Genomic DNA, 57435 nt, shown 5'->3' on the forward strand with positions numbered 1-57435 from the left:
TCTCGGCGACCAGGTGCTCCAGCTCGACGGCGAGGGCGTGCCGCAGATCGGTGGTGTCGGACGACCGCCCGCCCTGAGCGGCGTCCGCGGCGTCCGCGGCCTCCAGCGCGTCGAGCCGTTCCCGCAGGCGGGAGAAGCGGTCGGCGAGGGCCGGGTGGGCACCGCGCAGCCGTCCGAGCCCGTCGCGGGTGGCCATGGTCCGGCCCAGCAGGACGCCCCGGCCCTGTTCCAGCAGCAGTACCGCGTGCTCCGGCCGGCCGGCGTTGACGGCGCAGGCGGCGGCTTCGGCGGCCAGGCCCCGCACCCGGGACAGACCGCGTTCCTGGTCGCCGCGGACCAGCCGGCCGGACGCGGCGAACGGCAGGAGCTCCAGGGCGAGTTCGTAGCCCGGCAGGGCCTCGTCCCAGCGGTTGTCGCCCCCGGCGGCGGCGCCCCATTCCCAGGCCGCGAGGACCCGTTCGTAGGCGGGCAGGGACCTGGTTCCGGCAGCCTGCCGGTAGGCGTCCTCGGCGGCACGGAGCACTCCCGGGTCACCGTCGCGGTGATACAGGGCGCGCAGCGCGTCGCCGTACGACTTGAGATAGGTGCCGTGGGTCGAGGTGCCCTCGGCGACGGCCCATACGGCGCGGCCCAGTTCGCTGACGGCTTGTGGCAAGTCGCCGGGTCCGCCGGTGGCGTGGTGCTTGGTGAGCCGGGCGGAGCCGAGGTTGGAGAGGATCAGAGCGAGCGACGGGTCGCCGTAGGGCACCTGCCGGGCAGCTTCCTCCAGCAGGCCGACGGCCTCGTCGAGGTCTGCCACGTCAGTGGTGGCCGCGAACCGGGCCCGCAGGGCGTTGGCGAGGTGGTTCAGCCGGTCGGCGCGCGGCTGACCGGCCGGAGGCGCCAGTGCCAGTGCCTGGCGAGCGACGTCGATCGCCTCGTCGGCGGCCGTGGTGTCGCCGGTCGCGCCGTGCCAGCTCTGCAGGACCACGCCCAGATTGCCGAGTCGTCCGGCCTGGAGAATCTGGGGGTTCCGTGATGCGTGGAGCGCTTCCCTGGCCAGTCGGGCAGCTTCCCGCAGTGAGGTCAGATCGTCGGTCTGGAGAGCGCGCTCGCGCAAGGTGACGGCGAGGTTGGCCAGGGTCCCTGCGTACGCGTCCGTGCCGGGCTCCTCCTCGGCGAGGGCGGTGCGCAGGGTGGTGACGGCCTCGTCCAGCAGCGCCGCGTCACCGGTCCTCTGAGCCAGCCTGAGCAGGGTGTTCCCGAGGCTGTTCAGCCTCCTGGCGCGTTGCGGGGTGCCGGGACGCAGGAGAGGCAGGGCCTCGCGCAACAACGCCGCGGACTCCTCGAACAACACCTGCTCGTCGGTGTCCTCGGCGGCCATGCGCAGGGCGACTCCGAGGCCGGCGAGCAGTTCGGCGCGCTCCGGATGGCCCGGCGGGCATTCGGCCAGGGCCATGCGGTGGATCCGCAGCATCTCCTGCCGGTGCGCCTCCTCGGGGGCGTGCTCGTGCCGCTCGCGCAGGGCCTGGGTGAGGTTGCGCAGGACGAGCAGGCGGCCCTGCCCATCCCGGGGGAAGGCTTCCAGTGCGGTGTTCCACAGGTCGAGGGCCTCTTCCAGGGCGCTGAAGTCTCCCTGGGACAGATACGCGTCGTGCCGCATCGCAGCCAGGTTGCTCAGGTAGCCGGGTCGGTCGTCAGATCCGGCCGACAGTGCCTGGAGCGCGCGCCGTTGGGCGTCCGTGGCGCGCAGGAGGTCCGTGGGCGCGGGGGCGGCGGAGTCCGGGGGCCGAGGTTGTGGGGCGTGGGGTTCCTCCCGGGCCGTGGCGCGGTCGACGGCGATCTTGTGCCGCATGTGCAGCACCTCCGCGAGGGCGCCGAGCGACTGCGCCGCGGTATCGGCCTCCTGGGGGAGGCGGGCGGCCCGGTCGAACGTGTCCACCGCTCGGTCGAGGTCGTCGGGCTGCCCGTACAGCGCGAACCTCTGTTGATACGCGAGGCCCAGGAGTCGTACGTCCTGCGGGCGAGCCGGTTCGCACGCCGCCCGTTCACGGCCCAGGGCGACCAGTGCCTCCACGTCGTCCGGGCGCCCCAGCAGTTGGTAGCGAGTCTGGAGGGCGACCATCAGGTTGGCGGCGGCTCGGGCGACACTCCGTCCGGGGGCCGGCGCCGCCGCGGTGAGCAACTGCTGGTAGAGCGCGACCGCCTGGTCGAGGGCCTGCCGGTCGCCCGTCCTGAGGTGGTGGGACAACAGCCGATCGGCGCGCGATTCCTCGTCCTGACCGTCCGCCGCTCGAGCGCGGCCCGCGTTGAACACGCCCACCCCCCGGTGTCACACCGCCGTGCCGAGATCTCTCGGCACCGCGCGGCCCGTACTCACGATAGCGAACGGGCCGTGGATGCGACCGCGTACGGAGAACCGCGTCGCAAGGCCGACACCGTCGCACAGCCGACACCGTCGTACAGCCGACACCGTCGCACGGCCGACACCGTCGCACGGCCGACCGCTTCATACGGCGGACAGCGTCGGACAGCGGAACGGCTGAGGAACCGCCATGCAAGTGACGGAGCCGGACAACGGGCGGATGCCGGCAGCCGACGTACAATCGCGGCCGACCGACATCGGCGTCCGAGGGGGAACGGTGGAGATCGAGCCTGACGGGGGAAGCGGGCCGCGAGGCGGTCACGCCCGGTTGGAGGAGCTGTGCCGGCGGCTGACGGACGCGTCGGGATCGCTGGTGCTCGGTGAGCGGGGGCTGCGGCTCATCGAGTCCATCACCTCCGAACTGCGGGCCGGCCGGGCCCCCGAAGAACTCGAAGACGCCTTCGACGAGTTGGAGGAGGAGTTGCTCGTGGCCGGGCACAGCGCCGGCCTGGGCTCCCACCGCACCACACCGACGCCGCTCACGCCCGGCTTCCAGCGGCTTCCGGTCGCCGGGCGAAGCCACCCGCCGCTGCATGTGCTCGCTTGCCCGCGGGGTCACTGCGGGCGGGTGGAGGCGCCGGACGACGACGGCCCGCCCCCCGGCTGCCGGATCTTCGACCAGCCGCTGCGCACGGTGCCCCTCCGGTGACCAGCGGCTTCCTCAGCGCGCTGGGCGGCCGGATCGCCGAACGGTGGCTGGCCGCGCTGGCCCTGCCCGGGCTGCTCTTCCTCTCCGCCGTCACCACGGCCATGGTGCTCGGCCACGAGCACTGGTCCGACCTCGATCGGCTGCGGACCTGGCTCGACACGATCGCCGGCTCCCCCGCGTCCCGCAGCGCCGGCACCGTCGTCCTGGTGGCGGCGGGCGTGCTGGCCGGTGCCGCGGTGGCCGGGGCGGCCGCCCAGTCCCTGGGCACGGGCGTGGAGCTTCTCTGGTGCGCGGAGCCGCACGGGCCGGTGCTGCGGTACCTCGCCGACCGCCGGTCGCGCCGCTGGCGCGCGGCCGACGCGACCTTCCGCACGGCGCTGGTGGCGGCGGGCCGGGCCCGCATCGAAGGAGCGGACGACGCCGACCGGCTCGCCGACATCGCCGAACGCCGTTACGCCGACCGCGACCGCATCGGCACGGCACCGCCCCGCCACCCTTTCGGGACGGGCGACCGCTTGGCCGCACCCGGGCAACGGCTGTGGCGCGCCCACCGGTTGGACCTGGCCGCCGCCTGGCCTCACCTGTGGCTGCTGGCCTCCGACGGCACGCGTGCCGAACTGCAGGCTGCCCGACTCAGGTTGACCGCGTCGGCGCGCCTGTGCGCCTGGGGTGCGGGGTATCTGGTGCTGGCCCTGTGGTGGTGGCCCGTGGCACTGGCCGGGGTCGTCGCCGTCGCCTCGGGCGTGCGGCGCGGCCGCGCGGCCGCGGAGGCCTTCGCCGAACTCACCGAGGCCCTGGCCGACCTGCACGTACGCGACTTGGCGACCGCGCTGGGCATCGAGCACGAAGGGGTCGACGACCGGGTGCTCGGCGAACGCCTCACGCGGCTGCTGCGCAAGGAGACGCGAGCAGCGTAGGGCGGTCCCGGCGACTGGCGCCATGGGCTCGCCCGCCCGCGGTCGCCGTCCCGGCCGGATCACGAGGGGCGCCGGTCGGTGTCCGGGGCCCCTCCTGAGGCACGGCCGGGGGAGGCGTCCTCCGCGCTTCGCTGATGGGCGCGGTCCACCTCGGCCATGTGCTTCTCCGCCCACTCGCGGAGTGCGGCCAGCGGTTCCTCCAGGGTCAGGCCGAGCGGGGTGAGCCGGTAGTGCACGCGCGGCGGGACCGTCGCCTCCACCCGGCGGGCGACCAGGCCGTCGCGGGCCAGTCCCTGGAGCGTGACCGACAGCATCTTCTGCGAGATGCCGGGCATCCTGCGCTGCAGTTCCGCGAACCGCACCTCCTCCGGGGATGCCTCCGCCAGCACCTTGACGGCCATGGACGTCCACTTGGTCCCGATCCGGTCGAGCAGGCGCCGCGTGGGGCACTGCGGGTCGAACAGGTCTCCCCGGGCGCTGTTCGGGGATCGCGACGCCCTTGAGGTCGAGGAGGGGGTCACCTGTGGCTCACCACCTGTGGCAGAAGTGCGGTCTTGGCTCTCCCAGCCTAGTTACCTACCGTTTTGTTGTCACCATTGGTAATCACCTCTCTTCGTTACAAGGGGATCCCTGTGCCTGCGCCCGCCACCTCCCATCGCTCCCCCGGTCCCCGCCCCGCAGACGTCGAGCTTCGGCGCGTACCGGTCAACGGCATCGACCTCAACGTGGCCCTCCACGGTGAGGGCCCCGCCGTGCTACTGCTGCACGGCTTCCCGCACACCTGGCAGCTGTGGACCCACGTCATGGGCCCCCTCGCCGAACGCCACCGAGTGATCGCACCGGACATGCGAGGAGCGGGGGCCAGCACGCGTGCGGCGGACGGCTACGACGCCGGCACACTCGCGTCAGACGCCGAGGCCCTGCTGGACGCCCTCGGAGTGCGCTCGGCGGCCGTCGTGGGCATCGACGCCGGAACCCCGCCCGCGTTCCTTCTCGCCATGCGCCGACCGGACCTCGTCAGGCGGCTCGTGGTCATGGAATCACTGCTGGGCGGTCTGCCGGGGGCCGAGGAGTTCCTCACGCACGGCGCGCCCTGGTGGTTCGGTTTCCACGCGGTCCCCGGTCTCGCGGAGACGGTGCTGACCGGGCACGAGGACCGGTACGTCGGCTGGTTCCTCGGCACCGGCTCCCGCGGGGAGGGCGTCGATCCCGTTGTCCGGGACGCCTTCGTCCGGGCCTACACCGGAAGCGACGCTCTGCGCTGCGCCTTCTCCTACTACCGCGCACTGCCCACGAGCAGCACGCAGATCGAGGAGGCCGTCGCCGACGGCCGGTTGGCCGTGCCCACCATGGCCGTCGGCGCGCATCCGGTGGGCCGGGCCCTCGAACGGCAGCTACGGCCGGTCACCGATCACCTCGTCGGCCACGTGATCGAGGACTGCGGGCACATCATCCCGCTGCACCGTCCCGATGAGCTGCTCCACCTCCTCGAACCGTTCGTCACCGCGCACCGGTCCGGCTGACAGAGGTACTCCCCTCGGGCGTACCGATGATTTCCGGGCCGGCTGGTGGTCGTTACTGGCAAGACGACAAGGAGATCTGCCATGTCCAGGCAACGACCTGCCGCACAGCGGCCCACGACCGAACTCGACGCCCGCTACAGCTCCGCGCTGAATCCCCGTCCCGGTGCCGCGGGCGTCACCGCCACCGAGTGGGCCGAGGCCCAGCGGCGTCTGGAGGCCGCCGAGATCTTCTGGGTGGCCACGGTGCGGCCCGGCGGCGGGCCGCACATCACGCCGGTGATCGCGGCGTGGCACGACGGTGTGCTGTATTTCTCCACCGGACCGGGCGAGCAGAAGGCCCGGAACCTGGCGCGGGACGCGCACTGCGCGCTGATCACGGGCGGGAACTCGCTCACCGAGGGGTTCGACCTCGTCGTCGAGGGCGAGGCGGAACGGGTCGGCGATCCGGCGGTGCTGGAGGAGGTGATCGCGGCGTTCGAGGCGAAGTACGGGGCACACATCACGTCGGCCGAAGGCACCTTCCACGGCATCGGGGACGCGATGCGGCGCGGAGACGATGTGCTGTTCGCGGTGGCCCCCGTCACCGCGTACGGGTTCGGCCGGGACGACGGCGTCTACAGCCATACGCGGTGGGGGTTCTGAATCGCCGGCCGCCGCCTCCCCGGCCGCGCGGCAGAGCAAGCCTCTCGAGAGGAACCTGCGGCAAGCCGAGAGCGGCGTGCAGTTCGCTGTGGAGCCCGGCGAACCGTGCCGAGGGGTGGCGGAGTTCCGGGCGGTCCTCGCAGGCATGCGGAACCGTGGGGGGCCGCTCGATGGCCACGCCCCGAATGAGGGAGCGATCACCGTCTCTGTCTCCTGGAACTGCAACGACGACTGAGGCCACAGCCGGGTCAGCCGGTGGTGTGCCGAGTGACCTGGGTGCTGGTCTCGGTGGCGGCGAGGGAGGCGAGCAGGCGCAGCCCCTCTTCGCTGGAGGAGCCGGGTTCCGCGGTGTAGATGATCATGCTCAGGCCGGGGTCGGCGGCCAGGTCGAGGGACTCGTAGGCGAGGGTGAGGTCACCGACGGCGGGGTGGTGGAACCGCTTGGTGCCGGTTCCGTGGCGGCGGACGTTGTGCGCGCCCCAGCGGGTGCGGAACTCCTCGGAACGGGTCGACAGCTCCCCGACGAGGTCGTGCAGCTCCTTGTCGTAGGGATTGCGCCCGGCCTGTGCGTGCAGCATGGCGACGGCCATGTCTGCGAACAGGTCCCAGTCCGGGTAGAAGCGGCGTGCGGCCGGGTCGAGGAACTGGAAGCGGGCGAGATTTCCCTGGTTGGCCGCGTGGGCGAAGAGGTCGGTGTAGAAGGCGCGGGCGAGCGGGTTGGCGGCGAGGATGTCCATCCGGCCGTTGGTGACGGCCGCGGGCCCGGCGGTGATGGCGTCCAGCGTCCACTGCAGGCTGCGGTGGACCTGCTGCAGGCCCTTTGTGTGGCGTCGCCGGGGACGGGTGAGGATGTCCGTGCCGTCGGCTGCCTGGGCCAGGTTCAGCAGGTGGGCGCGCTCGGCGTCGTCCAGCTGCAGCACGCGGGCGACGGCCTCGAGGACGGCGGGGGAGACTCCGGCGAGATTGCCGCGCTCCAGCTTGGCGTAGTACTCCACGCTCATGTCGGCCAGGGCCGCCACCTCGCTGCGTCGCAGGCCCGGCACACGCCGTCGCGAGCCCGGGGGCAGGCCCGCCTGCTCGGGGGTGATGTTTGCCCGCCGCGAGGTGAGGAACTCGCGGACCTCCTCACGGTTGTCCATGTCTTCGACGGTACGACCTGACCGGCGTCAAAGGGATGTACCGCGAGTACACCCATCACTGGTAACTCGCTGCGGGCGCGAAACGGCGGTTTCCTGGGGATCAGGGCAAGCCCCGAGTGCGGCGGACAAGCCACTCGGGAACCGCAGCGCCTGTCCCGGCGGTTGCGAATGCCCTGGTCGGCGGCGACCGGACGGCCGGCCGCCCGGACCACACCCCCCTTGTATGTGAGTACGGCAGGTAAGGAGCCACCCTGATGCGCGGAGCAGTGATCCACGCCCCTGGCGACATCCGCTTCGAGACCGTGGACGACGCGAAGATCCTCAAGCCGACCGACGCGGTCATCCGGACCGCTGTCACCTGCGTGTGCGGTTCTGACCTGTGGCCCTACCGGGGCGCGGAGCCGACCGAGCGGGCGCACCCGATGGGCCACGAGTACGTCGGCTTCGTCGAGGAGGTCGGATCCGAGGTGACCTCGGTGCAGCCCGGGCAGTTCGTCGTCGGCTCGTTCGCGACCTCGGACAACACGTGCGCCAACTGCCGCAACGGCTTCCAGTCGAACTGCCTGAATCGCGAGTTCATGTCGACCTGCCAGGCCGAGTACGTCCGCATCCCCAACGCCCAGGGCACCCTGGTCGCCACGGACGGGGTGCCGGACGAGACCTTCTGGCCCGGTCTGCTGGCCGTGTCCGACGTCATGGGTACGGGCTGGTGGGCCGCGGACGCCGCCGAGGTGAGGCCCGGCTCCACGACCGTGGTCGTCGGCGACGGCGCGGTCGGACTGTGTGCGGTGATCGCCGCCAAGGAGATGGGCGCCGAACGGATCATCGCCATGTCCCGGCACGAGCCCCGCCAGAAGCTCGCCCTGGAGTTCGGCGCGACCGACATCGTCACCGAGCGTGGCGAGGACGGTGTGGCCCGGATCCGGGAGCTGACCGGCGGAATCGGTGCCGACTCCGTCCTGGAGTGTGTCGGCACGGCGCAGGCCATGACCCAGGCGCTGCACTCGGCACGGCCCGGCGGCAACGTCGGCTTCGTCGGCGTCCCGCACGAGGTCGCCATAGACGGCCAGGAACTGTTCTTCTCCCACGTGGGACTGCGCGGCGGACCCGCGCCGGTGCGCCGCTACCTGCCCGACCTCATCAACCGCGTAGTGACCGGTGCGATCGACCCCGGCAAGGTCTTCGACCTCACCCTCCCGCTGGACCAGGTGGCCGAGGGCTACAAGGCGATGGACGAGCGCCGTGCCATCAAGACCCTCCTCAAGCCCTGACCCACCCACGCCCTCACGGAGAAGGAAGCACCATCGTGCAGATCACCCGAAGCTCGATCAACACCGTCAAGGGCCCGGCCGACTGGTTCACCGGCGACGTCTACATCGACGCCGTGGCCTCGGCCCCCGCGCCCTCCCGGGTCAGCGCCGCCCTGGTGCACTTCATGCCCGGCGCCCGCACGCACTGGCACCGCCACCCGCTCGGCCAGACCGTGTTCGTCACCGAGGGTGTCGGCCTGTGCCAGCGCCGTGGCGGGCCCGTCGAGGTCATCCGGCCCGGCGACCGGGTCCTGTTCGAGGCCGACGAGGAGCACTGGCACGGCGCCGCGCCCAACCGCCTCATGGTCCACCTGGCCATCAACGAAGGGGACGCCGACCACGACGTCGTGCACTGGCTGACTCCCGTCACCGACGAGGAGTACGACGCCGCCCCCGCCACCGGCTGATCCCCCACCCAGACAGCCGTCCGTGCGCGTCAGCCCGGCTCAGCCGAGTGCGGTGCCGGTCTCCTCGGCGAGCACCTCCAGGAGGTGGTCCTGGAACGCCTCGTCGTGCACTGCCGCATGGGGCTGTCGCCGCTGTCGGTGGTACCAGTAGCCACCTGTGGTCATCGTCTCCGGGTCGTCGCCGACGGCGAGCCATTCCTGGGTCTGATGACCGAGCTTCAGGTCGTCCGGCGCGTTCGGACCGCCCATCTTCGTCGGCACCCAGCCCGGGTCCACGGCATGGCTCGGTGTACCGGGCCGCAGCCGTGCGACCGCGGCCGCGAGGGCGGTCACGAAGAGCTTGCTGTCCGCGTACGAGCCCGGGCCGAGCCCCTGCCAGTCGACTCCGTCGAGGACGGGCCGGCCGCTGAAGTGCGAGCCGCTGCTCAGGTACACCAACCGGCCCGGTGCCGGCATCAGGGCCGTGAGCAGGTAGGGGGCGACGACGTTGACGGGCATGACGGCCGGTCCGCTCCACACCCCGGCGTTGTGGATGACCGCGCCGAGCGGTGCGGCCGCGGCGAGTTCGCCGGCCATGCGCCGTACGGCGTCGCGGTCGGTGAAGTCGGCCACCACCAGCTCGGCCCCGCGGGCCACCAAGTCGTCCAGTCGCCCGGCCCGTCGAGGGCTGCGGGCGTGCACCACCACCTGGTGGCCGCGGGACAGCAGGGCCTCTGCCGCCGCACGTCCGAGACCGTCGGCGGAACCCGTCACCAGGATCCGGCTCATGACCGCACCATCCTCCACATCGACGTCAGGACTACCCGACCACTCCTGCCCCGTTTCCCCGCCGGGCGGCATCCGCCGTACCCGCCGTCGCCCGCATGGCCCCCTCACTGGTCCGGGCCACCGACATCGACGGAGGGGATCCCGGTCAGCGGTCCGTTGCCAGCGCCTTCAGCAGCATCGGCAGTGACGCGTGCAGCTCCCGTTCCCAGTAGGCCCAGCCGTGGGTCCCCGGGCCGTAGAAGTTGGTCGTCACGTGCCTCGCGCCCACACGCTTCAGTTCCGCCGCGAGCGCGTGGTTCTGGCGGTTGAAGTCGGCCTCCAGGGCGCTCGTGACGCCCGGTGGGTCCAGTGGTCCTGTGGTGCCGTCGCCGCAGGACAGGTAGACCGGGATCGACCTGAGCCGCTTGGCGAGGTGGAAGGGGTCGTGGGCCTGCCAGATCCGGCGTTGGGCGACCGGGTCGCCCCAGACGCGGAGCGGGTCGTTGTTCTGGCCGGCGAAGAAGCCCATGATGCGGTCGACCGACTCGTCGTTCAGGAGGGGGTGGGCGGAGCCGGAGAACGCCGCCGTGGCCTTGAACATCCCCGGGTGCCTGGCGGCGTACAGCAGGGCGCCCTGGCCGCCCATCGACAGGCCGGCGACCACGCGGTCAGAGCCCGCGCCCCAGTCGCGTTCGAGGAGGTGGCGCAGTTCCTTGGTGTGGAAGGTCTCCCATGCCGGGTCGCCGCCGTCGCCGTAATTCCACCAGTCGCTGTACCAGCCGTTCCAGCCCGCCTCGGGCATCACGACCAGGACGTCGCGCAGGCTGTCCGTCTCCGCCACGTCCGTCAGGCTCGTCCACGACGTGTAGTCGCCGCAGCAGCCGTGCAGGAGCCAGAGGGTGGGCCAGTGCTGCCGGTGGCGCCGGTCGTGCGGGTTCCAGCCGTCGGGGGTGAGCAGGCGGACGTTGACCGTTCGTCCGCCCAGGGCCGTCGACCGTACCGACAGGTCGACCTGGCGGTCCGCGACCTGGGTGACGGCGACGACCTCCGCGCCGGGACGGGTGGTCCCGCCCTTCCCGGCGGCCAGCGCCGGGGCGGTCGGTGTGAGGGTGGCCAGCAGTACGGCGAGGACGAGGAGGAGTCTCACCCGCAGCGGGCTCAGGACGGTGGGCACGTTCGCGAACACGGCGGCTCCCTGGGTGGGTTGCTGTTCGACGCGCGGTGGTGCGGGGTCGTGCGGCGGGCGGTGAGGGGCGCGGGGTCAGGTGCCGTTTCGGGGCGGCAGGACCAACAGGGCGTCGCCGACGGGGCGTTCGCCCGTGGCGTCGGACGGGGAGTTGAGTACGGCGCCGTCGGCCACCATCGTCGTCGAGCCTCCGCCGTCCAGGTTGACCGCGTCGCGCAGACCGAGTGACCTGGCGACCTCGGCGCTCTCCCCGATGCTGAGTCCGAGGGAGTCCGTGCCGCGTCCGTCGGCGGTGACGAGGACGGTGCGGCCCGCGGCGTCCACCCCGGCCAGGGTGCGCGGGTTGCGCTTGTGGACCCAGCCGTAGTACCAGCTCGGGTCGTCGGGGTGCACCATGCCGTCGGTGGCGGGGGTGACGTGGATACGGCCGTCGCGGACCAGTTCCGGGCCGGCGTTGACGATGTCGGTGCGGGAGGACGGGGAGATCCGGCGACCGCGGGCGTCCAGCAGGGTCGCGCTGACGCGCAGGCGGTCGCCCACGTGGGCCAGGGCGGTCAGGTCGGCGACGCGGTCGCCCGTGGCCTGGACGGAGCTGCCGCCCGGAGGAATCGTTCCGCCGCGCGGTGAGCGCAGTCGCACGACCCGGTCGTGGGCGTCCAGTACCGCTTCCACGCCCTCTCCCCCGGGTGTCCGGCCGCCGTAGTCCGGGGTGAAGGCGACCAGTTCGTCGGGGTTGGTGCAGGTGACGTCGTGCAGCGGGCGCGAGGTCGGGGTGTCGCCCTCGGTGCCGCCGCAGTTCCTGATCAGGCCGGGTACGCGGTTGATGCCGTTGAGGGTGAGGGAGGAGGTGCCGGTGGTGATCCGGCCCTGCCAGGTGAGGCGGGTGATCTCCGTGCGGCGGCCGTTGTCGTGGAGGACGAGGCCGGGGCGCCCGGCGACCGGTTCGCTCAGCAGGCGTCCGTCGTAGACGCCCACTCCGGCCGGGTCGCCCGGTGCGCCCGCCTTGGGGTCGAGGACGAAGAATCCGGCGTTGACCGCGGCGGTCGCGGCGGCCGACGCCGAGAGAGCGGTGGTCGTCTCGCGCCTCTCCAGGTCCGGGCCGTACGACGCGTTCAGGGTGCCGCGGAACGTGCGCGGGTCGATGGTGAGTACGTCGACGTGCCACGGGCCGCGGTCCGTCGCCTCGCCGTCCCAGCCGGTGTAGACGGCCGATCCGGTGTGGCCCGCCGCTCTCAGGCGGGTGCGTTCGGCCGTCGCGGCGGTCTGCGAGTCGAAGCGTCCGACACGGACCCGCCAGCCGAGGGTGCCGCCCGTGTAGTCGGCCGTTGCGGGTGTCCTCACCTCCTCCACCCGGGGTTCGAAGCCGTCCCGCCGCAGTTCGGCGGCGAGTTCGTCGGCGCTCACCCGGTCCTTGAGGGCCGTCGGCGGTGCGTCGGGGTCCGGGGAGCCGTCGCCGCCGGGGATGGACAGCTCGACGGTCCAGTGGAGCGCCGGGGCGTCCGCGTTGCCGCGCGCGATGCGGGTGAGGGTGACGCCCGGCTGGAGGGTGGTCGTGGTGCGTGTCTCGGGGAGGTCGGCGGGCCCCAGGGGGAGCACGTGCCGGGCCGGCGAGGGGTGGCCGCCCGGGTACGGGGACGCCGCTGCGGCCGGTGGAAGGGCGGCCAGTGTCGTGAGGACACCGAGAACGGCACCCGTGGCACACAGTCTCTTCTTCATCCGTCGTCCCGCCTCACGCCGCCCACGGACACCGACCGACCCGTGCTGCGCACAAGTATCGGCCGGTTCCGGCTCGCGTCAAGGCGGCCTGGGGAGGCGGCGGTTCCTCCGGGGCCGCACCCCGGTCCGGCTCAGGGGACCCGCGCCAGGCCCACGTGGAACCCGCTGGGTTCCCGCACCGGTGCGGTTGGGTTCGGTGGGGATGCCGGTGCCGATGTCCAGGAACCGGTCGACGCCGTTCTTCGCCGGCCAGGCCGCCGCGCGGAGCATGAACGCCCGGTTGCGGGCGGCGTTGCCCCGGGCCTCCTGTGTCGACGCGGGGTCTGGGTGTACCGGCGGTCACAGGACACTCCTCCGTACGCGGAACGGCACCGTCGGGGCGCCGGCCCATCCGGACTCGGCCCAGGTCACCGGACGTTGTCAGTGGTCGCCGATAGGTTCGATCTCGTTCCGCCGAGGTGGCGTGAACGCCCCCCTTTCGCATGCATGGGAGATGGTGCGTTGTCCGTCTGGGAGAAGTCGAGCACGGTGCGTGTGGTGCCGTCCGCGCGGCCGCGCAAGCTCGCCAAGGTGCCGTTCGTGGAGCTGGCCGACGGGCGGTTGCAGGGTGTGGTGTCCAGTGGGTCGGACATCGGGCGGGTGTACGTGTCCTCGGTCGCGTCGTCGTCCTACGCCTTCTCGTGCAGCACCAACAACAACCGTCCCTGCGGCGGGGCGCGCGGCTCGTTCTGCAACCACATCCGCGCCCTCGTCGGCGAGGCCGTGCTGCAGTACGGCGCCGAGCGCGTGGCCCGCTACCTGAAGGTGGAGGCGGGGGACGCCGCCGACGCGCAGGCCCTCGCCCACGCCATGACGGCGACGCGGCCCGGGGCGGCGGACGCCTCGGCCGCGGCCCAGGTGTTCAGCCGGTTCCTGCGGCAGCTCGCCTATCTCGAACTGACCCCCAGCACCGCGCCGTTGCCCGAGATGCACTGGTTCCCGACGACCGGGGCGGTGGCCGCCTGATGCGCGCCGACCTGCTGCTCGATGACGTCGAAGGGCTCGACGAGGCCCTCGCGGCCGTGGACGGGTTCGACGCGGTGCTCGTCGGGGGTCTGCTCCGTCCGCGACCCGCGCAGGCGGATGGGCTCTCGGGGCTCGCCGACGCCGTCGCCGGGACGCCGCTGGCCTCGCGGGTCGCCGAGGCCGCCGAGAAGACGTCCGCCGGGGGCGGAGACGAGGGGCACTTCGTCGCGCTCGCCGCCGCGCGTACCGCGCTGCTCGGGTCCGTTCACGATGCCCTGGTGGCGCGGGTGGACGAGGTCACCGGCCGCCCCGTCGCCGATACGGCGGCCGCCGCGCCGGGTGCCGGCGAGGACCGGCCGGGGAACCTGCTCGTCGCCGCGCGCGGTTGGCTGTGCGATCTGGCCCGGGCCGGCTGGCAGGGCATCGACCACGAACTCGTGGGCGGGGCCGCGCCCGTCGTCTCCGCGATGCTGCCGGACCCGGCACTGCGTCGGCTCGCGACGCTGCTCGACGGGTTCGCCGCCGAGCTGGCCGCCTGCTGTCCCGGGGCGGCCCTGGAGCGGGTGCCGGTGCGCCGCTGGGCCGATCTGTGGACGCGTGCCCTGTTGCTGACCCTACCGGGGGCGGCGTCCGCGCCCGCCGTGGACGCGGTCAGCGGGCGGCTGCTGCCGCTCGGCGTCGACGTCCACGAGCACGCCACCGCCGTACAGGCGCAGGTGCACGCGGTGTTCGAGCCCGCGGACGGGGGCGCGTCCCGGCTGGTGCGGGCCTCGGTGTCCGCTCCGAAGCCGGACACGATCCTCGGGGCCGGGCTGTGGCAGTTGCTGCGGCCGCACATGTCGCTGCTGGCGGCGGTGGGCGAGGGCCGCGTCGTCGAGCTCGACGCGATGCCGCTCACCGCCGAGGGCGACCTGCTGTGGGACGACGCCCGGGCCCGCGCGGGTGAGCCCGCCGACGCGTTCACCACCGCCCGGGTGGCCCTGCCCACCGCCGCCGCGGGCGCCGTGTCGCCGCTGGACCGGCATCCGGCCCGGATCGCGGTGCCCGTCCTGGTGGAGGGGTACGGGGTGGCGGATGCGGAAGAGGTGGCGGGCGAGGTCGTTCTCGACGTCGCCGGGTGCCGGCTGCGGGTCGACACGGACCGGATACCGGCCGCCGGGCCGCTCACCCCCGAGGCCGTGGCGTCGTCCGGCGCCTGCCTGGGACTGCTGCGCTGGGACGCCGGGAGGTTCCTGCTCCAGCCGCTGGCCGTCGAGCGGACGGTACGCAAGAAGCCCGTCGCCGTGCATGCGGGGGCCTGGGCCGGGGGGACCACGGACAAGGCCGGGGTGCGGGCCGAGAAGGCCGCCACCGACGCCGTCACCGTGCTCCGCGAGCGCGCCGGAAGGCTGCTGCGGAAATGACCCACCGACCCCACGCCGAAGAACACGGTGCCGGTCCCCGGAGCGATGCCCACGACAACCGCCGTCAGGTCCTCTACTGGCGCCTGCTGGCCCGGCTCTTCGACCCCGAGGAGCAGGCCGCGCTGGAGTCCGCGAGCCTCGCCGTCGTCGAGGACATCGGCCTGCCCTCCGCGCTGCTCGAACCCGGCGCCTCCGTCGACTCCGTCGTCCAGCGGCATCCGGAACTGGCCGCCGAGTTCGAGGGGCTGATGGTGCCCGAGCCGGAGGGGGACGACGCGCGGGACCGGGCCGCCGAGGTGCGGCGGGCCGCGCTCGTGTCCAAGGTGCTGGTGAACGTCTTCGCGACCGGCTCCGGCAACGTGACCGCCGAGCGGCTGGCCCGCTGGCAGTCCGACGCGGACTGGCTGGAGCGCGCCCTCGGCTGCCGGCCGGGTGAGCTGCGCGGCGGACGGGGGCCCGCGGGCGGGACGGGCCGCTCCGGCGGCGGTGTCGGTCCCACGGGCACCGGCGTCGGCGGGCCTGCTCCGGACCTCAGTCGTCTCGTGCCCGCGATCGGTCCCGAACTCGGCTCGATCGAGGCCGACCTCGTCAAGCGGATGCACCTGCGCGAGGTGCTGGCCGACCCCGCGCTCGCCGCGCGGCTGACGCCGAGCATGTCGCTGATGGAGCAGTTGCTGCGCGACAAGGACAACCTCTCCGGTGTCGCGCTGGCCAACGCCAAGGCGCTCATCCGCCGTTACGTCGACGAGGTCACCGAGGTGCTGCGCACCCAGGTGGAGAAGTCCACGGTCGGCGACCTCGACCGGTCCGTGCCGCCCAAGCGCGTCTTCCGCAACCTCGACATCGACCGCACCATCTGGAAGAACCTCACCAACTGGAGCCCGGAGGAGGAGCGGCTCTACGTCGACCGCCTCTACTACCGGCACACCAGCCGCAAGACGACGCCCCAGCGGCTCGTCGTGGTCGTGGACCAGTCGGGCTCCATGGTCGACTCGATGGTCAACTGCACCATCCTGGCGTCCGTATTCGCCGGGCTGCCGAAGGTGGACGTGCACCTCATCGCGTACGACACCCAGGCGCTGGACCTGACTCCCTGGGCGCACGACCCGTTCGAAACGCTGCTGCGCACCAAGCTCGGCGGCGGCACCGACGGCACGGTCGCCATGGCACTCGCCCAGCCGAAGATCGCCGAGCCGCGCAACACCGTGGTGGTGTGGATCTCCGACTTCTACGAGTGGCGGCACCAGGAGCTGTTCGACTCCATGGCCGCCGTCCACCGCTCGGGCGCGAAGTTCATCCCCGTCGGGTCGGTGACCAGCTCGGGGCGCGGCAGCGTCAACCCGTGGTTCCGGGAGCGGTTCAAGGACCTCGGCACGCCGGTGATCTCCGGCCACATCAAGAAGCTCGTGCACGAACTCAAGACGTTCCTCACCTGATCACCGAAAGGTCTCCCCTCATGTCCGACCTGCTGCGCGCACCCGCCGAGATCAAGTACGCCGAGGAGCTCGACTGGCTGGAGTCGATCGACGACGGACCCAAGCCGTTCTCGTGGCGTCTGTCGCCGAAGATGGTCCGTCTGTTCATCCTGGGTTCCGAGCGTTCCGACGGGCTGGACCGGGAGGTGTCGCAGAAGTGGTTCGGTGACCGCAGCTTCGTCGAGCGGTCCATCGTCACCCTCGCCTCCGACCGCGGGCTGCTGCTCATCGGCGACCCGGGGACCGGCAAGAGCTGGCTGGCCGAGCTGCTGTCCGCCGCGATCAGCCGCAACTCCACGCTGGTGGTGCAGGGCACCGCCGGCACCACCGAGGACCACATCAAGTACTCGTGGAACGTCTCCATGGTCATCGCCAAGGGGCAGTCCCGGGAGTCGATGATCCCCTCGCCGATCATGACCGCGATGGAGGCCGGTTCCATCGGCCGCTTCGAGGAGCTGACCAGGTCCACGAGTGATGTGCAGGACGCGCTGATCTCGATCCTCTCCGAGAAGTACATCTCCGTTCCCGAACTGGAGAGCGGTGGCGGCGACGACAACATCGTCTTCGCCAGGCCGGGTTTCTCGGTCATCGCCACGGCCAACAGCCGCGACCGGGGTGTCAACGACCTGTCCTCCGCCCTCAAGCGGCGCTTCAACTTCGTGCGGATCCCCGTCGTGACGAACAAGAAGAGCGAGGCGGAGATCGTCCGCTTCCGCACCGAGGAGCTGCTGCGCCGGCACTCGATCGACCTGGAGGTGCCGCCGACCCTGCTCGACGTGCTGTTGCAGAGCTTCGCCGACCTGCGTCAGTCGGCCGCCGCGGCCGGCAGCGACGACGAGCGGCTGGAGTCGGCGCTGTCGACGGCCGAGCAGATCGGCGTGCTGGAGGACGCCGTGCTGCACAGCAACTTCTTCGGCGAGAGCGCCCTGACCGCCCGCACCCTCGCCTCCTCGCTCGTCGGCTCCCTCACCCGGCGCGAGCCCGAGGACCTCGCCATCTTCAACAAGTACCTGCACGGTGTGGTCGAGCCGCGCAGCAAGGAGCAGGGCGGCTCCTGGCCCGAGTTCCTGGAGGGCGGCCGCGACGCGATCGCCACGCTGTCATGAGCGGGGGCCGGGAGAGCACCTCGTTCGCCGCGCTCCGCGGGCAGCTCCAGGAGGCCGCCGCGACGTTGGCGGGCGGGCCCGACGCCCTGGAGGGCATCCTCCTCGGCCTGGTCGACGACGTCGACCGTGCGGTGCGCGAGCCGCTGGAGATCTTCCCCGTCTGCCACCACTCCCCCTCCTCGGCCACCGCCATGGCCCGCCGGCTGCGCGAGAAGCAGCCCAAGGTCGTGTATCTGGAGCTGTGCGAGGACCTGGCGCCGCTCCTGGCCGAGCTGCGCAACTGCAGACTGCCGGTGGCGGTGCAGGCGTTCGCCGGTGACGTGGACGGCTTCCCGCAGGAGTGGGCCCCGCTGTCGGTCGTCGCGCCGATCACCGAGGCGTCCGCCGAGTACCAGGCCATCGCCTACGCGCTGGACACGCCGGGGGTGGAGCTGGTCCTCGTCGACCGGTCCTCGGACCACGTCTTCCAGTGGGACGGGCGGCGCGAGGAGGCGGCGCCGGACGAGGGGGAAACCGCCCAGGGTGCCCAGGAGGACTCCCGGGTGCCCGAGGCAGGTCTGCACGGTGAGGCGGTCGGCGTCGAGATCGGTGACCTGCGGCCGCGCTTCGCCGAGCTGGAGGAGCACCTGCTGCGCCACGGCAAGGTGCGGCACTGGTCGGAGTGGTGGCACCAGTACGTGGAGGTGCCGCTCGGCGACAGCAGCGGGGACGCCGCCGTCGACCACGACACCTACCGCCAGGTCATGTTCCTCGTCGGCGGTCTGTTCCGGCGGCTGGCGCCCGGCGACGGGGCCCGGGTCCGCGTGGACGAGGACCGCGAGCGGTACATGTGGACCCGGATGCGCGAGCACCTCGACGCGACCGGCACCGATCCGGCGGACTGCCTGTACGTGTGCGGGGCCTTCCACGCGGCCAGCCGGGTCGAGGAGTTCGGCGTGCGGGGCAGGACGGGCACCTTCACCATCTCCCCGCGCACCGCCACCTCCTGGCAGTACGGGCTGATCCCGTCCAGCCACGCGGCGATCGAGGCACAGTTCGGCCTGGCCGCGGGTTCGGTGTCGATCGCGTCGACGGAGTGGGCGAAGAGCCTGAAGCGGACCCGGGTCAAGCCGTACCGGCTGGCGGGCCAGGCGGGGGCGAAGAAGCCCACCGCCAAGAAGGCGGTGACGAGGAAGGCCGCCGCGGGCCCGGCGGCGCCGGTCGCCGCACCGGCCGCCGCCGACCGGCTCTCGGGCTTCCTGCGCCGGCCGCCCGTGCTGGACTCGCTGGACGAGGCGGAGCTGCTGGGCTGGTCGGTGGACATCGTGCGCGCGGCCCGGCGCAGCGGCTATCTCGCCTCCACCGCCGACGCCGTCGCGGTCTTCGAGACGTCGATCCTGCTGGCCGGTATGCGGGACCGGGCGAAGCCCACGCCGTACGACTTCCAGGACGCGGCGGTCACCTGTATCGAGAAGGACGTCGTGCCGGGGCGGCGGGACGTGCGGCGCCTGGTCGAGATCATGATGGGCGGCGACCGGATCGGCCAGGTCGGCTACGAGGCGCTGCCGCCGCTCGCCCGTGACGTGCACGACCGGCTGGAGCCGCTCGGGCTGCGGCTCCAGCAGCGCGGTGTGCGGCGGGCGCTGCTGGACATGGCGTCCCGGCCGGAGCTGCGGGCCTGCTCCGACGTGCTGTGGATGCTGCGGCGGCTGCTGCCGCACGGTGCTGCCCGGCCCATCATGGGTGAGCGGCGGCTCGGTGAGCGGTCGATCCAGGAGTCGTGGGACCTCGCGCTCGGCACCCACCAGCGGGCGCTGATCGAGCTGGGCTACGAGGGGGTCAGCATCGAGCAGGTCCTGGAGCAGCGGCTGCGGCGGGACGCCTACGGCCCCGGAGCGACGACGGCGAAGGTGCTGGCCGCGGTGGAGGACGCCACCCTGTACCTCGGCAGCCGCCGTCTCGCCGACGAACTGGGCACGCACGCGCTGAAGGTGCTGGCCGCCGAGCGCGGGGTCGACGGCGCGCCGGAGGTGCTGCGCCGGGTGCGCGCGCTGCTCGCGTACTACCGGACGAGCGAGCCGGTGCTGCCGTCGTGGATCGAGTCGTTCGTCAAGTCCGGTTACGCCCACTACTGCACGCTGCTGCCGACGGCGTTCCGGGACGAGGACGCGACGGTCGGGCAGGTCGCGGCGATGCTCGGCTTCCTGTTCAGCATGGAGGGTCTCGCGCTGTCGCTGGGCTGCGACCGGACCCAGCTGGAGCTGGCGGTCGGGCAGTCACACCCCGAGGACCCGTCGAAGACGGCCCTGCTGTGGGCGGCGCAGGTGCAGCTCGGCACCCTGTCGCGGGCCGAACTGCGGAGCAGGTGCGACGCGTTGCTGGCCGACCCGCTGGTGGTCCCCGCCTATCCGCGCTACCTCAGCGGTTTCGTGCACGCGCTGGAACCCGTGCCGGGGCTGGCGGACGTGGTGGTGGAGGCGGTGTCGAACGCCTTCGCGCGGTTGCCGGACGCGGTGCTGCTGCCGTGGCTGCCGCTGCTCATCACGACACTGCGGGCGAACGCCGCGGAGCTGGCTCCGCTGCTGATCCGCGAGGCGGGCCGGATCTTCCCGGGGCGGCTCGCGGCGCTGGACGCCTGGGTGCCGCCGTGGCGGACGCCCCCGGTCGCGCCGGGCGCCCGTCGGGCGGACCTCGGGGGCCACGCACCGAGGGGCGCGGCCCTGCTGCCGTTGCATCCGGCGGCCTGCGACGCGGTGGCCGGCCTGCTCGGGTGCGACGACGGGTGGACCAGGGACAGCAGCGGCCCCTCGGGGCGCGGCGGCTCCGTGCTGACGGTCCGTCACCCCGAGCCGGCGCAGGCGTGGGAGGCCGTACTGGCGCGGGGCTGACGGCGCACGGCGGGTTCCGGCCCGGCCGGGCCCGCCGAGTCCTCGCTCCCGTGCCAAGATGATGTTCCGACAGGCACTCCCCCGGGTGCTCACCGCGCTTGTGCCGTGGGTGGCCCACGAGTTGAGGACGGAGTCAGGCCGCATGACCTCCCTGAGCAGTGGCGAGAGCGCCGCCCACCCCGACCGGATCGACACGAGCAAGCCCCATCCCGCCCGCATGTACGACTACTTCCTCGGCGGGAAGGACAACTACGAGGTCGACCAGCGGGCCGCCGAGCAGTTCATGAAGGCGGCGCCCGAGGTCCGCGAGGGGGTCCTCGCCAACCGGCACTTCATGCACCGCGCGGTGCGGCACGTGGTGGCCGAGGGTGGTGTCCGCCAGATACTCGACGTGGGCACGGGCCTGCCCACCGAGCCCAACGTGCACCAGATCGCGCGGGCCGTCGCCCCCGGGACCCGGGTCGCGTACGTCGACAACGACCCCATCGTGGCCACCCATTCCAGGGCCCTGTCGGACGATCCGGACACCGCCGTCGTCCTGGCCGACCTGCGCGATCCCCGCGCGATCCTGGACCACCCCGAGGTGCGGGCGGTCATCGACTTCGACCGGCCGGTGGCACTGCTGCTGGTGGCCGTCGTGCACTTCATCGCCGACGCGCAGGACCCTGCGGGCATCGTCGCCACGCTCCGCGACGCGCTGCCGGCCGGCTCCTACCTGGTGCTCTCGCACGCGACGGGTGATGTGCACGAGGACCGGCGCGAGGACGCGGCGGCCGTCTACAACAAGGCCACCGCCTCCCTCAACCTGCGCTCGCACGCGGCGGTCCTCGACCTGTTCGGCGACTTCTCGATGGTCGAACCGGGGCTGGTCCGGGTCACCGACTGGCGTCCGGAGGGGACACGGCGCCCCGACGCCCCGCCGATCGGCATCTACGGCGGAGTGGCGCGCAAGGGCGTCTGACGCGCGGGGGACGGGCGGCCGTGGTGGGCGCGGACTCCCGCGTCCGCGCCCACCACGGGGACTCAGGCGGCCTTGCGCTCCCGCCCCCGGGCCCGGCCGATGAGGTCGGCGTAGTGGTGTCCGCTGCCCTTGACGGTGCGGACCTGTGTCGCGTAGTCGACGTGGACCAGACCGAAGCGCTTGTCGTAGCCGTACGCCCACTCGAAGTTGTCCAGCAGCGACCAGGCGAAGTAGCCGGCCAGCGGGGCTCCCCTGCGGGCGGCGGACGCGCAGGCCGCGAGGTGGGCCGTCAGGTACTCCTGGCGCTCGGGGTCGTCGATCGTGCCGTCGGGGCGGACCACGTCGGGGAAGCAGGAGCCGTTCTCGGTGACGTACAGCTTGCGTGCCCCGTAGTCCTCGGTCAGGCGCAGCAGCAGGTCCTCGATGCCGCCGGCGTCGATCTCCCAGTCCATGCCGGTGCGCGGAACGCCGACGCGGCGGACGGTGCGGACGTGCGGGGCGGGCCCGGTGGGGTCGGCGGCGACGGTCTGGGGGAAGTAGTAGTTCAGGCCCAGCCAGTCCAGTTCGGCGCCGATGACCTTCATGTCGCCGGGCTGCTCCGGAAGTTCGACGCCGTAGACCTCGCGCATGTCCGCGGGGAAGCCCCGGCCGTGGACCGGGTCCAGCCACCAGCGGTTGGTGTGGCCGTCCATGCGGCGGGCGGCGGCCAGGTCCTCGTCGCGGTCGGTGGCGGCGTGGATGGTGGAGAGGTTGTTGACGATGCCCACCTGGGCGTTCGGGGCCGCCGCGCGGATGGCCTCCATCGCCAGGCCGTGGCCGAGGAGCAGGTGGTAGGAGGCGCGGACGGCCGCCGTCAGGTCGGTCAAGCCGGGGGCCATCTTGCCCTCCAGGTGGCCGATCCAGGCCGAGCACAGCGGCTCGTTGAGGGTGGCCCAGTGGCCGACGCGGTCGCCGAGGCGTTCGGCGACGACGGAGGCGTACGAGGCGAAGTGCTCGGCGGTGGCGCGCTCGGGCCAGCCGCCGCGGTCCTGGAGCACCTGCGGCAGGTCCCAGTGGTAGAGGGTGACGGACGGGGTGATGCCGGCGGCCAGCAGGTCGTCGACGAGCCGGTCGTAGAAGGCCAGGCCCTTGGCGTTGACCGGGCCGTCGCCGCCCGGCAGGACGCGCGGCCAGGCGACGGAGAGGCGGTAGGCGTTGGTGCCCAGCCGCCGCATCAGCTCGATGTCCTCGTGGGTGCGGTGGTAGTGGTCGCAGGCGACGTCGCCGTGGTCGTTGTTGTCGATCTTCCCGGGGGTGTGCGAGAAGGTGTCCCAGATCGACGGCGAACGTCCGTCCTCCGCCACGGCTCCCTCGATCTGGTACGCCGATGTGGCCGTGCCCCACAGGAAGTCGTCCGGGAGTGCGGCGAAGTCGATGGTCACGAAGGTCCTTTCGGGTTGGGGAAGGGTGCGCGCGGGGACGGCGGTCACTTGACGGCTCCGGCCGTCAGACCCGCCACGAGGTAGCGCTGGAGGAGCAGGAAGCCCGCGACCACGGGGACGCTCACGACCAGCGAGGCGGCCATGATCTGGTTCCAGTACACGTCGTTCTGCGTGGAGTAGCCCTGGAGGCCGACGGCGAGGGTGCGGGTGGCGTCGTTGGTCATGACGGAGGCGAACAGGACTTCGCCCCAGGCGGTCATGAAGGCGTAGACGGCGACCGCGACGATGCCGGGGATCGCGGCGGGTACGACGACCTTGAACAGGGCGCGCAGCGGGCCGCAGCCGTCCACGAGGGCCGCCTCGTCCAGGTCGCGGGGGACCGAGTCGAAGTAGCCGATCAGCATCCAGATGGAGAAGGGCAGGGAGAAGGTCAGGTAGGTGAGGATGAGGCCGCCGCGGGAACCGAACAGGGCGATGCCGGTGGTGTTGCCGATGTTGACGTAGATCAGGAACAGGGGCAGCAGGAAGAGGATGCCCGGGAACATCTGCGTGGACAGCACGGTCACCGAGAAGACGCGCTTGCCGCGGAACTCGTAGCGGCTGACGGCGTAGGCGGCGAACACGGCGATGACGACGGAGCAGACGGTCGCCGCGCCCGCCACGATCAGCGAGTTCGCGAAGTACTTGGCCAGCGGGACCGTCGACCAGATGTCGATGTAGGGGCGGACGGTCAGGTTGCTCGGAAGCCAGTGGAACTGGCTGGAGACGTCCTCGAGCGGCTTCAGCGAACTGGAGACCATGACGTACACCGGCAGCAGGACGAAGCCGGTGAGCAGGGTGAGGAAGACGCGGCGGGTCCACATGAAGGAGCGCGGCGCCGCCATCGGGGACCTAGACATCGGCCGTCTTCCTCTCCTGGGCGCTGCGGCGCACCCGCGTGGTCCTGGAGGTCAGGAACAGGTACACGCCCGTCACCAGCAGCAGGAACAGCAGCAGCAGGACCGACATCGCGGAGCCGGCGCCGAAGTTCCAGGTGACGAACGACGACTGGTAGATGTGGATGGAGATCAGGTCGGCGGCCTCCGGCGCGGCCTTGCCGAACAGGACGAACGGTGTGTTGAAGTCGTTGAACGTCCACAGGAACAGCACCAGGACGAGGACCTGGTTGACGGGACGCAGCGACGGCAGGGTGATGCGGCGGATCTGCTGCCAGACGCCGGCGCCGTCCAGGGCGGCGGCCTCGTACAGCTCCTTGGGGATGTTCTGCAGTCCGGCCATGACGATCAGGAAGGCGAACGGCCAGCCCTTCCAGACCGACACCACGAGCAGCGCGACGAAGCTGTTGTCGCCGATCAGCCAGAAGGACGGCTTGTCGGTGAGGCCGAGCTGGTCGTGCAGGACGTGGTTCACCAGACCGTTGTCGTGCTGGAACATGAACGCCCAGGTGATGACGGCCGCGTAGACCGGCAGGGCGTACGGCACCAGGAAGATCGCGCGGAGCAGGCCCCGGCCGCGGAAGGCGTCCTGCATGCAGATCGCGGCGGCGGTGCCGATCAGCCAGCACAGACCGACGGAGAGGACCGTGAACGCGCAGGTGACGAGGAAGGAGTGGAGCAGTGCCTCGCCGACGGGGGCGTCGAAGTCCATCGACATGGTGAAGTTGTCGAGGCCGGTCCACGGGGCGGTGGTCCAGTCGCGGATGTAGAACTGGGTGAGCTCCTTGAAGCTCATCACGATGCCGATGACCATCGGCACCAGGTGGACGAGGAGTTCGAGCAGCAGGGCCGGCAGGAGCAGCAGGTAGGGCAGGCCGATGCGGCGGATCCGCCCGGGACGGCGGCGGGGTCCGCGCGCCGTCCCGGGGGAGCTCTCGCCGGCCGCCCGCTCGCCGGGCCGCGCCGAGGCGGTCGTGGTGGTCATGGCTGGGTCCGTGTCCGTGTCGGAGTCGGTGGGGCTTGGACGAAGGTCGAGGTGCTCACTTGTTGGGCATCTGCTGCTGTGCCTTGGCGAGCTTCTCCTTGACGGACTCGGTGGTCACCTCGCGGCCGGCCGCGGCGTCGGCGAACAGTTCCTTGACGGCGGTGCCGACCGCGGTCTCGAACTGCGACTCGTCGGGCACCTGGGGCAGCGCGGCGGCGCTGGTGGCGAGGGTCTCGCGCAGCACGGCGGTGGCCTGGGTGTTGAACGCCGGGTCGCTCTGGGCGGCCTTGACCGGCGGGATGGAGCCGTAGGCCTTGTTGAGGAGCTTCTGCTCGGCGTCGCTCGTCATGAACTTCACGAACTTCGTGGCGCCGTCGACGTTGTCGCTGTTCTTGAAGACGGCCATATTGATGCCGGCGACCATGGAGTTGGTGGCCTGGCCGGCGCCGGGGATGCCGGAGGGGACGGGGGCGGGGGCGACGCCCCACTCGTCGTCCTTCATGCCCATCGTCTTGAAGGTGGCGGAGGCGGTCTGCCACAGCACCATCGCGGTCTTGCCCTTGGCGAAGTCGCTCAGGGACTGGTTCTGCGCGTACTCGGCGTTGCCCGGCGCGATGACTTTGTCCTGGGCCATCAGGTCGACGTACTGCTTGACGGCGGCGACGGCGCCGTCCGAGGTGAAGTCGGGCTTGCCGTCGGCGGTGAAGAAGTCGGCGCCGTGCTGCTTGGCGAGGACGAAGACCTGGTGGATGTTGTTGGACAGGTTGGAGCCCTCGGCGCCGAGGCCCCACTTGCCGCCCCTGGAGATCTTCTCGCCGGTCGCGACCAACTCGTCCCAGGTGGCCGGGGGCTTGGTGATACCGGCGTCGGCGAACATCTGCTTGTTGTAGTAGAGCGCGTACGCCATCGAGTACAGCGGGACCGCGGCGGGGTCCTGCCCCTCGACGCCGGTCGAGCCGAGCGCGGAGTCGACGAAGCGGTCCTTGCCGCCGATCTTGTCGAAGTTCTTCGCGTCCCAGGGCAGCAGGGCGCCGGTGGCCTGGAGGGAGGCGCTCCAGGTGTTGCCGATGTTCAGGACGTCGGGGCCCTGTCCCGAGGTGGTGGCGGTGAGGATCCGGTTCAGCAGGTCGGACCAGGGCACGACCTCCAGCTTGACCTTGATGCCGGTCTGCTTCTCGAACTTGTCGAGTTCGGGCTGGAGGACCTTCTTGTCGACCTCGACGCTGGCGCCCTGGTTGGACGCCCAGTAGGTGAGTTCCTTCGGCGAGTCGTTGGATCCGCCGCCCGAGGAGGAGCCCCCTCCGCAGGCCGTGGCGGCGAGTGCGAGAGACAGGGTGACGGCGCCTACGGCCGCGGCTCGGATGCTGCGCATGGCTCCTGGGTTCCTTCCGGGAGTCGGTCGGGAAGTCCCGACGGCGGCTTCGGCTGTTTCCTTCCGAAGCCCCTCATGGCTTAATTTAGGACGTGAGTTAAACCCCGAGAGAAAGACTCGTCAAGGTCTCGCGCAGGGTCGGCGGCCGCGCGAGGGCACGGAAGGAAGGGTCCGGATGGCCAGGCACGGCGGGCGTACGGTCCGTGACCTGCGGCGGGAGAGCCGCAGCGCCGTTCTGCAACGGTTGTATTTCGACGGGCCGATGAGCCGGCTCGCCCTGGGCTCGGCGGCGGGCCTGAGTTCGGGCTCCGTCAGCAACGTGGTGGCCGAGCTGATGGCCGACGGGCTGGTGGAGGAGGCGGGCAGCCTCGGCGCGGACGGCGGCCGGCCGCGCACCCTCGTCCGGGTCGCGGCGGACCGGGGGCGCCTCGTCGGGGTCGATGTCGGCGAGACCCGCGTACGCGTGGAGCTGTTCGACCTGTCGATGTCCGAACTGGCCCGCGCCGAGCGCGCGTTGCCCGGCCACGGGTCGCGCTCCTACGACGTCGGCGTGGTCGCCGGGCACATCCTGGACGGCGTCGCGGAGGTGCTCGCCGCCGACGGCCCCGCACCGGGCCCCGGCGAGCTGCTGGGCGTCGGCATCGGTGTCCCCGGCATCGTCGAGCGCACCGCCGAGGGCACCGTGGTGCACGGCCAGACCGTCGGCTGGGACGCGGTCCCGCTGGAGGCGCTGCTGCGCCGCCCGGCACGACTGCCCCCGCACGTGCCGCTGTTCATCGAGAACGGCGCCAGGACGCTGGGACAGGCCGAGATGTGGTTCGGCGGCGGGCGCGGCGCGCACAACGCCGTGGTGGTGCTCTTCGGCTCCGGGGTCGGCGCGTGCGTCGTCACCGACGAGGTGGAGCAGGGGCGTGCGGTGGAGTGGGGGCATCTGACGGTACGGGTGCGGGGGCGCCGCTGCCGGTGCGGTGCGCGGGGGTGCCTGGAGGCGTACGCCGGTGCGGAGGCGCTGCTCGCGCGGTGGCGGGAGGCGGGCGGTGAGCCGCCGCCCGGCGCCGACGAGGAGGCCGCGCTGACCGCCATGCTGTCCGCGGCCCGGCCCGGGGACGGGGGCGCGCCGGACCCGGTGGCGGCGCGGGTGCTCGCGGAGACCGCGGAGTACCTGGGCGCGGGACTGGCCGACCTGGTCAACCTCTTCCAGCCCGAGCGGATCCTGGTGGGCGGCTGGGCCGGACTCCAACTCGGCCCCGCCTTCCTGGAGTCGGTACGCGCCCACACCCTGGCCCACGCCCTGCGGTACCCCGCCGGACGGGTGGGCATCGCGCTGGGCCGCCTCGGCCCCGACGCGGTGACGGTGGGCGCCGCGATCCTGCCGCTGGCGGCGTTCTTCGCCCGCGGCGGCAGGCGCCTGCCGGTCGACTCCCCCGCGCCGGTCCCGGCGTGGCGGGCGGCGCTCGGGGGGAGGCTGGCGGGGCACTGGGGCGGGGGATGACGGGGTGCGTGCGGCGCGTGCAGCGGCGGGTGCGTGGACTAGGCTGGGCCGACCGGGAGGGGCGGGCGAGAGCGACAGGGAGAGCGGCGAGATGGCAGGCCGAAGGCGTTGGTCGACCGAGCAGATCCTGGACGCGGCGGCGGAGCTGCTGCTCGCGGGCGACGCCGAGACGTTCAGCGTGCGCAAGCTCGCGGCGGCGCTGGGGACCGACTCCTCCAGCCTCTACCGGCACTTCCGCAACAAGACGGAGCTGTTGCGGGCGGTCGCCGACCGGATCCTGCTGTCCGCCATGGACGGTTACCGGCCCGAGGGCGACTGGAAGCAGCGCCTCACCGCCGTGGCCCTGCGCCTGCGTGACGCCTTCGGGCAGCAGCCTCAACTCGCCGCCGTCTGGGGCCGCCACGGGTCGGGCGGCACGGGTTCCCGGCTGATGATGGAAGAGGTGCTGCAGGCCCTGCGCGCCTCGGGGCTGCCCGACGAGGAGATCCCGGCGCGCTACCACCGGCTCGTGATCCTGATCGCCTCGCTGGTCACCGCCGAGGGCGGTTTCGGTGCCGTCGGCGCCGAGGAGCACGAGCAGGGCATGGAGCAGTTCCGGGTCGCGGTCCTGGGCGCCGATCCCGAGCGCTTCCCCGCCCTGGCCCACTTCGCCCGCGAGATCCGCCCGCTCGGTGCGGAACGGGGCGCCGCCTTCGAGGAGATCCTCGCCGCCCACCTCGACCACATCGAGGCCGCGCTCCCCTGACCCTGGCGGGGCCCACGCGCTACGCCGAGTCCCGTACCACCAGTTCCGGGTCGAAGATCACCGACGTGGGTTCGGTGCGCGCGCCCCTGATGTGATCGTCCAGGAGCCGTGCCATCGTCGCCGCCATCTCCTCCACCGGCTGCCGTACGGTGGTCAGCCGGGGCCGGCAGGTGACGGCCACGCTGGAGTCGTCGAAGCCGACGACCGCGACGTCCTGGGGCACCCGGCGGCCGTGGTCGCGCAGCACCTGGACGGCGCCCTGGGCCATCAGGTCGTTGGCGGTGAACACGCCGTCGGTGTCGGGGTGTTCGGCGAGCAGTGAGGTCATCGCGGCCATGCCGCTGTCCACGGTGAAGCCGCCCTCGGCCACCGGCACGTAGGGGTGCCCGTGGCGGGCGAGGGTGTCGCGGAAGCCTGCCAGGCGCTCCTGGCTGGCCGCGACCGCCAGCGGGCCCGCGACGGTGGCTATCCGGCGGCACCCCCGCTCCAGCAGGTGCTCGGCGGCGAGCCGGCCGCCGTCGCGGTGGGCCAGGTCGACGTAGCTGAGCGGCACCGGGCGGCCCGGCCGCGCGAACAGCACCGCCGGCAGTCCGGCGCCGGCGAGCAGGGCGGGCAGCGGGTCGTCGGGGTGCGTGGACACCACCAGCGCACCGTCCGCGCCGCCCTGCCTGAGGTAGGCCACGACCTCCTGCCGGGCCTCGGGCGTCTCGGCGAACATCACCACCGGATGCATCCTGCGCGGCCTCAGATGTCCGACCACGCCGCCGACGACACGGCCGAAGAACGGGTCGGCGAACACCCGCGTGGCGAACGCGTTCTGCTCCGAGTCCGAGGCGTCGCCCGCGCCCGAGACGACCAGGGCGACGGTCGTCGTGCGCCGGGTGACCAGCTGCCTGGCGGCCTGGTTGGGCGCGTACCCGGTCCGTTCGATGGCCCGGCGGACCACGTCCTGGATGGCCGGGTCCACGTTGCGGACGCCGTTGACCACCCGCGAGACGGTGGCCCGGGAGACGCCGGCCTCCCGGGCCACGTCCTCCAGGGTCGGGGCCTGTCTGCTCATCCCCGCACCTTAACCGGCGGGGTCAGGCGCGTGGTAGAGCGCTCTCCACCGCTGCCTCACGCCGGAGGCGGGTGCACCACCTCCAGGTCCGCGACCAGCGGCACGTCCCCCGCCGACCTCCCGGCCAGCACCCGGCAGGGCCCCGGCTCGGTGCGCCAGGCGTGCTCTGCCACCGACCAGTGGCACAGCGACCGTGCCGGGACCCGTACCGTCGCCGTCACCGTCTCCCCCGGGCGCGCCCGCACCGCCGCGTACCCGGCGAGCCACCGCGCGGGCCGGTCGAACGCCGACGCGGGCCGGGCCAGGTACACCTGTACGACCTCCCGGCCCTCCCGGGCACCGGTGTTGCGCACCCGCACGCGCACGGTGAGGTCGTCGCCCGCGCGGGCCACCGGCGGGACGGTCAGCGCCTCGTACGTCCACGTGGTGTAGCCGAGCCCGTGACCGAACCAGTAGGCGGGCGTGCGGTGGTGGCGCAGCCAGCCCCGGTGGCCGAGGTGCAGGCCCTCGTCGTAGTCGAGGCGGCCACCGTCGGGGCGGGTGCGGGTGACCGGGGCGTCGGCGAGGGCGGCCGGCCAGGTGGTGGGCAGCCGTCCGCCCGGCTCGGCCCGGCCGAAGAGCACGTCGGCGAGGCCGGCGCCGCCCTCCTGCCCGGGGAACCAGGCCAGCAGCACCGCGGCCGTCTCCTCCCGCCAGGGCAGCTCCACCGGTCCACCGCTGTTGACGACGGCGACGGTGCGCGGGTTGGCGGCCGCGACGGCGCGGACCAGCGCGTCCTGGGTGGCGCCGAGAGCCAGGCTCGTACGGTCGTAGCCCTCCGACTCCCCGTGCTCGGTGGTGCCGACGACCACGATCGCGGCGTCCGCCGCACTCGCCGTGCGGGCGGCCTCGGACAGCGATGCGGTCACGTCCGGGGCGGGCGGCGCCGCGACGACGACGGTGGCCCGGCCGGTGCCGGGGGCCAGCTCGCGGCGGGCCACCAGCAGGGCGTCCCGGCCGACGGCGAGGTCGGCGGTGGCGTACTGGGCGGGCGGGTTGACGTGCACCACCGCCGGGTCGTCGGTCAGGGGCGGGAAGTCGCCCTCCAGGAGGGTGCGTCCGTCCAGGGCCAGGCTCATCCGGCCGAAGCCGGCCACGCCGAGGGTCCAGGAGCCGCCGGTGCGAGGGCTGAGCCGGGCGCGGATCTCGACGGTGTGCGCGCCCGGCACCAGGCGGGGCTCCAGCAGCCGCCCGCCATGACGCCGTTCGGCGTACAGCTCGCGGCCGTCCGCGTCCAGCATCCGCAGCAGCACGCCGGGCAGTCCGGAACGCGGGTCGGTGCAGGTGTCCTGGTCCAGTGGGGGCGCGGGGCCGTCCGGCCGGGGCCCCGGGACGTGGACGACACGGGCCCGGCCGCGCAGGGCGGCACGGATGCCGTCCAGGACGGACACCTCGCCCCGCGGGAAGACGCCCGCGCTCCCGCCGCCCTGGGTACGGGTCCGCACGGCGTGCGTGCCGATCACGGCGATCGTCCCGAGGCGCTCGGGGTCGAAGGGCAGGACGCCTCTGTTGGCCAGCAGGACGGTACCCGCGGCGACGACACGGCGGGCCAGGTCCCGGGCGTCGCGGGTCCGTGACGGGCCCGGGGCGGACGGCTCGGGGGCGGACGGCTCCGCGCCGTGCGCCGAACCCCGGCCCGGGGAGCCCCCCGAGCCATACGCCGCGACCGCGCCCTCGCCCTCGCCCGCAGAGCCCTCCACACCGGTTGACGAAGCCTGCCCCGACGCGTCCTCCGCGCCGGGCAGTAGACGCGGGTCCTGAGGTGGGCCCTGTGCGCCGGACGCCCTGCCCGGGGTCTCCGGTCGGGGCGCGGCGCACTCGTCCAGCGCGTCCAGCCAGGCCGCGAGCCGCAGCAGGCACCGCGCCTTGTCGTCGACGGCCGCCTCGGGCACCTCGCCGTCGGCCACCGCCCGTGCCAGCGCCTCGCCCCAGGGGCCGTCGGGCCCCGGCATGGCGAGGTCGAGACCGGCGCGGGCGGTGTCGACGGTGCCGCGCACCGCGCCCCAGTCGGACACGACGACGCCGTCGAAGCCCCACTCGCTCTTCAGCGGATCGGTGAGCAGGGCGTTCGCGGTCATGGTGGTGCCGTTGACCGCGTTGTACCCCGCCATGACGAGCCGGACCCCCGCGGCCACCGCCGCCTCGAACGGGGCGAGGTAGACCTCCCGCAGCGCCCGCTCGCCCACCCGCACGTCGACGGCGAGGCGGTCGGTCTCGGAGTCGTTGGCCACGTAGTGCTTGGCGGTGGCGGCCACACCGTGGGCCTGGACACCGCGGACGAGCGCGGCGCCGATGCGGCCGGTCAGCTCGGGGTCCTCGGAGAGGCACTCGAAGTGCCGGCCGCCCAGCGGGCTGCGGTGCAGGTTGAGGGTGGGGGCGAGGAGGACGTCCACGCCCTTGCGCCGTGCCTCGGCGGCGAGCAGGCCGCCGAGGCGTTCGACCAGTGCCTCGTCCCAGGTGGCGGCGAGCGCCGAGGCCGACGGCAGCAGGACGGAGGTGTTCCGCTCGTCCCAGGCCTCGCCCCGTACGCCCGCCGGACCGTCCGACATCACCAACTCCCGCAGCCCCACGGCTGGTTCCGCCCGGGTGCGCCAGGTCGTGGCGCCGCCGAGCAGCAATGCGCGGGCGCGTGGTGTCAGCTTGTCGAGCAGCCGGTCGATCTCTTCGTCACTCGTCCCCACCCGGGTCCCCCCCTGCTCCGACTTGTCCCCCGGCGTCAGCTGTAGACGCCGAACTCGTACAGCGAGTAGCCGTAACCCGTGCCGCGTGCGGTGCCGTTGACGCGGACGTAGCGGCCGGTGCCGGACACGTCGAGGGTGTCGACCCCGCCGTTGCCGTCGGTCACCGTGGACACGGTCCGCCAGTTCTGTCCGTCGTCGGAGGTCTGGACGGTGTAGGCCTTGGCGTAGGAGGCCTCCCAGTACAGCTGGACGTGCCGGAACGCGGTGCGCGTGCCGAGGTCCACCTGGATCCACTGCGGGTCGCTCCAGTCGCTGGCCCACCGGGTGTCCGCCTTGCCGTCCACGGCGTTGGCGGCGGTGCAGGGGCAGTCGCCGTAGCCGGGCTGGAAGGAGGAGGCGGTGGCCGGCTTGCCGAGGGCGACGTTGGTGCCGTCCACGGCGGGCGGCACGACCCGCGCCGAGAGGGTCTCGACGCCGACGTTCCCCTTGCCGTCGGTGGCCTTGACGTACAGCTTCCACACGCCGGGCCGGTCGGGGGCGGTGACCTTGAGGCGCCCGCCGCCGAGGTCGGTGACGGGGAGCGGGGTCAACTGCTTGCTCTGGTCGATGTAGTTGCTGTTGGACAGCACCTCGTACGCGATCGGGTCGCCGTCCGGGTCGGTGGCGCGCACGGTGAGGACCAGCTCCTTGCCGGCCTGCACCTTGCCCGCGTCGCCCTCGACGCCGAAGCCGGAGACGACGGGCGGGGTGTTGTCGTGCGAGGTGTCACCGCCGTAGGTCCGCTTCACGGCGTAGTACGACAGCCGCTTCTGTCCCGCGGGCAGCAGGTTGAACCAGATGCCGCCGAAGTCGTACTCGGTGCCGTAGTGGAACAGGGTCGCGCCCAGGGCGACGCCGCGGTGCCCGGTGACGCAGTTCCACGCGTCGGTGTAGCCCTGTGCCTTGGCCTGGTCGGTGGGCTCCTTCGGTACGCCGTTGGCGTCGTCCGGCACCTCCCACTCGCCGGCCGGTCCGGACTCGGTGACGATGTACGGCTTGGTGTAGCCGCCCTGTACCCACGCGGAGCGCACGTCGCACACGGCGTCGTAGGAGTTGACGGCGTACAGGTCCAGGTCGGGGGCGTTCTTCTTGTAGTAGGGCCAGGCGCCGACCCAGGCGTCGGTGGAGGTGACCGGGTGGTTCGGGTCGACGGCGTGGATCTTCTTGGCGACGTCGTTGACGAAGGTGGTGTAGGCGTCGCGCTGGCGCTCCAGTTCGTCGCCGCTGTAGCAGTTCTGCAGGCCGAGCACCGACTCGTTGCCGACGTTCCACATCAGGACGCCCGGGTGGTCCTTGTACTCCTGGACCCAGCGCGGGAACTCGGCCAGCATCTGGTCCTTGTACGCGGTGTCGGTGCGGTAGTTGACGCAGCCACCGCTGCCCGGGCCGCCACCGGGCTGGAGCCAGAAGCCGGCGATGACCTTGACGCCGTGGGCGGCGGCGGAGTCGAGGAGCGGGCGGCTGCTCGCGTCGGTGCCCCAGGTGCGGATGGTGTTGACGCCCATCGATGCCAGGTCGGGCAGGTACCGGTCGGCGTCGGCGGGGGACGGCCCCCAGGTGAGGCCCTTGACCGTGTAGGGGCTGCCGTCCACGGTCAGTTGCCAGTTGCCCTGGCCGCCGGTGACCTTCACGACGCTGCCGGCGGCGTGCGCCTGAGCCGCGGGCAGGGCGGTGAGTGCGCCGAGCGTGAGCAGGCCGGCGGTCAGGGGGGCGGTGAGTCTGCGCGCGGGGGTGAGTCTGCGGGTGGGGGTGCGGGGTCGGCTCATCGGGGTGTGTCTCCGGTCTGCGGGGTCGGGGGCGGGGAGTCCTCCCCTTTTTTGAGGGGCGGACTCCCCTCCTTCTTGGGGGCCCGGCCGTGGCGGGGCGTGGACGGCCGGGCCGGTCTGCTGGGAGGGGCCGGGGTCAGGGCAGTTCGTAGTGCTCGTTGAGTGCCGCTCCGGCCTCCGGGTGGGTCTGGTCGTAGCCGCGCGCGTCGCACTGCAGCCCGCCGACGATGCAGTGGCCGACCATCGCGTCGAGGGTCGGCTCGTCCCAGGCGTTGAAGAAGTCGTAGTGGAACGAGTAGCTCGCGCCACTGGCCAGACGCACCCGGGAGAGGTCGCCGTTGACCGGGAAGGCCATCTTGAACTCGATCATCGGCAGGGCGACCGGGTGGTCGGCCGGGCAGATGTTGTTGTTGGTCCCCGGGTTGACCACCGGATACGCCATGTGGCTCTTGTGGTCCGGCGTGTCCAGGTTCTTGCCGTCCCAGCAACTGGGCGCCTGGAAGCGGATGTTGACCTGGACGTCCTGCCGCTCGGGGCAGTCGGCCGGGAAGTCGACGTTGAAGAAGCTGTCGCCGCACTCCCAGCCCTCGACGAAGCCCGGGTGGTCGCGGAACTCCTGGGCGCTCTGCATCGGGCTGGCGACGACGTAGCGCAGCCCCTTCGGGAAGGGCCGCACGCTGGTGTAGTCGGTGACGCCGGCCTTGTAGTAGATGGTCTGCGGGCCGACCGGGAGCACCGGGCGGTCGCCGTCGTACATGGTGGGCATCCAGTAGCCCGAGCGGTCGCCGGGCGCCAGACAGGTGGTGGACCCGGCGTCGAGCGAGGCGGTGGTGCTGTACGCGTTGGTCGTCGTGTTGCCCATGAAGGTGTGGTCGTGCGACTTCCCGGGCTGCTGTGCGTAGACGATCGGGTCGTCGGGCGCCGTGTGACTGACCGCGCAGTTGGCCTGGAACTCGTGGAAGTAGCGGTGCGGCGGCTCCTTGGTGGACGGGGTGACGCCGGTGACCGGCGGGTTCGCGGGGATGTAGCCGTCGCCGTCCGGGTCCTCGGGCGAGGAGGCGGTCGAGGCCGCCATGGTGTGCCCGGTGTGCGCGGCCGACGCCGGGGCGGAGGCGGCGGGGGCGTCCGCGTTGGCGGCGACCGTGCCGATGCCGATCGAGGTCAGCAGTAACGCGCTCGCGACGAGGGTGCCGGACAGAACTTTCGATCTCCGTGGCATGGAGACCTCCTGAGAAGGTCGGGGAAATTCTCGGAGAGCGCTCTCCCGATTCGGAGTGTTGAGGGCGCGCGGGAGGGTGTCAAGGAATTCGACAGAAGGGACGGCGGGGGGACCAACGCCTCACGTTCCCCCACTTGTTGAACGCGGCACACAAGAAACCGTCGCAACTCTTGACGTCCCGTGGCGAGCGGATGAAGCATGCACACCCAGAGAGCGCTCCCCCACCCCCACTTCGTTCACTTTCCGAACAAGGAGAGCCGCCCGCATGCCCTCTTCCCCCACACCCTCCTCCGCGCCCGAGCCCTCCGGGGTACGGCGCCGCAGCCTCCTCGGAGCGGCCGCGGCGGCGCCCGTACTGGCCTCACTCGCCGGCGCGGGAACCGCAGCCGCCTCCCCCGTCACCGCCTCCGCCGTCGGCTCCCCCGACGGCCCCCGTGCGCTGCCCGGCGGTGGCGACCTCGGGCCGAACGTCATCGTCTTCGACCCGTCCACGGCGAACATCCAGGGCAGACTGGACGAAATCTTCAAGCAGCAGGAGTCCGCCCAGTTCGGCACCGGCCGCTACGCCCTGCTGTTCAGGCCCGGCACCTACAACGGGCTCAACGCCCAGCTCGGCTTCTACACCTCCATCGCGGGCCTCGGCCTCTCCCCCGACGACACCACCATCAACGGCGACGTCACGGTCGACGCCGGCTGGTTCGACGGCAACGCCACGCAGAACTTCTGGCGCTCGGCGGAGAACCTGGCCCTGGTCCCGGTCAGCGGCACCAACCGCTGGGCGGTCTCGCAGGCGGCGCCCTTCCGGCGGATGCACGTGCGCGGCGGTCTCAACCTCGCCCCCGACGGCTACGGCTGGGCCAGCGGCGGCTACATCGCCGACAGCAGGATCGACGGCACGGTGGGCCCGTACTCCCAGCAGCAGTGGTACACCCGGGACAGCTCGGTCGGCGGCTGGCTCAACGCCGTGTGGAACATGGTGTTCTCCGGTGTGGAGGGCGCGCCCGCGCAGAGCTTCCCCGAACCGCCGTACACGACGCTGGAGACGACGCCCGTCTCCCGGGAGAAGCCGTTCCTGTACCTCGACGGCGCCGAGTACCGCGTCTTCCTGCCGGAGAAGCGCACCGACGCCCGCGGCGTCTCCTGGGGCAACGGCACCCCGCGCGGCACCTCGCTCCCGCTGTCCCAGTTCTACGTCGCCAAGCCCGGCGATCCGGCGGCCACCCTCAACCAGGCACTGGAGGAGGGCCTGCACCTGCTGCTGACGCCGGGGATCTACCACCTCGACCGGACCGTGGAGGTGAACCGCGCGGGCATGGTCGTCCTGGGCCTCGGCTACGCCACGCTCATCCCCGACAACGGCGTCACCGCCCTGAAGGTCGCCGACGTGGACGGCGTACGACTGGCCGGCTTCCTCGTGGACGCCGGTCCCGTCAACTCCCGCACGCTGCTGGAGATCGGGCCCGAGGGCGCGTCGGCGGACCACTCGGCCAATCCGACCACCGTGCAGGACGTGTTCGTCCGGATCGGCGGGGCGGGCCCCGGCAAGGCGACCACCAGCCTGGTCGTCAACAGCCGGCACACCGTCGTCGACCACACCTGGGTGTGGCGCGCCGACCACGGCGACGGCGTCGGCTGGGAGACCAACCGCGCCGACTACGGCGTGGTCGTCAACGGCGACGACGTGCTGATGACCGGCCTGTTCGTGGAGCACTTCAACAAGTACGACGTGCAGTGGAACGGCGAGCGCGGCCGCACGGTCTTCTTCCAGAACGAGAAGGCGTACGACGCACCCGACCAGGCCGCGATCCAGAACGGCTCGGTCAAGGGGTACGCCGCCTACAAGGTCGGGGACGACGTCACCGAGCACGAGGGCTGGGGCCTGGGCAGCTACTGCTACTACAACGTGAACCCGTCCATCGTGCAGCACCACGGCTTCGCCGCCCCGAACCGTTCCGGGGTGCGCTTCCACGGTCTGCTCGTCGTCTCGCTCGGCGGCAACGGACAGTACGAGTGCGTCATCAACGACACGGGTTCGCCCACGTCGGGGACGGACACGGTGCCGTCGAAGGTGGTGCGGTACCCCTGACGGCCGTGCGTGGTGCCCCCGCCCTGGCGGGACGGGGGCACCACGCACGCGGAGCGCATGACCGGGGCACGCCTACCGCACGGCTGTCGCGGCCGTCGTCGGCGCCGGCGCGTAGCCGGTGGGCCGGGCGGTGAAGGTGCCGCGGCCCTGGGTGCGGCTGCGCAGCCGGGTCGCGTAACCGAACAGCTCGGCCAGCGGGACCGTGGCCGTGACCACCGCCGCGCCGCCCCGCGTCACGGAGCCGGTGACCCGGCCGCGACGCGCGGCGAGGTCGCCGAGCACGCCGCCGAGCCCGTCCTCGGGCACGGTGACCGTGACCTCCACGACCGGTTCCAGCAGGACCATCTCCGAGGCGCGCAGGGCGTCGCGGAGACCGAACCGGCCGGCCGTGCGGAAGGCCGTGTCCGAGGAGTCCTTGACGTGGGTCTGCCCGTCGGTGAGCGTGACCCTCAGACCGGTCACCGGGTGCCCGCCGAGCGGACCCTCGGCGAGGACGTCCCGGCAGCCCGCCTCGACGGCCCGGACGTACTCCTGCGGTACGCGTCCGCCGACGACCGTCGAACGGAACACGAAGCCGTCGCCGCCCTCGGTGTCCGGCTCCCACGGCTCCACGTCGAGCACCACGTGCGCGAACTGACCGGCGCCGCCGTCCTGTTTGACGTGCCGGTGGACGAAGCCGGTGACGCCTTCGCCGACCGTCTCCCGGTACGCCACACCGGGGCGGCCGACCGTGACCTCCAGCCCGTGCTCGCGCCGGACGCGCTCCACGGCGACCTCCAGGTGCAGCTCGCCCATGCCCGACAGCACGGTCTGTCCCGTCTCCGGGTCGGTCCGCACGGCCAGCGAGGGGTCCTCCTCGGTCAGCCGGGCGAGCGCCGAGGCCAGCCGGTCGGTGTCGGTGGAACGCCGGGCCTCCACCGCCACGTGCACGACCGGCTCGGCCACGCCCGGGGGCTCCAGGAGCAAAGGGGCGTCCGGCGCGCACAGGGTCGAGCCGGCGCGGGCCGACTTCAGCCCGACCACGGCGACGATGTCCCCGGCGACCGCCCGTTCCAGGGGGTCGTGCCGGTCGGCCCGTACCCGCAGGATCCGGCCGATGCGCTCGGTGCGTCGCGTGCCCGCGTCCCACACGGTGTCTCCCTTCTCGATCGTGCCCGAGTACACCCTCAGGTACGTCAGCCGTCCCGTCGGGGTGGCGTTCACCTTGAACGCCAGTGCCGCCATCGGCGCCGCCGGGTCGGCGGGCCGCTCCTGCTCCGTGCCGTCGTGGGTGCCGCGCACCGCGGGCACGTCCAGCGGTGCGGGCAGGTACGCCACCACGGCGTCCAGCAGCGGTTCGACGCCGCGGTTGCGGTAGGCCGAGCCGCACAGCACGACCACGCCCTCGCCGGTGCGGGTCAGGTCGCGCAGGGCGCCGGTGAGGGTGGCGGCGGTGAGCGTCTCCCGGTCGCAGAACTCCTCCAGCGCGCCCGGATGGCGTTCGGCGACCGCTTCCTCCAGCAGCCGCCGTCTGCGTGCCGCCTCCTCGCGCAGGGCGTCGGGCACCGGTCCCTCCTCGGCCGTGTCCGCGCCGTCGGCCCAGACCAGGGCGCGCATGCGCGGCAGGTCGACGACGCCGGTGAAACCGTCCTCCGTGCCGATGGGCAGCTGCACGACCAGGGGTACGGGGTGCAGCCGCTCGCGGAGGGAGGCGACGGCGGTGTCGAGGTCGGCGCCCGCCCGGTCCATCTTGTTGACGAACGCGATCCTGGGCACGCCGTGCCGGTCGGCCTGCCGCCACACGGACTCGCTCTGCGGCTCCACCCCCGCGACCGCGTCGAACACGGCGACGGCGCCGTCCAGCACCCGCAGGGAGCGTTCGACCTCGTCGGCGAAGTCGACGTGCCCCGGGGTGTCGATGAGGTTGATCCGGTGGCCCGCCCAGGTGCAGCTGACGGCCGCGGCGAAGATGGTGATGCCGCGATCGCGTTCCTGCGGGTCGAAGTCGGTGACGGTGGTGCCGTCGTGGACCTCGCCGCGCTTGTGGGTGGTACCGGTGGTGTAGAGGATCCGCTCGGTGACGGTGGTCTTGCCCGCGTCGACGTGGGCGAGGATGCCCAGGTTGCGGATGGTGGTGAGCGGGTTGGTGCGCATGGCCCATGGCCTTTCGGATGATCCGGAAAAAGGGCAGCGCGATGTCCCGGCGCACGACGACGCACGCCCCCGGTGGGCGGGGGGGCGGGGATCAGACGTACGTCACGGGTGTCCGGTACCGGCCGCGCAGCGGGCACCGGAGGGCCGAGGACACCAGGATCACCACGGACCGACGGGACCGGGAACGGGGAGCGGCGGCAGCGGCGCGGTCACGCATGGCCGGACTCCCCTCACTGGTCATGGACGCGCCGCCCGTCCGCGGGCGGCGTCTGCTCGGTGAGTCTAGGCAGTGGCCCGGGGACCGGGCCACGGAGTTTCGCGGCTCGCGCCGGTGCCGGGCCCGGGGCTGTCCGCTCCGGGTCCGGCACCGGCTGTGCAACCGGCCGTACTGCCTGTCGGGCGTCGGGTGGTCGAGCCGGGTCAGCCGTCGTTCTCCGCCGACGGGATGAACGCGCCCGGCACGTCCTGGGGAGCGTAGATCTTCTTCTCGCCCGGGTACGGCTTCCCCCAGTTGTACCGCTCGTACCAGGCCAAGTGGTTCATCTGCGCCGGCGGAGCGTAGTCCGGCACGGCGTGGGGACCGGTCAGTCGCTGCTTCGACTTCCACTGGCCCCACGTGGCGGCGAGGTTCTCCATGCCTGTCGGCACCGAGGCCGACGGCACGATCGCCGCCTTCGGGCTCTGCGTCGCGGGGTTGTCCAGACCGCACGACGGCGCCGTCTTCACCCCGTCGGTCAGCGAGACCCGGTTGGGCAGCGCCTTGAACGGCGTGAAGTCCGGCTTGCGGGTGAACGCCGCGGACATCGGGGTGGCCGCGGTGTCCTTCTGGTTCATCGGCTGGATCCCGAGGATCTGCTCGATGGTCCGCATCATGTTGATCTGCGAGTAGTAGTGGCTGTCCACCGTGCCGTGCTTGGCCCAGGGGCTGATGATCTGGACCGGGGCGCGGTGGCCGTCGACGTGGTCGAGGCCGGCCTGGGAGTCGTCCTCGACGACGAAGATCGCCGAGTCCTTCCAGTACTTGCTGTGCGAGATCTCGTCGACCATCGTGCCGACGGCGAGGTCGTTGTCCGCGACCTGCGCGGAGCCGCTGACCGGACCGCCGGTGTGGTCACTGGAGAGCCAGAACATGTTCAGGTTCGCCGGACCGTGCTTCTCGAAGTCCCGCTTCCAGATCTCGGCGCGGTAGACGTCCGGGACGCTGGTGTCGAACTTCGGGAAGCCGTGCACCGACACGTCGTTGAGCGACGGGATCGGCGAGGTCGAGTTCAGCGGGTAGGCGGTGTCCTCACCGGTGGCCGCCATGTTCTTGCTGTCGCAGTACAGGTTCTGCCAGCTGGCGCCCGCCGGCTTGGCCAGGAACTGCTGGAACTCACCGAAGTTGCGCACCGACTTGCCCACGTCCTGCGCGCCGGTCCAGATGAATCCGGTCCGCTGGTGGCCGAGGGCGTCGTCCTCGGTGTCGTAACTGCGGGTGTACTCACCGGCGGAGGACTCGGTGTACTCGGGGTTGTCGGCCTGCATCAGCCAGTTGTGACCCTCGGCGGAGTTCGTGCCGATGTCGTACGTGTTGTCGTACAGGCCGAACTGCCGGGCCAGCGCGTGCTGGTTCGGCGTGACGTTCTCGCCGTACTGCGCCAGCGAGGCGTCGCCGTTGCCCTGGGGCAGGTCGCCGAAGACCTGGTCGTAGGTGCGGTTCTCCTTGACGATCAGGAAGACGTGCTTGATCGTCGAGGGGTCGCCGAGCCTGGCCGGGACCGGCACCGGCTTGGCCGGCTTGCCCTTGGCCTTCTTCAGGGCCTGGCCGTTCCAGCCGTTCTGCTTGAAGACCTTGCGGGTGTACGACCTGATCAAGCTGTCGTCGGGCAGGGTGAACCGCTGCACGCTCGACGTCGTGTCGTGGGTGCCGTGGCCGCTTTCCTTGCGGCGGGCGTCGATGCCACGGGGGTTGGAGACGTACACCTGGTCGCCGACGGTGGTGATCTCCGAGGGGAAGTAGTCCGTCGGGAGCAGGCCGACGTAGCTCACCGGCTCCTGGGCGGAGGTGTACTTGTAGACGGCGACCGCGTTGGCCCGGCCGAGGGTCACCAGCAGGTGGCCGTCGTCGGTGAGGGTCACCGCGTCGGGCTCGTACCCCACGGAGGCCTGCGCCCACGGCCGGGTGGCGATGGTCTGGACGACCTCGTCCTTCGCCGTGTCGATGACCGACACGTCGTTGGTCGCGGTGTTCGTGACGAACAGCGCCCCGTCCTTGGCGTAGAGCGCGGTCGGGTGCAGACCGACCTCGATGCCGGCGACCGGGGCGTCCTGGTCCGCCAGGTCGATGACGCTGACCGTGCCGCTGGTGGTGGCGGCGGTCTTCTGGTCGGCGAGCACCTGCGTGCCGTACGAGTTGATCGTGGGCTCGCCGGGCTTCGCCGGCCGGCCGCCCTCGTTGCTGACGTAGAGCTTGCCACCGACGACGATCAGGTCGCGCGGGGCGTTGCCCACGGCCCAGCTCCGCTGGACGGTTCCGGTCGCCGCGTCGATGGAGACGACCCGGTTCTGGCCGTTGACCGCGGAGTACACGGTCTTGCCGTCGGCCGAGAACACGGCCTCGCCCACCAGGGCCTTCTTGGAACCCTGCGCGGGGATGGCGACGGTCCGCGGGCTGGAGACGCTGCCGTCCTCGTTCACCGTGAACACCGTGTAGCCGTCCGGCTGGCCCAGCCACAGCTGCTTGCCGTCGGGCGAGTACGTCGGGCCTTCCTGGCCCACGTTGTTGCTGCCCATGCGGGGGTTGGACGACGCGGCGCTGCCGACGAGCTGCTGCGTCTTGAAGTTCTTCAGGTCCACGATGGCCAGGGCCGCGCCACCGTCGGTGACCGATGCGGCCATGTGCGTGCCGTCCGGGCTGACCGAGGACGACATGATCTTGCCCTCATTGATGACCAGGCGGTCGCCGTACGGGTCGAGGTACTGGTTGCTGGAGACGACCCGGCCGTCCTCGGTGACCTGGCCGACCTGGTCCGTGCCGAACTGGTGGGTCTGCGCGAGCGCCGTGCCGGCGGCCACGAGGGCGATCGCGGTGGTGCCCGCGGTCAACAGCGGTATCCGACGGCCGAGTCGTCTGCCGAGGAGCCTGAAACGGGCTTCCTCCGCGAGCTTGCGGCGACGAGCTACCTGCATTTTCGGTTATCCCTTCGAGGTGGTGTCGAGCAGCTCGACGTTGCCGTCGAACTGCCACAGCGGGTTCGGTACGTCCCCTTCGGGGGTCCGCACCAGGAAGTAGCCGTTCACTTCCTTCGGTCCGTCGCCATCGGCCATGTACCGCCCGTCAGGTGTGACGTCGAGTTGGTAGACGGCCTGCCCCGTGGCCTCGACGCCGGGAAGGTGCCAGCTGACGACGCAGCGCCAGTCGTTGCCCGGGCCCTCGGCCGCGACCTTGGTGCTTCCCTTGTGGCACGTCGCCGTGGCCTTCAACTGGGCCTCGGTGACGGCGGGCCGATGGAGTTGGTCGGTCTGCACGCGGTACAGGTGCGCGAACGCCGTGGCGAGCGAGCGCTGCACCTTGTCCTGCTCGATCCCGGAGCCGGTCGCCGAGGTCGTCGCGGCGACGACCGCGAACGACATCGCGGCCACTCCGGCGAGCGGCAGCACTCCGACCGTGATCGCGCGGCGGCCCGAGCCGTCGTGGGTCGGGTTGGTGAAGTCCCGCCGGACGAAGAGCGCGTACGCCAGCGCCGTCGCCACCGCGGCCCACACCAGGCTGACAACGACTCCGATGAGCAGCGGACCGAGCTGCCGCGGGCTGGTGAACAGACCGTTCCAGGCGATGAGGGCGTAGCTCGGCAGGGCGACCCGCACGGCGACCGGGAGCGGCAGCATCTGCGCGATCGCCATGGCGAGCGAGACGAGCACGGGCACCAGCAGCCCCATCGGGGACCTTCCCAGCGTGACCGAGCCGAGAAGGCCGAGTGCGGCGAGCGCCAGGGTCGGAGCGAGGACCGAGACCCAGGAGAGCAGCACCCCGACGGCGGCGTCCGACGACGCCAGGAGATGACCGTCGAGACCGACCAGTGGCTGGTCGCCGACGACCAGGAGGCCGCCGACGGTGCTGGAGACGGCGAGTCCGGCCACGAGCAGAAGCAGGACGGTGACACTGGCCGCCGCCTTCGCCACGAAGATCCGCCGAGGCGAGCGGACGGCCACGAGCAGGTGGCGCCACGTGCCGAGCCGGTCCTCGGAGGCGAACACATCACCGGCCACGACCGACGTCAGCAACGGAAGCGCCCAGACTCCCGAGAATCCGAGGATCACCAGCGGCCCGGCCCACCCGGAGGCGAGCATCCAGCGTCCGAAGAGGGTGTCGACGGGAAGCGTGCTCTGTTGGCTCACGCCGGCGACGAAGAGGGCGGGAGCGATCCAGCAGGCGAGGAGCAGCAGGCGGATCCGCCAGTGGGAGAGGAGCTTGACCAGCTCGAACCGGCCGGCCCGGGTGACGGGTACACGACGGCCCCCGGTCACCTGCTCGTGTCCGTGCCGCTCTCCCCGCCCCTGCTCCGGTTCGTGCTCCTGCTCCTGCTCGTGTGTCGCTTCCGGTCTCGGGGTGACGGGGGCGGTCATCGGCCGTCCTCCTGCTGTTCGGTGAGGGCGAGGAACGCGGCTTCGAGCGGCGACACCACGGGAGTGAGTTCGCGCAGCGCGACGCCCTTCTCCACGAGCCGCACCACGAGCGCGTCGAGGGCGGGCAGAAGGGCGCGTACGACGAGCGGTTCGGCGTCCTGGCGTACCCCCTCGGCGTCGACGACCTGGACCCCCGGCGCTTCATCGGCCAGCCGGCGGGCGGTCTGCGGGTCGGGTGTGACCAGCCGGTAGTCGAGTTCGCGGTTCTCGGTGGCCAGCTTGCTCAGCGGGCCGGTGAAGACGACGCGGCCGACGGCGAGGATGGTCACCTCGGAGCAGAGCGCCGCAAGGTCATCCATGTGGTGGCTGGAGAGCACGACGGCGGTTCCCTGTGCCGCGAGCCTGTTCAGGACGCCGTGCACGTGCTTCTTGCCCGCCGGGTCGAGGCCGTTGGCCGGTTCGTCGAGCACGAGCAGCCGGGGCTTGGTCAGCAGGGCGGCGGCGAGTCCGAGCCGCTGGCGCATGCCGAGGGAGAAGCCGCGCGTACGGTCGTCGGCGACATCGGTGAGGCCGACCTCCGCAAGCACGTCGTCGATCCCCGCCACAGGCGCGTCGGGGCCGCGGAGAGCGGCCAGCGCGGCGAGGTTCTGCCGTGGGGTGAGCGAGGGGTAGAGAGCGGGACCGTCCACGAAGCCGGCGACACCGTCGGGAGCGTCGAGCGCCCGCCCGACCGGTGCGCCCAGGATCTCCAGGTGTCCGCTGTCGGCCACCGCGAGTCCCAGCAGGAGGCCGAGCAGCGTCGTCTTCCCGGCGCCGTTCGGACCGACGAGACCGTGGATCCGGCCCTGCGCCACATCGAGGTCTGTGTCATCGAGCGCGGTGACGTCACCGAAGCTCTTCGTGAGGCCGCGAGCCCGGATTGCGAGGAGTTCTTCCATGGGTCCCTTCCTTCAATGCCTCAAGGACCCTAGGGATTGATCACTCCGCCCAGGAGGAGGGAGGAGTTGAATGTTGTTGGAACATGAAACGACTTGGCATTCGCGACATCACCGGGCGGTCGGACGCCGCACCGGCTCCTACCAGCACCCTTTGCCAGCGATTTGCCGCAACTTGAGGGGTACATGACCTAATTGCGAACGCGAACCAGTCGTCGAAGATCGTGAAGGTCGGCATGGGCCGAGGGTGTTGTGCTGTGCAGCGCCGAGATCGCGGCGGCACCACTTGAGCCCTGGAACGCAGAAAACCCCACGGGAAGTGGGGTCTCAGCTGGTGTCCGAGGGGGGACTTGAACCCCCACGCCCGATAAAGGGCACTAGCACCTCAAGCTAGCGCGTCTGCCATTCCGCCACCCGGACCAGGTGTCTGTCGCTGGGCGGGGGTGCTCCCCGCGGCGACATGGACAACCATACCAAGGTTTCGCGGTGCCTTTCACCTGCGTTTCCTTCCCCTGAGCGGCGTTCCGGGACCGGTGGCTCCGCTGCGCCTAGGGTCACACCATGAGTGACTGGATGGTTACGCAGGGGCCGCTCCCGCGTCGTCGGCCGCGGGCGTTGTCGCCGCTCAGGGAGCATCTGCGGGACACGTTCTGGTTCGCGCCCACGGCGGCGATGGCGGGTGTCCTCGTGGTCTGGCTGGTGGCCCAGGAGCTCGACGCGGCGCTCGTCCGTTCGTTGCAGGACGACGGCGACTACGACACGCTCGCCGATCTGCTGCGGTTCGCGGACGACGCGAAGGCGGTGGTGTCGGCGGTCGGCTCGGCGATGATGACCTTCATCGGTGTGGTGTTCAGCATCTCGCTGGTCGCGGTGCAGATGGCGAGCGGGCAGTTCACCCCGCGGGTGGTGCGGCTCTTCGTCCGCAGCCGGATCACCAAGGCGACCTTCGCCGTCTTCCTCGCCACCTTCGTGCTGACGCTGCTCGTCCTGACCAGCTACGACAGCAACGCCGACCCGCGTACCGCCACCTCCGTCCCGCTGGTGCAGTCGGTGCTCACCCTGGTCATGGTCGCGCTGAGCCTGTTGCTCTTCGTGCTGTACGTGAACGCCACCCTGCGGCTGATGCGGGTCAGCCATGTGATCGCCCGTATCGCCGCCGAGTCCTTGCGGGTGGCGGCGCTGATGCCCGTGCCGGCGGAGGGCGGCGGGGCGCACGGGCTCGGGCCCGTGACGGCGTGGGTCGCCCACGACGGGCGGGGCGGTGTGCTGCGGGACGTGCACGTCGCCCGGTTGGTGCGGGTGGCCCGGGGGCAGGGGGTGGTGCTGCGGCTGGTCCCGCGGATCGGTGACTTCCTGGTGCCGGGCACCCCGGTCCTGGCGGTGCACGGCGGGGCGGCTCCGCCGCACCGGGCGCTGCGGTACGCCCTGTCCGTGGGGGTGGAGCGCACCTTCCACCAGGACCTGGCGTTCGGGCTGCGCCAGCTGTCCGACATCGGGCTGCGCGCCCTGTCCCCCGCGGTGAACGATCCGACGACCGCCGTGCAGGCACTGGACCGGGTGGTGCAGATCCTGGCCACGCTGTCCCGGCGGCCGCTGGACGCCGTGCCGCACCGGGACCGGCGCGGCGTGGTCCGGCTGGTGCAGCCGGTGCCCGGCTGGGCCGAGCTGGTGGACCTGGGGTTCGCCGAAGTCCGTGCCTGCGCCACCGGGGCGCCGCAGGTCACGCGGCGCCTGATGGCCGGTCTCGACGACCTGCTGCGGCTCGTGCCGCCGGAGCGGCGCGCGCCGCTGCTGCGCCACCGCGAGCTGCTGCGGCAGGCCGTCGAGCGGACCGCGCCGACCCCGGCGGACCGGGCTTTCGCCCTGCGGCCGGACCGGCAGGGCATCGGCTGACCGGCCCGGGACGCCCACCGGCCCGCGACGCCCACCGGCCGGTTCGCCGTCCCGGCCCGTCTACGGCATGAGGTGGTGGTCCGGGAAGTTCCCCGGCAGCCGCTCCCCCGCCGGGCCGCGCGTCACGGCGCGCACCAGCAGTTCGCCGCCCACGAAGGCGCCGCGCCAGGACCCCCCGTGCCCGCCGAACAACTCGTCGCGGTCCCCGCGGGAGCGCGGTACGCCGTGGCCGACCTTGAACGCGCGGATCTGCGGCGCGAGCCGGCCGTACGTCGCCGGGTCGTCTGTCGACAGGGTGGCCACCAGCGCGCCGTTGGAGGCGTTCATCGCGGCGAGCAGCTCGGCCTCGGTGTCGACCAGGACGATGGTGTCGACCGGGCCGAAGGGTTCCGCGTGGTGCAGTGGCGAGGACCGGGGCGGGTTGAGCAGGGTGACCGGCTGGACGTAGGCCGAGGTGTCCTGGCCGGGCAGGAAGCGGGTGTCGGCCGTGCTCCCGCGGTGCAGCGGGACGGCTCCGCGGTCGACGGCCTCGGCGACCTGGTCGTGGAGCTCCTTGGCCTTGGCCGCGTTGATGACCGGGCCGAAGTCCAGTGCCGGGTACGGGGCGTCCGGCGCGGCGACGGCGAGCGGGTGGCCGACGCGCAGGGTGCGCACGGCCGGGAGGTACGCCGCGAGGAACGCGTCGAACAGCTGTCGCTGGACGACGAACCGGGGGTAGGCGGTGCAGCGTTGCTTGCCGTAGTCGAAGAGTTTCGGGATCAGCCGCGTGAGTGCGTCCCAGTCCGTGAAGTTCCAGATGCCCCAGGTGTTGAGTCCCTCCTGTTCGAGGATGTGCCGCTTGCCGAGGTCGGTGACGGCGGTGGCGACGGCGGCGCCCGCGTCCCGGCCGCCGACGAAGGAGACGCAGCCGATCTCGGGCGCGCGCACCAGCGCCTGGGACAGCTCGCCGCCGCTGCCGCTGACGAGGGTGACGGGAAGTCCCTCGCGGGCGGCGAGCGCGCAGGCCAGGGTCAGGCAGGCGACGCCGCCGTCCGTCGGGGTCTTGGCGATGACCGCGTTGCCCGCCAGTGCCTGCACCAGCAAGGCGTGAACCAGCACGCTCATCGGGTAGTTCCAGCTCGCGATGTTGGAGACCGGGCCGTCCAGCGGGGCGCGCCCGTCGAGCATGCCGTCGATGCCGTCGACGTACCAGCGCACGCCGTCGACGGCGCGGTCGACGTCGGCCTGGGCGGACCGCCAGGGTTTGCCGATCTCCCAGACCAGCAGCAGCGCGAGCAGTTCGCGGTGCCGGGCGAGGGCGTCCAGGGTGGCCGCGACGCGGGCGCGGCGTTCGGGCAGGGGGACGTGGCGCCAGGCCCGGTGCTGGTCGAGCGAGGCGCGTACGGCGTGCTGGGCGGTGGCGGCGTCGATCCGGGGCGGTCCCGCGATCGGGGTGCCGTCGACCGGGCTGGTGGCCGGCAGAACCCGGCCGTCCGCGCGCCAGCCGGCGTCCCAGAGGTTGAGGACGCGGTCGTCGCGGAACGCCTCGGGCGCGACGGCGCGGCAGCGCCGCCAGGCGTCGGCCCAGGCGGTGCCGGACTTGAGGGTGAGGGCTCCGGTGTCCTGCGCGCCGGCCGCCGTCATGCGCGGGCTCCGTCGCGGGCCGCTGCGTCGAGTACGGCGAGCACGTGCCGTGCCGTCTCCGTCGGTGTGCTCCCGACCCGTACGCCGGCTGCCTCCAGCGCCTCCTTCTTCGCCCGTGCCGTGCCCGAGGAGCCCGACACGATCGCGCCGGCGTGGCCCATGGTCCTGCCCTCGGGCGCGGTGAAGCCGGCGATGTAGCCGACGACGGGTTTGGTGACGTGCTCGCGGATGTGGGCGGCCGCGCGCTCTTCCGCGTCGCCGCCGATCTCGCCGATGAGGACGATCAGTTCGGTGTCGGGGTCGTCCTGGAAGGCGGTGAGGCAGTCGATGTGGCTGGTGCCGACGACCGGGTCGCCGCCGATGCCGACGCAGGTGGAGAAGCCGATGTCGCGCAGTTCGTACATGAGTTGGTAGGTGAGCGTGCCCGACTTGGAGACCAGGCCGATGCGGCCGGGCTTGGTGATGTCGGGCGGGATGATGCCCGCGTTGGACTGGCCGGGGGTGATCAGGCCGGGGCAGTTGGGGCCGATGACGCGGGTGCCCCTGGCGCGGGCGTGGGCGGTGAAGGCGACGGAGTCGTGCACGGGGATGCCCTCGGTGATGACGACCGCGAGGCCGATTCCGGCGTCGGCTGCTTCCACGACCGCGGCCTTGGCGAAGGCGGGCGGCACGAAGACGACGGTGACGTCGGCGCCCGTGTGCTCGACGCCCTCGCGGACCGAGCCGAAGACCGGGACGGCACGCTCGTCGAAGTCGACGGTGCGGCCCGCCTTGCGCGGGTTGACGCCGCCGACGACGTCGGTGCCCGCGGCCAGCATGCGGCGGGTGTGCTTCATGCCCTCGGCGCCGGTCATGCCCTGGACGAGGACCTTGCTCTCCTTGGTGAGGTAGATCGCCATGTCGTCCTGTCTCCTTATCCGGCGGTGGGCGCCGCGGTGGCGAGTCGGGCGGCACGGCGGGCCGCGCCGTCCATGGTGGTGGCCTGTTCGACCAAGGGATGCGCGCGTGCGTCGAGCAGGGCCCGGCCGCGGGCGGCGTTGTTGCCGTCGAGGCGTACGACGAGCGGCTTGGTGAGCCGGACCTCGTCCAGGGCCCGGACGATGCCGTCGGCGACCGCGTCGCAGGCGGTGATGCCGCCGAAGACGTTGACGAGGACGGACTTCACGTCGGGGTCGGAGAGGATGACCGACAGCCCGTCGGCCATGACCCGGGCGGAGGCACCGCCGCCGATGTCGAGGAAGTTGGCGGGGCGGGCGCCGCAGCCGGCGACCACGTCGAGCGTCGACATGACCAGTCCTGCGCCGTTGCCGATGACGCCGACCTGGCCGTCGAGCTTGACGTAGTTGAGGCCCTTGGCACCGGCCCGCGCCTCCAGGGAGTCGGTGGCCGCCGGCCGCTCGTCGCCCCAGCGGGACTGCCGGAACCGGGCGTTGTCGTCGAGGGTGACCTTGCCGTCGAGCGCGACGATCCGGCCCTCGGCCGTTCTGACCAGCGGGTTGACCTCGACCAGGAGGGCGTCCTCGCGGACCAGTACCTTCCACAGCCGCACCAGGGTGTCGACGGTCTGCGGGGGCAGTCCCGCGGCGTCGGCGATGCGCACCGCGGTGGCCGTGTGCACGCCCGTGGCGGGGTCGACGGGGATGCGGGCCACGGCCTCGGGCCGCCGGGCGGCGACCTCCTCGATCTCCGTGCCGCCTTCCGCGGAGGCGATGGCGAGGAAGCCCCCGGACGCCCGGTCGAGGACGTAGGAGACGTAGAACTCCCGCTCGATGGCGCAGGGTTCGGCGAGCATGACGGTGTCGACCCGGTGCCCCTTGATATCCATGCCGAGGATGTGCCGCGCCGCCTCCTCGGCCTCGCCGGGGTCGGCGGCCAGCCGCACGCCGCCCGCCTTGCCGCGCCCGCCGGTCTTCACCTGCGCCTTGACGACCGCGCGTCCGCCGAGCGCGCGGGCGATCTCGCGGGCCCGTTCGGGCGAGTCGGTGACCTCGGCCCTCGGCACCACGATCCCGTGTTCCTCGAAGAGTTCCCTTGCCTGGTGTTCGTACAGGTCCATCTCGGCTCCTGACTGAAAGTGCCGCACGCCCCCTGGACACCACCCACCGGATGCGGGATAACAAGCTTCATACAGTATTCGTCGACTGTATGCAATGTACCGCGAGAGCGCCCCAACCCCTCGTGAAGGGACAGGACTTCGCCATGCCCGACGACACCCAGGACGTCATCTCCGGCGGCCACCTCGTTGCCAAGGCACTCAAGGCCGAGGGGGTCGACCGCATCTACACGCTGTGCGGCGGCCACATCATCGACATCTACGACGGCTGCGTCGACGAGGGCATCGAGGTGGTCGACGTACGCCACGAGCAGGTCGCCGCGCATGCCGCCGACGGCTACGCCCGCATCACCGGCAGGCCCGGCTGCGCGGTGGTCACCGCGGGACCGGGCACGACCGACGCCGTCACCGGGGTAGCCAACGCCTTCCGTGCCGAGTCGCCCATGCTGCTGATCGGCGGCCAGGGCGCGCACACCCAGCACAAGATGGGGTCCCTCCAGGACCTGCCGCACGTCGACATGATGACGCCGATCACCAAGTTCGCGGCCACCGTGCCGGACACCGCGCGCGCCGCCGACATGGTGTCGATGGCGTTCCGCGAGTGCTACCAGGGCGCGCCGGGGCCGTCCTTCCTGGAGATCCCGCGCGACGTGCTGGACGCCAAGGTGCCGACGGAGAGGGCGCGGGTGCCGCGGGCCGGGGCGTACCGCGCCTCCACCCGGTCGGCCGGGGACCCGGAGGCCGTCGAGAAGCTCGCCGACCTGCTGGTGCACGCCGAGAAGCCGGCCGTCCTGCTGGGCAGCCAGGTGTGGACGACCCGCGCGACCGAGGCCGCCGCCGAGCTGGTCCGCACGCTGAACGTCCCGGCGTACATGAACGGCGCCGGCCGCGGCACCCTGCCTCCGGGCGACCCGCACCACTTCCAGCTCTCCCGCCGCTACGCCTTCTCCAACGCCGACGTGATCGTGATCGTCGGCACCCCCTTCGACTTCCGGATGGGCTACGGCAAGCGGCTCTCCCCGGACGCGACCGTCGTGCAGATCGACCTCGACTACCGCACCGTCGGCAAGAACCGCGACATCGACCTCGGCATCGTCGGCGACGCGGGACTGGTGCTGAAGTCGGTGACCGAGGCCGCGTCCGGGCGGCTCAACGGCGGGGCGTCCAAGCGCAAGGAGTGGCTGGACGAGCTGCGCGCGGCCGAGCAGACGGCGCTGGAGAAGCGGCTGCCGCAGCTCAGGTCGGACGCCTCCCCCATCCATCCCTACCGGTTGGTCAGCGAGATCAACGACTTCCTCACCGAGGACTCCGTCTACATCGGTGACGGCGGCGACATCGTCACCTTCTCCGGGCAGGTCGTGCAGCCCAAGTCACCCGGCCACTGGATGGACCCGGGACCGCTCGGCACGCTCGGCGTCGGGGTCCCCTTCGTGCTGGCCGCCAAGCAGGCGCGGCCCGACAAGGAGGTCGTCGCCCTCTTCGGCGACGGCGCCTTCTCGCTCACCGGCTGGGACTTCGAGACCCTGGTGCGCTACGACCTCCCCTTCGTCGGCATCGTCGGCAACAACTCCTCGATGAACCAGATCCGTTACGGCCAGGCCGTCAAGTACGGCAAGGAGCGCGAGCGGGTCGGCAACACGCTCGGCGACGTGCCCTATGACCAGTTCGCCCGGATGCTGGGCGGCCACGGCGAGGAGGTCCGCGACCCCGCCGACATCGGCCCCGCGCTGCGCCGGGCCCGCGAGTCCGGCAAGCCGTCCCTGATCAACGTCTGGGTGGACCCGGACGCGTACGCCCCCGGAACCATGAACCAGACGATGTACAAGTGAGGTGACCCCCATGACTGGCACGACGGGAACGTCAGCGAAGGCCCTTGAGGGCATCCGCGTCCTGGACATGACGCATGTGCAGTCCGGGCCCTCGGCGACCCAGCTGCTCGCCTGGCTCGGCGCCGACGTCGTGAAGCTGGAGGCGCCGAGCGGCGACATCACGCGCGGGCAGCTGCGCGACCTGCCGGACGTCGACTCCCTCTACTTCACGATGCTCAACTGCAACAAGCGGAGCATCACCCTCAACACCAAGACGGAACGCGGCAAGGAGATCCTCACCGAGCTGATCCGGCGCTCGGACGTCATGGTCGAGAACTTCGGGCCGGGCGCGGTGGACCGGATGGGCTTCACCTGGGACCGCATCAAGGAGATCAATCCACGGATCGTCTACGCCTCCATCAAGGGGTTCGGCGAGGGCCCGTACACCGCGTTCAAGGCGTACGAGGTCGTCGCGCAGGCCATGGGCGGATCGATGTCCACCACCGGTTTCGAGGACGGGCCGCCGCTGGCGACGGGGGCCCAGATCGGGGACTCGGGCACGGGCGTCCACGTCGTGGCGGGCATCCTCGCCGCCCTCTACCAGCGGGAGCACACCGGACGCGGTCAGCGGGTGAACGTGGCCATGCAGCACGCGGTGCTCAACCTCTGCCGGGTGAAGCTGCGCGACCAGCAGCGCCTGAGCCATGGTCCACTCGCCGAATATCCCAACGAGGACTTCGGCGACGAGGTTCCCAGGTCCGGCAACGCGTCCGGCGGCGGGCAGCCCGGGTGGGCCGTCAAGTGCGCGCCGGGCGGCCCCAACGACTACGTGTACGTCATCGTCCAGCCGGTCGGCTGGCAGCCGCTCAGTGAGCTGATCGGCCGGCCCGAGCTGGCCGACGATCCCGAGTGGGCCACCCCGCGGGCGCGGCTGCCGAAGCTGAACAAGATGTTCCAGCTGATCGAGGAGTGGTCGTCCACCCTGCCCAAGTGGGAGGTGCTGGAGCGGCTGAACGCCCACAACATCCCGTGCGGGCCGATCCTGTCCACGAAGGAGATCATCGAGGACCGCTCCCTGGTCGCCAACGAGATGGTCGTCACCGTCCCGCACCCCGAGCGGGGCGAGTTCGTGACCGTGGGCAGCCCGCTCAAGCTCTCGGACTCCCCGGTGAAGGTGACCAGTTCGCCGCTGCTGGGCGAGCACAACGAAGAGGTCTACGTCGGCGAGCTGGGCCTCGGCGACGAGGAACTGCGGCTGCTCAAGTCGAGCGGGGTGATCTGACGTGATGGCCGAGGACCGCCTGGCGCGGGTGCGCGGGCTCCTGGACGCCGTACGGGCCGAGGGGCGCACCGCGCTCACCGCTCCCGAGGGCAAGGTGCTCGCCGACGCCTACGGGATCGCCGTACCGGGTGAGGAGCTGGCGCGGGACGTCGACGAGGCGGTGGCGTGCGCGGCGCGGTTCGGCGGGCCGGTGGTGATGAAGATCGTCTCGCCGGACATCCTGCACAAGACCGACGCCGGTGGTGTGGTCGTCGGCGTGGAGGGCGCGGCGGACGTGCGGTCGGCCTTCTGCCGGATCGTCGACAACGCGCGCGCGTACGACGCCTCCGCACGGATCGAGGGCGTGCAGATCCAGGAGCTGCTGCCGCAGGGGCAGGAGGTCATCGTCGGAGCGGTCACCGACCCCACGTTCGGGAAGGTGGTGGCGTTCGGGCTCGGCGGGGTGCTGGTCGAGGTGCTGAAGGACGTCACCTTCCGGCTCGCTCCCGTGGACGCCGACGAGGCGCTGTCCATGCTGGACTCGATCCGGGCGGCCGAGGTGCTGCGCGGGGTGCGCGGGCAGCCCGGGGTGGACCGGTGGGCGGTGGCGGAGCAGATCCGCCGGGTCTCCGAACTGGTCGCCGACTTCCCGGAGATCGCCGAGGTGGACCTCAACCCGGTGATCGCCACGCCCGAGGGCGCGGTCGCCGCCGACATCCGGGTGATCCTCGCGACCGACACGCCGAAGGAGCGGCGCCGGTACACGCGCGAGGAGATCCTCACCTCGATGCGCCGCCTGATGCAGCCCTCTTCGGTCGCGGTGATCGGCGCGTCGGGCGAGCCGGGGAAGATCGGCAACTCGGTGATGCGCAACCTCGTCGACGGCGGTTTCGCGGGCGAGATCCACCCGGTGAACCCCAAGGCCGATGACATCTTGGGCCGCAAGGCGTACAAGAGTGTCACCGACGTTCCCGGTGAGGTGGATGTGGCGGTCTTCGCGATCCCCGCGCGGTTCGTGGCGGCGGCCCTGGAGGAGGTGGGGCGCAAGCGGATCCCCAACGCCGTGCTCATCCCCTCCGGCTTCGCCGAGACCGGTGAGCAGGCGCTCCAGGACGAGATCGTGGCGATCGCCGAACGGCATGGCGTCCGGCTGCTCGGCCCGAACATCTACGGCTACTACTCGACCTGGCAGGACCTGTGCGCCACGTTCTGCACGCCGTACGACGTCAAGGGCGGTGTCGCGCTGACCTCGCAGTCCGGCGGCATCGGGATGGCCATCCTGGGCTTCGCGCGGACCACGAAGACCGGCGTGTCGGCGATCGTGGGCCTCGGCAACAAGTCGGACCTGGACGAGGACGACCTGCTGACCTGGTTCGGCGAGGACCCGCACACCGAGTGCATCGCGATGCACCTGGAGGACCTCAAGGACGGCCGCGCCTTCGTCGAAGCCGCGCGGGCGACCGTGCCGAGGAAGCCGGTCGTGGTGCTCAAGGCGGGCCGTACGGCGGCGGGCGCCAAGGCGGCCGGATCGCACACCGGGGCGCTCGCCGGGGACGACGCCGTGTACGACGACGTGCTGAAGCAGGCCGGTGTCATCCGGGCGCCGGGGCTGAACGAGATGCTGGAGTACGCGCGCGCGTTGCCGGTGCTGCCCGCTCCCCGGGGCGACAACGTGGTCATCATCACCGGCGCCGGCGGCAGCGGTGTGCTGCTCTCCGACGCGGTGACGGACAACGGGCTGTCGCTCATGGAGATACCGCCCGACCTGGACACGGCGTTCCGCGCCTTCATCCCGCCGTTCGGAGCGGCGGGCAACCCGGTGGACATCACCGGGGGCGAGCCGCCGTCGACGTACGAGGCGACGATCCGGCTGGGCCTGGAGGACCCGCGCATCCACGCGCTCGTCCTCGGCTACTGGCACACCATCGTCACGCCGCCCATGGTGTTCGCCGAACTCACCGCGCGCGTGGTGGCCGAGTTCCGCGAACGCGGCATCGAGAAGCCGGTGGTGGCCTCCCTCGCGGGCGACGTGGAGGTGGAGGAGGCGTGCCAGTACCTCTTCGAGCGCGGGGTCGTGGCGTACCCGTACACGACCGAGAAGCCGGTGGCCGTCCTGGGCGCCAAGTACCGGTGGGCCCGTGCCGCGGGGTTTTTGGGGGGCGGTTCATGACGTGAGACGGCGAGGGCCGGCCGACGGGTGCGCGTCGGCCGGTCCGGGACCCGCGCGCGCACGGAAGGCATGGGACAGGGGGCGCTGGCCAGATCTTTCGACGCTAGGGGTGCAAACGACATGACAACCACCGATGTCACACGGGTCGCCGCCTACCGGGAGGTGACCGACAGGAACGGACGCGTCTACCGCGTGGGCGAGTCCGACATCGACATCATGGGACGCAAGCGCAAGTGGATGGTGATCCTGCCCTGGATCGGCATGATGGGCATCTCCTCCGCCGAGTACGCGTTCGCGTCCGCGGAGGACACACTGCACGAGGCCCACCACTGGTCCAGCGGCAGCATCTACTGGATGATGACCGCCTGGGTGTTCTGCCAGGCCGCGGTCGCGTTCCCGGCGGGGCGGCTGCGGGAGAGCGGCAGACTGCCGGCGCGCTGGGCGATGATGCTGGGATCGGTCGGCACGCTGCTGGGCTATCTGTCGCTGGCGTTCGCGCCGCACGTCTCGCTCGCCTTCATCGGGTTCGGCGTGTTCAGCGGCATGGGCGCGGGCATGGTGTACGCGACCTGCGTCAACATGGTCGGCAAGTGGTACCCGGAGCGCAGGGGCGGGAAGACCGGCTTCGTCAACGGCGGCTTCGCCTACGGCTCGGTGCCGTTCGTCTTCATCTTCCACGGCTACATGGACACCTCCAACTTCCGCTGGGTGCTCATCTCCGCGGGTGTCTTCCTCGCGGCGATGGTGGCGATCGCCGGCTTCTACTTCCGGGACCCGCCGAAGAACTGGTGGCCGGCCGCCATCGACCCGCTGAACCCGCCGGCCGACCCGCGGGCCCGGCGTTCGCTGGAGAAGAACCCCCCGGCCGTCAAGCAGTACTCCCCGATGGAGGCGTGGAAGACCGGCCGGGTGGCGCTGATGTGGTTCTGTCTCGCCTGCACCTCCGGCGTGAACATCTTCGGCATCGCCTTCCAGGTCGACATCGGCGAGGAGGCGGGCTTCGCGGCCGGGATCGTGGCCGCCGCCATGTCGCTGAAGGCGATCGTCAACGGCACCGGGCGCGGGGTCATCGGCTGGCTCTCCGACCTCTACGGCCGCAAGCAGTGCCTGCTCTACGTGTGCGCGATCCTGGGCCTCGCCCAGTTCGGCATCATCTGGTCGGCCTCGATCGAGAACCTGCCGTTGTTCCTGCTCTTCTCGGCCATCTCCGGTTTCGGCGGCGGTGCCATCTTCCCGATGTTCGCGGCGCTGACGGCGGACTACTTCGGTGAGAACAACAACGCCACCAACTACGGGATGGTCTACAGCTCCAAGCTCGTCTCCGGTCTCGGCGCGGGCATGGGTTCCGTGGTCGTCGGCGTCTGGGGCTACAACGGCGCCTTCAGCCTGGCGGGCAGCATCTCGATCTTCGCCGGGTTCGTGGCGCTGTTCCTGCACCCGCCCGGACGCTCGAAGGACAAGCGCGTCACACCCAACCCCCAGCCGCTCGGAGAGGGGTGAACCGGCGAACCTTCCTCCGCCCGGTCCGTGCCCCGGTCAGTGACGCCGCTTGCGCAGGGCGGCCAGGTTGTCGTAGCTGATCTTGGCCTCCCGCAGTGACTGCGAGGGATCGGTCGCGCTCGGGGAGTTGTCGTCCTCGATCATCGGGTTGTGGTAG

Annotated in this window: 42 protein-coding genes, 1 tRNA gene and 1 pseudogene (2 of these 44 running past the window's edge); 20 read left to right on the forward strand and 24 right to left on the reverse strand. The window is 72.0% G+C overall.

The genetic code is table 11. The annotated features are described in order from the left end of the window. A protein-coding gene (locus tag BZZ08_RS12935; RefSeq protein ID WP_104632334.1) for a CHAT domain-containing protein crosses the window boundary here: on the reverse strand, nt 1-2230 show its 5' portion. 1205 nt of this gene lie to the left of the window's left edge; the window shows 2230 of its 3435 coding nt (coding positions 1-2230); the start codon lies at nt 2228-2230; the stop codon falls past the left edge of the window. A 391-nt stretch (nt 2231-2621) separates the two neighbouring features. On the opposite strand from BZZ08_RS12935, the gene BZZ08_RS12940 reads away from it, so the two are divergent. After that, entirely contained in the window at nt 2622-3053 is a 432-nt protein-coding gene (locus BZZ08_RS12940) for a hypothetical protein (protein WP_241965457.1), read from the forward strand. Next, nucleotides 3050-3970, forward strand: coding sequence for a hypothetical protein (locus BZZ08_RS12945; RefSeq protein WP_104632335.1), 921 nt, complete (start codon nt 3050-3052; stop codon nt 3968-3970). Before BZZ08_RS12940 ends, BZZ08_RS12945 begins: the two co-directional genes overlap by 4 nt. A gap of 59 nt (nt 3971-4029) precedes the next feature. On the opposite strand, the gene BZZ08_RS12950 is transcribed toward BZZ08_RS12945, so the two are convergent. Next, a complete protein-coding gene (locus BZZ08_RS12950; RefSeq protein ID WP_104632336.1) occupies nt 4030-4491 on the reverse strand; it encodes a winged helix-turn-helix transcriptional regulator in 462 nt (153 codons plus the stop codon). A gap of 111 nt (nt 4492-4602) precedes the next feature. Between BZZ08_RS12950 and BZZ08_RS12955 the strand changes: the two genes are divergently transcribed. Then, nucleotides 4603-5493, forward strand: a complete 891-nt coding sequence (locus BZZ08_RS12955) for an alpha/beta fold hydrolase (protein WP_104632337.1) — start codon at nt 4603-4605, stop codon at nt 5491-5493. 81 nt (nt 5494-5574) lie between these two features. Then, a complete protein-coding gene (locus tag BZZ08_RS12960; protein ID WP_104632338.1) occupies nt 5575-6135 on the forward strand; it encodes a pyridoxamine 5'-phosphate oxidase family protein in 561 nt (186 codons plus the stop codon). A 248-nt stretch (nt 6136-6383) separates the two neighbouring features. Here BZZ08_RS12960 and BZZ08_RS12965 read toward each other — a convergent pair whose 3' ends face one another. Then, complete coding sequence (locus BZZ08_RS12965) at nt 6384-7274, reverse strand: helix-turn-helix transcriptional regulator (RefSeq protein ID WP_104632339.1); 891 nt, start codon at nt 7272-7274, stop codon at nt 6384-6386. A 254-nt stretch (nt 7275-7528) separates the two neighbouring features. Here BZZ08_RS12965 and BZZ08_RS12970 point away from each other — a divergent pair, with 254 nt between their 5' ends. After that, complete coding sequence (locus BZZ08_RS12970) at nt 7529-8545, forward strand: zinc-dependent alcohol dehydrogenase family protein (protein WP_104632340.1); 1017 nt, start codon at nt 7529-7531, stop codon at nt 8543-8545. 35 nt (nt 8546-8580) lie between these two features. After that, nucleotides 8581-8991: a (R)-mandelonitrile lyase gene (locus tag BZZ08_RS12975; RefSeq protein WP_104632341.1), complete on the forward strand. Its 411-nt coding sequence runs from the start codon at nt 8581-8583 to the stop codon at nt 8989-8991. A gap of 39 nt (nt 8992-9030) precedes the next feature. On the opposite strand, the gene BZZ08_RS12980 is transcribed toward BZZ08_RS12975, so the two are convergent. The 4 genes and pseudogenes from BZZ08_RS12980 to BZZ08_RS12995 form a co-directional block, all read right to left on the reverse strand. After that, nucleotides 9031-9759: an SDR family NAD(P)-dependent oxidoreductase gene (locus BZZ08_RS12980; RefSeq protein WP_104632342.1), complete on the reverse strand. Its 729-nt coding sequence runs from the start codon at nt 9757-9759 to the stop codon at nt 9031-9033. 145 nt (nt 9760-9904) lie between these two features. Continuing rightward, nucleotides 9905-10924, reverse strand: coding sequence for an alpha/beta hydrolase (locus BZZ08_RS12985; protein WP_104632343.1), 1020 nt, complete (start codon nt 10922-10924; stop codon nt 9905-9907). Between the two features lie 75 nt (nt 10925-10999). Continuing rightward, complete coding sequence (locus BZZ08_RS12990) at nt 11000-12640, reverse strand: phosphodiester glycosidase family protein (protein ID WP_104632344.1); 1641 nt, start codon at nt 12638-12640, stop codon at nt 11000-11002. 186 nt (nt 12641-12826) lie between these two features. Then, nucleotides 12827-12946 (reverse strand): annotated as a pseudogene (locus BZZ08_RS12995) (SAM-dependent methyltransferase); the annotation flags it as partial. A gap of 180 nt (nt 12947-13126) precedes the next feature. Between BZZ08_RS12995 and BZZ08_RS13000 the strand changes: the two are divergent. The 6 genes from BZZ08_RS13000 (at nt 13127) to BZZ08_RS13025 (ending at nt 21457) form a co-directional block, all read left to right on the forward strand. Then, nucleotides 13127-13645, forward strand: a complete 519-nt coding sequence (locus BZZ08_RS13000; protein ID WP_198601446.1) for a hypothetical protein — start codon at nt 13127-13129, stop codon at nt 13643-13645. Next, nucleotides 13645-15048, forward strand: a complete 1404-nt coding sequence (locus BZZ08_RS13005; RefSeq protein ID WP_104632345.1) for a hypothetical protein — start codon at nt 13645-13647, stop codon at nt 15046-15048. The genes BZZ08_RS13000 and BZZ08_RS13005 overlap by 1 nt, the downstream gene beginning before the upstream one ends. Further along, the gene (locus tag BZZ08_RS13010) at nt 15045-16484 is read left to right on the forward strand and encodes a vWA domain-containing protein (RefSeq protein WP_104632346.1); all 1440 of its coding nucleotides are present in this window, start codon (nt 15045-15047) and stop codon (nt 16482-16484) included. Before BZZ08_RS13005 ends, BZZ08_RS13010 begins: the two co-directional genes overlap by 4 nt. 20 nt (nt 16485-16504) lie before the next feature. Continuing rightward, complete coding sequence (locus tag BZZ08_RS13015) at nt 16505-17629, forward strand: ATP-binding protein (RefSeq protein ID WP_104632347.1); 1125 nt, start codon at nt 16505-16507, stop codon at nt 17627-17629. Next, a complete protein-coding gene (locus tag BZZ08_RS13020; RefSeq protein ID WP_104632348.1) occupies nt 17626-20496 on the forward strand; it encodes a hypothetical protein in 2871 nt (956 codons plus the stop codon). The genes BZZ08_RS13015 and BZZ08_RS13020 overlap by 4 nt, the downstream gene beginning before the upstream one ends. A gap of 142 nt (nt 20497-20638) precedes the next feature. Then, the gene (locus BZZ08_RS13025; protein ID WP_198601447.1) at nt 20639-21457 is read left to right on the forward strand and encodes an SAM-dependent methyltransferase; all 819 of its coding nucleotides are present in this window, start codon (nt 20639-20641) and stop codon (nt 21455-21457) included. Nucleotides 21458-21519: 62 nt separating this feature from the next. Here BZZ08_RS13025 and BZZ08_RS13030 read toward each other — a convergent pair whose 3' ends face one another. The 4 genes from BZZ08_RS13030 to BZZ08_RS13045 are packed head-to-tail and all read right to left on the reverse strand — an operon-like array spanning nt 21520 to nt 26170. Beyond that, nucleotides 21520-22878 carry a GH1 family beta-glucosidase gene (locus BZZ08_RS13030; RefSeq protein WP_104632350.1) on the reverse strand — a complete coding sequence of 453 codons (1359 nt, stop codon included), beginning with the start codon at nt 22876-22878 and terminating at the stop codon, nt 21520-21522. Nucleotides 22879-22922: 44 nt separating this feature from the next. Further along, complete coding sequence (locus BZZ08_RS13035; protein WP_104632351.1) at nt 22923-23762, reverse strand: carbohydrate ABC transporter permease; 840 nt, start codon at nt 23760-23762, stop codon at nt 22923-22925. Nucleotides 23763-23769: 7 nt separating this feature from the next. Further along, nucleotides 23770-24798: a carbohydrate ABC transporter permease gene (locus tag BZZ08_RS13040; protein WP_104632352.1), complete on the reverse strand. Its 1029-nt coding sequence runs from the start codon at nt 24796-24798 to the stop codon at nt 23770-23772. Nucleotides 24799-24853: 55 nt separating this feature from the next. Next, complete coding sequence (locus tag BZZ08_RS13045) at nt 24854-26170, reverse strand: ABC transporter substrate-binding protein (protein WP_104632353.1); 1317 nt, start codon at nt 26168-26170, stop codon at nt 24854-24856. Between the two features lie 175 nt (nt 26171-26345). Between BZZ08_RS13045 and BZZ08_RS13050 the strand changes: the two genes are divergently transcribed. Both BZZ08_RS13050 and BZZ08_RS13055 read left to right on the forward strand, forming a co-directional pair. Continuing rightward, nucleotides 26346-27662, forward strand: coding sequence for an ROK family protein (locus BZZ08_RS13050; protein ID WP_104632354.1), 1317 nt, complete (start codon nt 26346-26348; stop codon nt 27660-27662). 91 nt (nt 27663-27753) lie between these two features. Beyond that, complete coding sequence (locus tag BZZ08_RS13055) at nt 27754-28407, forward strand: TetR/AcrR family transcriptional regulator (RefSeq protein ID WP_104632355.1); 654 nt, start codon at nt 27754-27756, stop codon at nt 28405-28407. Between the two features lie 19 nt (nt 28408-28426). Here the strand turns inward: BZZ08_RS13055 and BZZ08_RS13060 are convergent, their stop codons facing one another. From BZZ08_RS13060 to BZZ08_RS13075, 4 genes are all read right to left on the reverse strand, one after another. After that, the gene (locus BZZ08_RS13060) at nt 28427-29467 is read right to left on the reverse strand and encodes a LacI family DNA-binding transcriptional regulator (protein ID WP_104632356.1); all 1041 of its coding nucleotides are present in this window, start codon (nt 29465-29467) and stop codon (nt 28427-28429) included. 56 nt (nt 29468-29523) lie between these two features. Beyond that, nucleotides 29524-32187 carry a glycoside hydrolase family 3 C-terminal domain-containing protein gene (locus BZZ08_RS13065; RefSeq protein WP_104632357.1) on the reverse strand — a complete coding sequence of 888 codons (2664 nt, stop codon included), beginning with the start codon at nt 32185-32187 and terminating at the stop codon, nt 29524-29526. Between the two features lie 35 nt (nt 32188-32222). Further along, nucleotides 32223-33992, reverse strand: a complete 1770-nt coding sequence (locus BZZ08_RS13070; RefSeq protein ID WP_104632358.1) for a discoidin domain-containing protein — start codon at nt 33990-33992, stop codon at nt 32223-32225. A 136-nt stretch (nt 33993-34128) separates the two neighbouring features. Next, a complete protein-coding gene (locus tag BZZ08_RS13075) occupies nt 34129-35211 on the reverse strand; it encodes a DUF1996 domain-containing protein (RefSeq protein WP_104632359.1) in 1083 nt (360 codons plus the stop codon). Between the two features lie 265 nt (nt 35212-35476). Here BZZ08_RS13075 and BZZ08_RS13080 point away from each other — a divergent pair, with 265 nt between their 5' ends. Continuing rightward, a complete protein-coding gene (locus tag BZZ08_RS13080; protein ID WP_104632360.1) occupies nt 35477-37297 on the forward strand; it encodes a coagulation factor 5/8 type domain-containing protein in 1821 nt (606 codons plus the stop codon). A gap of 72 nt (nt 37298-37369) precedes the next feature. Here the strand turns inward: BZZ08_RS13080 and fusA are convergent, their stop codons facing one another. The 5 genes from fusA to BZZ08_RS13105 all read right to left on the reverse strand — a co-directional run bounded on the left by fusA (nt 37370) and on the right by BZZ08_RS13105 (nt 45390). Further along, nucleotides 37370-39430, reverse strand: coding sequence for an elongation factor G (fusA, locus tag BZZ08_RS13085; RefSeq protein ID WP_104632361.1), 2061 nt, complete (start codon nt 39428-39430; stop codon nt 37370-37372). Between the two features lie 420 nt (nt 39431-39850). Beyond that, on the reverse strand, nt 39851-42598 hold the full coding sequence (locus BZZ08_RS13090; RefSeq protein ID WP_104632362.1) for an alkaline phosphatase family protein: 2748 nt from the start codon (nt 42596-42598) through the stop codon (nt 39851-39853). A 6-nt stretch (nt 42599-42604) separates the two neighbouring features. Then, on the reverse strand, nt 42605-44035 hold the full coding sequence (locus tag BZZ08_RS13095; RefSeq protein ID WP_241965458.1) for an ABC transporter permease: 1431 nt from the start codon (nt 44033-44035) through the stop codon (nt 42605-42607). Continuing rightward, the gene (locus BZZ08_RS13100) at nt 44032-44973 is read right to left on the reverse strand and encodes an ABC transporter ATP-binding protein (protein WP_104632363.1); all 942 of its coding nucleotides are present in this window, start codon (nt 44971-44973) and stop codon (nt 44032-44034) included. Before BZZ08_RS13100 ends, BZZ08_RS13095 begins: the two co-directional genes overlap by 4 nt. A gap of 329 nt (nt 44974-45302) precedes the next feature. Then, nucleotides 45303-45390 (reverse strand) — tRNA-Leu (locus BZZ08_RS13105). 141 nt (nt 45391-45531) lie between these two features. On the opposite strand from BZZ08_RS13105, the gene BZZ08_RS13110 reads away from it, so the two are divergent. After that, nucleotides 45532-46863, forward strand: coding sequence for a DUF2254 domain-containing protein (locus tag BZZ08_RS13110; protein WP_104632364.1), 1332 nt, complete (start codon nt 45532-45534; stop codon nt 46861-46863). 60 nt (nt 46864-46923) lie between these two features. On the opposite strand, the gene BZZ08_RS13115 is transcribed toward BZZ08_RS13110, so the two are convergent. The 3 genes from BZZ08_RS13115 to sucC are packed head-to-tail and all read right to left on the reverse strand — an operon-like array spanning nt 46924 to nt 50542. Then, nucleotides 46924-48486 (reverse strand): aldehyde dehydrogenase family protein, encoded by a 1563-nt coding sequence (locus BZZ08_RS13115; protein ID WP_104632365.1) that lies wholly within the window; start codon nt 48484-48486, stop codon nt 46924-46926. Then, nucleotides 48483-49385: a succinate--CoA ligase subunit alpha gene (gene sucD, locus BZZ08_RS13120; protein WP_104632366.1), complete on the reverse strand. Its 903-nt coding sequence runs from the start codon at nt 49383-49385 to the stop codon at nt 48483-48485. The genes BZZ08_RS13115 and sucD overlap by 4 nt, the downstream gene beginning before the upstream one ends. A gap of 14 nt (nt 49386-49399) precedes the next feature. Continuing rightward, nucleotides 49400-50542, reverse strand: a complete 1143-nt coding sequence (gene sucC, locus BZZ08_RS13125) for an ADP-forming succinate--CoA ligase subunit beta (protein ID WP_104632367.1) — start codon at nt 50540-50542, stop codon at nt 49400-49402. A gap of 143 nt (nt 50543-50685) precedes the next feature. Here sucC and BZZ08_RS13130 point away from each other — a divergent pair, with 143 nt between their 5' ends. The 4 genes from BZZ08_RS13130 (at nt 50686) to BZZ08_RS13145 (ending at nt 57278) form a co-directional block, all read left to right on the forward strand. Beyond that, complete coding sequence (locus BZZ08_RS13130; RefSeq protein ID WP_104632368.1) at nt 50686-52368, forward strand: thiamine pyrophosphate-binding protein; 1683 nt, start codon at nt 50686-50688, stop codon at nt 52366-52368. Nucleotides 52369-52378: 10 nt separating this feature from the next. Continuing rightward, nucleotides 52379-53629 carry a formyl-CoA transferase gene (gene frc, locus BZZ08_RS13135; protein WP_104632369.1) on the forward strand — a complete coding sequence of 417 codons (1251 nt, stop codon included), beginning with the start codon at nt 52379-52381 and terminating at the stop codon, nt 53627-53629. 4 nt (nt 53630-53633) lie between these two features. Continuing rightward, nucleotides 53634-55778, forward strand: a complete 2145-nt coding sequence (locus BZZ08_RS13140) for an acetate--CoA ligase family protein (RefSeq protein WP_104632385.1) — start codon at nt 53634-53636, stop codon at nt 55776-55778. Nucleotides 55779-55898: 120 nt separating this feature from the next. Next, nucleotides 55899-57278 (forward strand): OFA family MFS transporter, encoded by a 1380-nt coding sequence (locus BZZ08_RS13145; RefSeq protein WP_198601448.1) that lies wholly within the window; start codon nt 55899-55901, stop codon nt 57276-57278. A gap of 36 nt (nt 57279-57314) precedes the next feature. Here BZZ08_RS13145 and BZZ08_RS13150 read toward each other — a convergent pair whose 3' ends face one another. After that, nucleotides 57315-57435, reverse strand: the 3' portion of a protein-coding gene (locus BZZ08_RS13150) for a sugar phosphate isomerase/epimerase family protein (RefSeq protein WP_104632371.1). The gene runs 1076 nt beyond the window's last position; 121 of the gene's 1197 nt are visible here — the last part of the coding sequence; the start codon falls outside the window, past its right edge — the gene reads right to left on this strand; its stop codon occupies nt 57315-57317.

Origin of the sequence: Streptomyces sp. MH60, assembly GCF_002939385.1 — a bacterium.
In the GTDB taxonomy this organism is placed as follows: Bacteria; Actinomycetota; Actinomycetes; order Streptomycetales; family Streptomycetaceae; genus Streptomyces.

What these genes read in the sequence shown, in the direction of transcription:
- BZZ08_RS12960 (WP_104632338.1), top strand. Translation starts at nt 5,575, where the DNA reads ATGTCCAGGCAACGACCTGCCGCACAGCGGCCCACGACCGAACTCGAC.
- BZZ08_RS12965 (WP_104632339.1), bottom strand. Translation starts at nt 7,274, where the DNA reads ATGGACAACCGTGAGGAGGTCCGCGAGTTCCTCACCTCGCGGCGGGCA.
- BZZ08_RS12970 (WP_104632340.1), top strand. Translation starts at nt 7,529, where the DNA reads ATGCGCGGAGCAGTGATCCACGCCCCTGGCGACATCCGCTTCGAGACC.
- BZZ08_RS12980 (WP_104632342.1), bottom strand. Translation starts at nt 9,759, where the DNA reads ATGAGCCGGATCCTGGTGACGGGTTCCGCCGACGGTCTCGGACGTGCG.
- BZZ08_RS12990 (WP_104632344.1), bottom strand. Translation starts at nt 12,640, where the DNA reads ATGAAGAAGAGACTGTGTGCCACGGGTGCCGTTCTCGGTGTCCTCACG.
- BZZ08_RS13000 (WP_198601446.1), top strand. Translation starts at nt 13,127, where the DNA reads ATGGGAGATGGTGCGTTGTCCGTCTGGGAGAAGTCGAGCACGGTGCGT.
- BZZ08_RS13005 (WP_104632345.1), top strand. Translation starts at nt 13,645, where the DNA reads ATGCGCGCCGACCTGCTGCTCGATGACGTCGAAGGGCTCGACGAGGCC.
- BZZ08_RS13010 (WP_104632346.1), top strand. Translation starts at nt 15,045, where the DNA reads ATGACCCACCGACCCCACGCCGAAGAACACGGTGCCGGTCCCCGGAGC.
- BZZ08_RS13015 (WP_104632347.1), top strand. Translation starts at nt 16,505, where the DNA reads ATGTCCGACCTGCTGCGCGCACCCGCCGAGATCAAGTACGCCGAGGAG.
- BZZ08_RS13020 (WP_104632348.1), top strand. Translation starts at nt 17,626, where the DNA reads ATGAGCGGGGGCCGGGAGAGCACCTCGTTCGCCGCGCTCCGCGGGCAG.
- BZZ08_RS13025 (WP_198601447.1), top strand. Translation starts at nt 20,639, where the DNA reads ATGACCTCCCTGAGCAGTGGCGAGAGCGCCGCCCACCCCGACCGGATC.
- BZZ08_RS13035 (WP_104632351.1), bottom strand. Translation starts at nt 23,762, where the DNA reads ATGGCGGCGCCGCGCTCCTTCATGTGGACCCGCCGCGTCTTCCTCACC.
- BZZ08_RS13040 (WP_104632352.1), bottom strand. Translation starts at nt 24,798, where the DNA reads ATGACCACCACGACCGCCTCGGCGCGGCCCGGCGAGCGGGCGGCCGGC.
- BZZ08_RS13045 (WP_104632353.1), bottom strand. Translation starts at nt 26,170, where the DNA reads ATGCGCAGCATCCGAGCCGCGGCCGTAGGCGCCGTCACCCTGTCTCTC.
- BZZ08_RS13050 (WP_104632354.1), top strand. Translation starts at nt 26,346, where the DNA reads ATGGCCAGGCACGGCGGGCGTACGGTCCGTGACCTGCGGCGGGAGAGC.
- BZZ08_RS13055 (WP_104632355.1), top strand. Translation starts at nt 27,754, where the DNA reads ATGGCAGGCCGAAGGCGTTGGTCGACCGAGCAGATCCTGGACGCGGCG.
- BZZ08_RS13060 (WP_104632356.1), bottom strand. Translation starts at nt 29,467, where the DNA reads ATGAGCAGACAGGCCCCGACCCTGGAGGACGTGGCCCGGGAGGCCGGC.
- BZZ08_RS13070 (WP_104632358.1), bottom strand. Translation starts at nt 33,992, where the DNA reads ATGAGCCGACCCCGCACCCCCACCCGCAGACTCACCCCCGCGCGCAGA.
- BZZ08_RS13075 (WP_104632359.1), bottom strand. Translation starts at nt 35,211, where the DNA reads ATGCCACGGAGATCGAAAGTTCTGTCCGGCACCCTCGTCGCGAGCGCG.
- BZZ08_RS13080 (WP_104632360.1), top strand. Translation starts at nt 35,477, where the DNA reads ATGCCCTCTTCCCCCACACCCTCCTCCGCGCCCGAGCCCTCCGGGGTA.
- fusA (WP_104632361.1), bottom strand. Translation starts at nt 39,430, where the DNA reads ATGCGCACCAACCCGCTCACCACCATCCGCAACCTGGGCATCCTCGCC.
- BZZ08_RS13090 (WP_104632362.1), bottom strand. Translation starts at nt 42,598, where the DNA reads ATGCAGGTAGCTCGTCGCCGCAAGCTCGCGGAGGAAGCCCGTTTCAGG.
- BZZ08_RS13095 (WP_241965458.1), bottom strand. Translation starts at nt 44,035, where the DNA reads ATGACCGCCCCCGTCACCCCGAGACCGGAAGCGACACACGAGCAGGAG.
- BZZ08_RS13100 (WP_104632363.1), bottom strand. Translation starts at nt 44,973, where the DNA reads ATGGAAGAACTCCTCGCAATCCGGGCTCGCGGCCTCACGAAGAGCTTC.
- BZZ08_RS13110 (WP_104632364.1), top strand. Translation starts at nt 45,532, where the DNA reads ATGAGTGACTGGATGGTTACGCAGGGGCCGCTCCCGCGTCGTCGGCCG.
- BZZ08_RS13115 (WP_104632365.1), bottom strand. Translation starts at nt 48,486, where the DNA reads ATGACGGCGGCCGGCGCGCAGGACACCGGAGCCCTCACCCTCAAGTCC.
- sucD (WP_104632366.1), bottom strand. Translation starts at nt 49,385, where the DNA reads ATGGCGATCTACCTCACCAAGGAGAGCAAGGTCCTCGTCCAGGGCATG.
- sucC (WP_104632367.1), bottom strand. Translation starts at nt 50,542, where the DNA reads ATGGACCTGTACGAACACCAGGCAAGGGAACTCTTCGAGGAACACGGG.
- BZZ08_RS13130 (WP_104632368.1), top strand. Translation starts at nt 50,686, where the DNA reads ATGCCCGACGACACCCAGGACGTCATCTCCGGCGGCCACCTCGTTGCC.
- frc (WP_104632369.1), top strand. Translation starts at nt 52,379, where the DNA reads ATGACTGGCACGACGGGAACGTCAGCGAAGGCCCTTGAGGGCATCCGC.
- BZZ08_RS13140 (WP_104632385.1), top strand. Translation starts at nt 53,634, where the DNA reads ATGGCCGAGGACCGCCTGGCGCGGGTGCGCGGGCTCCTGGACGCCGTA.
- BZZ08_RS13145 (WP_198601448.1), top strand. Translation starts at nt 55,899, where the DNA reads ATGACAACCACCGATGTCACACGGGTCGCCGCCTACCGGGAGGTGACC.